Origin of the sequence: Paratissierella segnis, assembly GCF_014385195.1 — a bacterium.
In the GTDB taxonomy this organism is placed as follows: domain Bacteria; phylum Bacillota; class Clostridia; order Tissierellales; family Tissierellaceae; genus Paratissierella; species Paratissierella segnis.
Map to the genome: position 1 here is coordinate 57,672 of NZ_JACRTG010000003.1, position 57,671 is coordinate 115,342.

The window sequence follows — 57,671 nt, forward strand, 5'->3', positions numbered from 1 at the left end:
AAAAAATTCCTTTAATGCTGAGGGAATAGTTCTCTCTATTATTAATGCCATGTTAATTACCATAACCAGTTTTGGAGGGTATGAAATGATGGCGGATCCAATGGCACAAGGAAAAAGAAAATAACAGGCTTTCAAATATAAAATTATATTGGAGGATTTTTATGAAATTTGCAACATTTTATCAACAGGGAAATGATGAGGGATTAAAGGAAAAGGTCGAGGCATGGATAAAAGATAATGAAGATAATATATTGGAGATTGTAGATGTAGAATACGAATACTCAAACAATACTTATATGGCAATAATAACTTATTTAGATTAAAGGGGTAATAAACTCCTTTTTTTTTGTATGCTTTTATGGTATATTCTAATAAAAAGGAGGCGTTGGTTTTATGGATAAAATTATAGGCTTTATAGGTTGCGGCAATATGGCTCAGGCTATTATGGGCAGTATAATAAAGGCAAAATTGGTTCCAACAGAAAATATCATTGCATCCGATGTAATACCATCTCTTAGGGAAATGGTCTCTGAAAAACACAATATAAGAACTACAATGGATAATAAGGAGGTTGTTAGGGCAGCAGATTATGTGATACTTGCAATAAAACCAAATGTTTATGAACTGGTACTCAATGAGATAAAGGACTATATAAAAGAAAATGGCATAATACTAAGTATTGGTGCAGGTATCAGCTCTTCATTCCTTAAGAAAAATCTAAATGAAGGGACTAAATATGTAAAAGTTATGCCAAATACTCCCGCATTAGTAGGGGAGGGTATGTCAGCAGTTGCTATGACTGATATGTTTTCAAAAGAAGAATTTAACGAAATATTAAGTATATTGAATACATTTGGCAGAACAGAAGTTATACCGGAATATCAAATGGATGGGTTTACAGCAATTTCCGGCTCCTCTCCGGCTTATGTATTTATGATGATAGAAGCTATGGCCGATGGAGCAGTACTTGAAGGCATACCTAGAGTGCAAGCTTATACTATAGCGGCACAAGCGGTTTTAGGATCCGCTAAGATGGTTTTAGAAACAGGCTTGCACCCAGCAGCATTAAAAGACAATGTATGTTCCCCGGCAGGGACAACCATAGATGCTGTTGCAAGTCTTGAAGAAAATGGATTTAGGTCTGCTATTATAGAAGCTATTAGGGTATGTGCGGATAAGAGCAGGGAAATGTCAAAATAGGTAAAAGGTAATATGTAAAACATAGTAAACAGTTAGCAACAGGGAATCAGGGATTAAGTTTTGTGCAGTATAATTGTATTTGAATGGGGGTTTTATTTTGCGGGAAAGATATTTTTTTGGAATTTTATTAATTCTTCTTGGGCTAGGGTTTTTAGCGGATCAATTAGGCTATTTTCAAATGGGAGAGATCATTTCCACATATTGGCCATTGGTTTTGATTATCGCCGGAATAACTGGATTATTCGATAGGAAATCCTCTAAGATGGGTAATCTAATAGTGCTTGCATTGGGTATTTTGTTTCAATTAAATAGATTGGACTATTTAGAAGTTGAGGTATTCAGATTATTCTGGCCTATAGTTTTAATTATTGTCGGATTGAATATACTTTTTACAAAAGGAATAAGCAATCACAATGTTAAGGTGGATCCGGACAAATGGTCTACAAATGTCATAGAAGATGCAACTGTAGATTCATTTGTAATTTTTTCAGGATTGGAAACGAATAACCAATCACAGGAATTTAAAGGTGGAAAATTGACAGCGGTCTTTGGAGGGATTGATCTAAGATTAACTGAAGCAAATCTTTATAATAACGAAGCATTTATAGATGCTACTACGTTATTTGGCGGAATAGATATAATCGTACCAAATAATTGGAGAGTAGAAATGACAGGAACTCCAATCTTTGGAAGCTGGAGTAACAATGCAAGGTCAAACCCTGATCCGGATGCACCTGTGCTTAAAATAAGATGTATGCCTATATTTGGGGGGATTGATGTAAAATAATCGTTGGGAAACTTTTCCCAGCGATTTTTTTTAAATATATATTGACAATATGGATATCCTAGTGTACTATATAATTAATACACTAGGATAGGGGTGAAAGTATGAACTTTGATAGTAATTTACCTATATATATTCAGATCATGGATTTAATAAAAAGACAAGTCATAACCGGAGATTTAAAGGAGGGGGATAAATTGCCATCAGTAAGAGAAATTGCTACACAATTGAAGGTCAATCCAAATACGATACAGAGAAGCTATCAAGAGCTTGAAAGAGAAAATTTAGTTTATACACAAAGGGGTATGGGTACCTTTGTTACTGAAGATAAACAATTGGTTAAAGAATTAAAAGTGAATATAGCAAAAAATATTATAAACAATTTCCTAGATGACATGAAGGCAATTGGATATAGCCCCCATGAAATACTGGATTTAATCAGCAATAGGGTAAGGGAGGGAAAATAGTGACCAACATAATTGAAATAAATAATTTAACTAAAAGTTATTATAATAAAAGAGCATTAAACAACTTAAATTTAAATATTGAAAGTGGAAAGGTTGTGGGTATACTGGGGCCAAACGGCAGCGGTAAAACTACGTTGTTAAAAATTCTTGCCGGATTGTTGAGACAGTCTAAAGGAGAAGTTTTAATAGATGGACAAAAACCCGGAGTATATACAAAGTCCATTGTATCTTATCTTCCGGATAGAAATTTTTTATACGATTGGATGAAAATCAATGATGCGATTTGTTTTTATAAGGATTTCTTTGTTGATTTTGATGAAGATAAAGCTGATGATTTATTGAAATTTATGAAATTGGAAAGAGGTATGAAGATTGATTCATTGTCCAAAGGTATGAAGGAAAAATTAAATCTGACATTGGTGTTGGCAAGAAAGGCAAAAGTCTATATATTAGACGAGCCGATTGCAGGTGTTGATCCGGTAGCTAGAGACCAAATCTTAAATGCCATAATAAATAATTATGAAAAGGATAGCTCTATGGTAATTACTACACATTTAGTTCGAGATATGGAAAATATCTTTGATGATGTTGTTTATTTAAGCGAAGGAGATATACTGCTTCAAGGTAATGCCGAAGGCTTAAGAGAAGAAAGACAAATGTCGATTGATGAATTATATAAAGAGATATTCGGTTAGGGGGGATATAGATGTTTAAATATATGAGATATGAAATTAAAGGAACGCATAAATTTATGGGACTTTTAATACTATTTGTATTGGGAGCTTCTACAGGCATTCAGTTATTTGCATTAAATGCTTCAAAAAAGTACAATGATGGGTTAGATGGGTTTGGAAAGATACCAAATTTGCTAATGCCACTTCTAGTTCTAATGATCTTTGGTGCTTTTGTCACGGCGCTATTCTATATTATTGGTTCATTTCGAAAGGAATTATATGAAGATAGGGGATATCTCACATTTTCACTTCCTCTATCAGGGAATCAAATATTAGGATCTAAGATGGTAGCTGCTCTAATGTGGGCTGTGGCAATAGGTCTGTCAGTTATTGTATATAACGCACTTTTAGGTTCAATCTTATTTGGATTTGATTGGGTAGAAGGCGTAAAGTATGTATTCAATATCATACCTTCTAGTTTTACAATAACAATAGGTCTTTTTATTATACTTTCGTCAGTTATTACATTGTTATTAATATATTTTGCAATTACGTTAAGTAAAGTCAGTATAAAAAACAAGAAAATAGGCGGACTTTGGTTTATAATTTTCTTGATATTGAATTCTTTTGTAAATTATTTAATCCTAAAAGTATCCGGTGTATTTCCATATTATCTCGATTTAAATACATTTAAAATAACAGGATTAAATTCATTAATTACAAAAAGTTTTATGAGCTATGTGGACATGGGATTTTTTGTAACAGGTAATGGTACTACATTGGTAAATATATTCAGCTTTATCTTTTCAATATTGATAGCTGTAGGAACGTTCCTAGGAACAAGCTATCTAATTGAAAGAAAAATAGATCTTTAAAGTATTAAAAAATGGCGGGTAACCGCCATTTTTAGTACTTGCTAAACCCTTCTTTAATTATGTCATATGATTTTTTTAGTCTTTCTTCTTTGATTGGTGTGTCCCAACTTTCCCATGTATATTTAAACAACGGTGTTGTGAAGTAACTTTCTTCATTATCCGATTCATAGGCACTTATGGATATATTGATACCATCTATTATAACGCGACTATCCAATCCATTAGTATAAAAGTCTCCTTGAATTTCCTTTTTACCGGGATCGGTAAATCCTAATACACCCCATGGGATTCTAAGCTCTGCGAAATTTTTATCTTTATTTATATAATAGTCACTTAATGAGTCATATTTTTCTAATTCAGGATTTCCAATACCTTGTATTAAATTACCTATTTCTATATCATTGAACGGAATCTTTAAGCCTGTCTTAAAAGCAGTAGTTCCCTCATTAACCAATATCCTAATGGGATTATAATTTTCCGAATTTTTATCTTCATAATCAGGATTATTATCCTTAAGTGAGTCTTTGTATTTAAAATAATGGATGTCGTAATAGCTGTCCACTAAAATTTTAGAGTCATTATCATTTCCAATTTTAATAACAAAATCCATAGCCTCATCGGAAATTATATTTAGATTAAAGGGATTTGAAAAATTCCCCTGTCCTTTAATAGTGTCAATAGATATGGTAGTATCAATAGGTTTAGATTTTAAATCGTTGTACGCAATTCCAAAATATAAATATCTCTCGTCATTTTCCATGTATATATTTTTTATAGGATTTTTTTCTTTTTTATCAGAAGTATAAATGGGTTCTATTTTATTCTTTTTCCAATCTTTTATATCACCATCGACCTTAATCTTATTTCTGTCCATGCTTAGTATTCCAAATTGTTCTTCGGAATTGAGAGCATCAGACCAGTTATCCCAATTATCATTCCAACTATATACAATTCCTCCAAGACATTTCTCTGTCATTATATCTTCAAACATATTTACTATATGATAACCTTGCTCTTCTTCATTTAGATTTCCCTTATTTATTCCATGAATATTTATATGATTTAAAACCTTAGAAGTTGGTACTCCAAATTCAGAGACCAATATTGGCATTTCATGATTATTTATTAAATCGTTTAAATATCCTGCAAAATTATTGGGCTTACCCCTTTTGTCCATATGCAATGTATACTTAGGTTCTAGGTTTAGAAAATCCGGGTAATAGGGATAAATGTGATATGATGCAAAATATGAAATATTTTTTGATTTAGTTTTTATATTATTGGGATTAATTTTTACCATATCCTCTTCCTTAATCGGCTCTGATAAATGAGTTAAAAAGTCGGTAGTAGGCCAATTTATAAAACTTATTGGATGCATCCAGCCATATTCGGACATTTCATATGATAGGGCATGATCCATTATTTCAGCTAAAAAATGTTCAAAGGCGTTTCCCTCTTCGGTATAGAAATATGTACCTTCAAAGTCGCCCTTATCGCTTCTTTCCTTATTTGCGGTATCAACTATGTTGGGGTCCCATTCATTACCCAAAATAAAGCCCAATAGGTATCGTGAAACATTGGAAGTGTAATTGCCAAAGGCTTGTCCGTCTCTTTCCGGGATTTTAGCCTTACCGTTAATTGCATCAATTGTTATATTTATTTCATCCTTAAAAGGGACTATATTATCCAATTTAAATACATCAGGGATTTCAGCCAGTGTATCCTTATCTAAACTTACTCCTTGAAAGAAATATAGGGGTTTTTCACTCTTTATATTGTATTGAAACAATGCATCATAAAAATCCGGACTTTGCAATTCATATACTCTTATAGTATTTGCATTCATTTCATGAATTTTTTCAAACCACCTATCGTAATCTTTTATACTTAGATCAGTATCATACTCCAGATTGACACCTTTTATATTGATATTCTCCCAGTTATCGTTAAGATAAATTTGAAATTTATTGTCATTGATTTTAGCTGCATATTGGATATCATTTTCAATATAAACATCTTTAACATCTTCTTTTGAGGTACAACCAAACAGTAATGACAATAAGATTGCAATTATTAATAGAAATTTTGCTTTTTTCATTTAGCCCTCCTCCTTTTGTTTATTCTTGCACTATTATTCTATAACGAATACCCTATAAATTTCAATTGAAGTTTTTCAACTACATTATATCATTAAATCATTAGATTATTAAACATAATTAGGTTATAATATAAATAGTAATATTAATAAGAGGCGGTGACAAGATGGATAGAAAATTAATGGCATTCTTTGTGTCTTTCTTTGTTTTTTTAATTATTTTTATTTCTTTTGTTATATTTAGTGAGAATAAAAACATGATGGAACTTAGAAATGATTATCCGGATCTTCCAGAAGAAGTTTTTTCTCTTAGAAAGGATAATCTAATAGTCTGGGCTATTAATTTAGTTCTTTCATTTTTAGTTCCTTTACTATTTTTGACTACAAGATTATCACAGCGTATTAGCATTAAAACAGGCGATGATCGGGGACTGTTTTTATCGGGATTATTATATGGAGCGGTTTTTTTCATTATAGTTTTTTTAATCAATTTACCGCTTAATTTCTATTCGTCTTTCTATTTGAGGCATAAATATGGACTTAGCGATCAAACGTTTTTTAGATGGCTTGAAGTCAACATAAAATCTTTCCTTGTAAACGATTTGGCAATGTCACTTTTTTTATGGATTCCGTATTATATAATATATAAAAGTCCAAAGCGATGGTGGCTTAGTTTAGGGCTTATGCTGATTCCGGTATTGATATTTATGGTATTTATAACACCATTTGTAATCGACCCGATTTTTAACAAATATACATCAATTGAGGATGAGGCATTGGGAAAGCAAATTCAAGTACTCCTGGATAAAGCAGGTGTAGGCGATGCAGATATTTATATGGTGGATAAAAGCAGAGATACAAAGACCATGAATGCATATATGACAGGCATATCTAAATCAAAGAGAATAGTTCTATGGGATACGACCATAAAAAATATGACAGAAGATGAAGTTTTAAGTGTTACTGCTCATGAAGTAGGACATTATGTAAAAGGGCATATTTGGAAGAATATAATTATAGGGAGTTTAGGGTCTTTATTAATTGCCTATTTAGTATTTAAGACTTCAAATTGGATATTAGATTTATCATACGGAGTTTTCGGATTTAGAAATATTTATAATTATGCATCTATACCATTATTGATATTTACCATAAATTTATTTACCTTTTTTGGCAATCCGATTTCTAATTATGTATCAAGAAATTTTGAGATGGAAGCCGATAGATATGAGATATCTTTGACAAAGGATAGGGAATCGGCAGTAACAGCAATGGAAAAACTTTATGAACAAAGCCTTGATATTCCAAGACCGTCAAAGATTTATAAGATATGGTATTATACTCATCCTCCATTGGAAGAGCGAGTGGAATTTTACAGAACAACAGAAATTGAGTAGGAGAAGGCTAGAATCCTTCTCCTTCTACTTCCGAAACATGGGAAATAGATATAAAGGCTCTATCATCAACAGATCTTATAAAATCTCTTATTTTTATATATTCTCCCCTTGAAACAATTGTATTTATTATTTTCTTTTCAACTTTTGAAAATCCTCCTGTAGCGTGATATATTGTGGTTCCCCTATTTATTTCTTCAATTATATACGTATTGATTATCTCAAATTCATTTGAAATTATAAACATGCTTATTTTTCGAGTAAAGCCTTCTATCATCTTGTCTATTACAAATGAATTGATTATTATGCCTAGAACTGCATACATTCCAAGTCTTGGACCAAATACCAGTCCTGCAAAAAGGGTTATTAAAAAATCTGCAATTAAAAGGGATTTTCCTATATCTATATGAGTGTACTTGTTGATCATTCTAGCTATTATATCGGTTCCGCCTGTCGAAGCATTTTCGTTAAATATTATTCCCATTCCCATTCCGGAAATTAGAATTCCAAATGCTAAATTTATAAATAGATCATCAGTATATGGACCTTGCATTGGAAATAAAATTTCCAATACGGATAGGAGCCCGGACATAACTAAACTGGTATAAACAGTATATCCTCCAAATTCCTTTCCAAGGAATATGAATGCAATAATAAATAGAATTGTATTAATAATTCCAAGAGTCAAACCTATGGGAATCGAAGGAACTAATGAATTGATAACCATTGCAAGTCCTGTAGCACCTCCGACTGCTAAATTAGATGGTATAAGAAAAAAGTGCAGTCCGCAAGTCATTATAATAAGACCTATATTTATTAAAATAAACCTTTTAAAATTAAATTTCATAAAAAACCTCCTCAAAATATGCATATAGATATTATAATACCAATTGAAACATAAAAAATTCACAATTCACAATTCACAATTCACAGTTCACAATTCACAATTCACAATTAACAATCAAAAGAAAAAGGAAGAGTAAGAACAATCAACATAACAATACATTTATAAAACAATGGATTATGTTTATATATATATGATAATATAAAAGGAGAATTAAATAAAGAGGGGCAATTGAAAATAATTTCACAAATTATAATCGAAAAGTAGATTTTGAACTAATATATAAAGGAGATACAAATGAGATTATTTATGGCTATCAACTTTGAAAATAATGTGAAGGATGCAGTTCAAAATATAATTGATGACTTAAAAAAATATTCAAAACAAGGGAAATATGTAGACAGTGAACATATGCATCTGACTTTGGAATTTCTAGGAGATATTTCTCCTGAAAAGGTGGATTTAATAATAGATGCAATGAATCAAATATCCGGAGAAAAGTTTATTTTAGCTTTGTCTAAAATAGGATATTTCAAACGTAGGGAAGGAAATATCTATTGGATTGGGTTTACAGAAAGTCCGTCTCTATTTAGGATTCAAAGTAAACTCCACAGTATACTGGTGGATAGAGGATTTGATTTAGAAAATCGGGAATACAAACCTCATCTAACCATTGGAAGAAAGATTTTGATGAACTCAAATTTTAATCCAGAGAGGTATTTAGAAGATTTAGGCGAAATAAAAATTTCCGTTGAAAAAATTGACCTTATGCAATCAGAATATATTGATGGAAAATTGAAATATAAAGTTATTTATTCCAGGGATATTAGGGATTGATAAAGTGCTTTTTCAGGAATAGTCCCAAATATATTTAAAGATTTCATATTACGGAGGAAAAGATGAGATTATACATTACAAGACATGGAACCACTGAATGGAATATTGAAAAGAGGCTTCAGGGCTGGGGAGATTCTCCTTTGACTGAAGAAGGTATAAATCGGGCTGTTAGTTTAGGAGAAAGTTTAGCAGATGTTGACTTTGACATTATATATACCAGTCCACAAAAAAGAGCGATGGAAACGGCTAAATTGATAATGGGAAATAAAAACACCAAAATAATTACTCATGATGGACTTAAGGAATTAAGATTTGGGATATGGGAAGGAATGGAGTTGGATGAAATAAATGAAAAGTATCCTGAAGAGTACTACCTGTATAGAAACAGACCTGAACTTTATATCCCTATTGATGGAGAATCCTTCAAAGATTTATTCAATCGGGTAGAATCATTTTTAGAGGAATTAAAGGCTGTAGATTATAGAAATGTCTTAATTGTAACCCATGGGATGACGATAAAAACATTAATTACTATAATTAAAGGGTTAACTTTAGATGAATTTTCATCCTTGCCGGTTTATACGGGAACCGCCTTAAATATCTGCGAGGTAAAGGGGGGTAAATTTGAATTAATTGTAGAAGGTGATATATCCCATATTAAGGGCTATGAAAAATTTGATGAATCATATTGATAAAAAAGGGGTGCATTTAATTGAACGAGGTAATAAATCAATTGAAGGAAAGAAAATCAGTTAGAGTATTTGAAGATAAAGAAATTGACCTAAATATTAAGGAAGAGATCATCAGAGCTGCCTTTGAAGCTCCAACGGCCGGGAATATGATGCTTTATAGCATTCTTGATATAACGGACAAAGAGCTAAAAACCAAATTATCAGTTTTATGCGACAATCAACCATTTATAGCAAAAGCACCAATGGTATTAGTATTTCTTGCAGATTATCAAAGGTGGTATGATGCATTTGAATTAAATGAATGCAATCCAAGGAGACCTGGGGAAGGGGATATATTGTTAGCATGTGCAGATGCAATAATAGCTGCACAAAATACAGTTGTAGCTGCAGGCTCTCTAGGTATCGGGTCTTGTTATATAGGTGATGTATTGGAAAATTGTGAAGAAGTAAGGGAATTATTGGAGCTTCCTGAATTCGTACTGCCGGCAGCAATGTTAGTCTATGGCTATCCTACACAGCAGCAAAAGGATAGAAAAAAGCCTGTACGTTTCAAAAAAGAATATATAGTATTTGAAAATAAATATCGCAGGCTAAATAAAGAAGAGCATGAAGGGATGCATCAAATTAAAAACGAAAAGACCAGCATTAACAAGGGTGCTATAGAAGGAATCAAAGCTCTATGCAACCGCAAATATATGTCAGACTTTTCGTTGGAGATGAATCGTTCAGCGGGAGAGTATATGAAGAATTTTCGTTAAGGAATAGTCTGTCTCAGTAAGTCCTATTTATAGAGGGGAAAGTATCCTCAATGTAGGACTTTTGCATATCCGGGCATTTAATCTTTTCATATTGGGATATTTTCTTGAACTTTAAAGGATTATCCCTTTCTATTCTTAAGAGTATTGCTTTCTGGTAAAGCTCTTCATTATTTTTTGCCAAATAAATATAATCCGCTTTAGGGACTTTATGACCTGACATAATTCTCCTTGCGATGATAATGCAATTTAACTGTATTTGGGAAGAATCTCTCATTTCTTTTATTTCCTTATCAGCTTTTTTCAATTGAGTTCTCAAATTGTCTAACTCCTTATTAGCCTCACGCTGATATTTTTCAATAGGGTCATCTTTTTGCTGTAGGGAGTTATTTTTTTCTTTTTGAGAGGATAAAGCAGAAGATGCATTGGATAAATCTTTTACCGTGGTGATAAAATTATATTTATAAGGATTAAAACCTCCTATACGCATACCGATACCTCCATAATTTTCACAAGCCTCCTTAATATATTCGGTTGAAATACATAAAAGTTTAGTGGGTTTGTTTCATTAATATGTTACAATACAGAAAAGGAGAAAAATAAAGTGGGATAAAATGGAAGAGTATAATGTTGTATGAATGTGCACCCGTGGCTGTATTGGAGGTGTTATTATTAAAAAGATTGTTGGATTTTTTAGAACTACTTTAGTTATTTTATCATGTTTTTTGCTTGGGTTTAGCATATATGCTTGGGTCTTTGAATTAAGAATAAATGATTCTGAGTGGTTACCAATAATGCTTTCAAGTATTTTTAATTTATTTCTATTATTTATTTACTGTTTACTAGGGATAGAATTTATTAAACCCTCAAATATGCAAGAAAATAAAGTTATAAAAGTTTTAGCTAAAATAGGATTTGGAGGGAATATAATTTTATTTATATGTTGTATATTAATTTTTATTGGATTTGGTATTATACCTTAATCACAATTCACAATTACAATTGCTAAGGCCTAGCTTTTTAGGGCTTTTGATTGCAATTTAAGGTTGATCCCCTATTGTGCATTTTGCATTGTGAATTTCCCATACTTCATATTTAACGTCATCATTGGTAGAATTATATGCGTTTTAAAAAAATTATTGGTTGGTGTATATATGGATTACCAGAACGAAAAAGTATTAGACTTAAGGATTATGATTATTCACAGGCAGGATACTATTTTATTACTATTTGCACACAAGATAGATTAGGAATATTCGGAGAAATCGTAGTGGCAGACGACCGACCCTGTCTGCCCACAAGCGGAAATGAAATTAAATGGTGTTGGTGAAATAGTATATAAATGCTGGAATAAAATAAATGATATTTATGATAATGTAAGAGTAGATGCTTTATCTGTCAATATATAGATAATAATCCATTGAAATGGACTGAAGACAAATATTATATTGGATGAGAATAATTTCCAACGTTACGACATGGGAACAGCTTAGGTTTAATAATTGTCCAAGCATAAAATATGAAAAGTAAAATATAGAGAGGTTTATTATGTGTACAGGTATAAAAATAAATTATGAAGATGGCTGCGTAATGGGAAGAACAATGGATTATGAAGTTCCATTAAATTATAATGTGCTTTATTTACCTAAAAACTACAATTTTTGTAATGATTTAATGGGGAACCCATTGTATTCAAAATATAAAACAATAGGAATGTGCTTTGAAAATAGAGATCCATTGAAAGACGGTGTAAATGAACATGGACTTATAGGGATTACCAATGATTTTTTTGGGTTCAATCTTTATAGTAAAGAAGTTAAATCGGAAAAAACGAATATTTCCAGCCTATTTTACTTGACCTATGCCCTTGCAAATTATAAAACTGTAGAGGAATTAGTTGAAGATTTGCCAAATATTCATATATCTATTAAGAATCATAAAGGGGACAATGTACTATCTCCGGATTTTCATTTTATGTTTGCTGATTCTACTAAAAGATGCGTTGTTATTGAACCTAAAAGAACGAAACTAATTTGTTATGAAAATCCATATGATGTAATGACCAATTCACCAAGTTTTGAATCTCATGTTAAAAGATTGAATCAACTATTAGATTTAGAGAATTTTAATGAGTTTAATGCTGCTAAAAACCTGCCGGGAGGCTATGATCCTATTTCCAGATTTATTAAATCCTTCTATCTAACTAAGATGAATGTTAAGTCAAATAGTTCTAAGGAAGCACTTTCTAATTCATTTAACATATTGGCTGCAATGACTTTGCCAAATGGATTTATTAGAAACAAAAAATATAATCATACTACTTTTACTAGATATATTTCTTCTTATGATTCAAAAGACAAACTATTAACTGTAAAATCAAGTACCAATCCAAATGTTTATCAATTAGGGTTTGAAGATATTGAAGATAGGGATAATAGACAAGCATTTTTTCTAGATTTAAATTTTGTTGCAAATAAGTTAAGGATAAATTAAGTTATTAGTGACTATGTTTTATAGGGAAGTGCTTTTCTCCTAAATATTATAGTGAATTTCATAAAAAATATGATACTATATGGGTTAATAAAAATGAACAAACTAAAGGTGAAATATTATGCATGAGGTTGAAGTTAAGGGAATTTTGTCTGCTAAAAATGGAATGAATCTATATAGGGGCTGTACCCATGGATGTATATATTGTGATTCTCGAAGTAAGTGTTATCAGATAAATCATGCCTTTGAGGACATAGAAGTAAAGAAAAATGCGATAGAATTATTGGAGAAAGCTTTACGAAGTAAACGAAAGAAATGTATGATAGGTACCGGCTCCATGTGTGATCCTTATATCCATTTAGAAGAGAAAATAGAGCATACAAGGAAGTGTATGGAGCTTATTTATAGATATGGATTTGGGTTGACTATATTGACTAAGTCTTCAAGGATTTTAAGAGATTTAGATTTATTGAAGGCTATCAATTATAAGACTAAGTGTGTTGTTCAAATGACGCTTACTACTTATGATGAGGACTTGTGTAGGATTATTGAGCCAAATGTGAGCACTACCAAAGAACGTTTTGAAACCTTGAAGATAATGCACGAAAATGGCATTCCAACAGTGGTATGGCTTGACCCTATTCTCCCATTTATCAATGACACTGAGGAAAATTTGCGAGGAATCCTTAGCTACTGCATAGAAGCAAAAGTATATGGAATTATCTGCTTTGGGATGGGTCTTACACTAAGGGAAGGGAATCGAGAATATTATTATGAAAAGCTGGATGAACATTTTCCGGGATTAAAAAACAGATATATACAAAGATATGGCAATTCCTATGTAGTAACAAGTGATAACAATAGAAAGTTAATGAAGATATTTAATGAAGTCTGTGATAAAAATCAGATTGTATGTGATAGTGAAAAGGTATTTTCATATTTGCAAGAATTTAATGATAATGATGAAGTTAGACAAATAAGCCTATTTGATTAGGAGGGTTCATATGAGCAAAAAGTCTGGAATTAAAATTGAAAAGGGAAAAAGGGAAGATATGATTCATTCAATAAAAGGGTTTTTTCTTGATGAAAGAGATGAAGATTTAGGGGACTTGGCTTCAAGTTTAATTTTAGATTTTATTATAGACGAGCTGGCACCGGAGTTTTACAATCAAGGAGTTGAGGATTCATATAAATATATGAATGATAAACTTGAGGATTTATTGGGAATAAAGAAATATAGGAAATAGGTATCTATATCTGCATTGAATGGGGATGAAGTTGAACACAGGCAGATAAATGTATAGTAATTTAATAGGGCAAGGAGAGATTAGTTATGGGATTAACATCATATATTGCTATAGGGATAGCTTTTGTTGTCTTAACTATGGTATTACTTATGTTCAAAGCAGATAAAAAAGATATAAAGAGAAAACCTCATTTATTATCGTGGTTAGCATTATGTTTAATTATACTAAATTGGGTTCTTTATTTATTTGGATTTTATGCAATGCTGCCTCAAAAGATTGGAAATCAAATATTTATTCCTATTTGGTTTTTAGTGTGTATTATTAGTTTTATAGCTGCTGTTAAAGAGTTTAGAAACAACCGTATTTTTGCTATAGTAAGCGGTGGATTATCGGTTCTTAGTTCTATTTTTGGAGTTCTTATATTGATAATAGGGAGTATGTAACTATGATAAATCCTTTGAAATGGTAAGATAGGGAACAAACATTTTTCATAGATTTAAATTTTGCTGTGGGAAAATTGGAATTTAGAAACTGGAAGTTCAGGATTTTATGATACAATAGAAATTATAAATATATTAATCTAAATGGTGATAAAATGGATATAAGAAAAGAATTAGAAAATAAAATATATGAAATGGAACAAGTGGCTAAATTATTTAATGTCGAACCTTTTGATATTTACTTTTTAGGTGGGTCTGCTTGTGTTTTAGGGGGATATACAGAAAGAGCAACTAGAGATTTTGATTTTGTGGATATAGAGTACTCATCACACTTGGGAAAGGTGTTTGTTCAGTTAAGAGATTTTGATATGTTAGAATATGAAAGTACAATATTATCACCGAGATATAAGGAGAGGGCAATAAAGTTAGATAAATTTGAATATCTAAATATTTATATATTATCCGTTGAGGATATTATTGTAAGTAAAATTATTAGATTAGGGCAAAAGGACATACAGGACATAGATGAATTAATAAAAATTGCTGATATTGAGAAGATTGAGATTATAATAAAAGAGGTATTAGACAGACGAGATTTATATGATTCAAAAAAATCGGAATTCCTTAGGAAATTGCCTTTATTTAGGGAGAGATACCATGTATAGAATTGTATGTGAAAGCTATGAGAATTATATAAATGATTTCATACCGAACGATACTGACAACTATAGATTTAAAATCATGAAACCGTTTAGACTGATAACAGACATGACTATTTATAATGAAGAGAAGAATCTAAATACTGAAGATTATAAAAAGCTTGAGGATTTCATTTATCTTTCTAAGAAAGAAATTAATAGCTATCCAAATATTAAATCGCTGTTATGGAGCTTAGAGTCTAGAGGAATTTACGGTAAAAGTTTTGGTGTTCTTTCAGTAGAGGATTTCACTGAAATGATGAAAATAATTAATATGTTTCTAAAATTAAGTTATTGGAGCTAAGCTAATGTAATTATCTATAAGAATAGAATTAATGAAATTTAGAATATTTATATTTAAGACCTTAAAAATAGGTCTTATTATTTTTTTATTGGAAATTTTTATACAGAAAAAGGGATAGTAGATAAATATGTCGAATAATATATAATAAGGTATAACCTTATTTTTATTTTGCAGCGTAAAGGAGGAAGTATTTTTATGAGATTTGAATTTTTTTATATAATTTTATATCCATTAATGATAGCTATTTTAGCAGTCATATTATATTTTGTTATTAAATTAGCAGTTAAAAATGCAATAAAGGAATTAAAGGATGAAAGATATCTTTAAATTAAAGATGGAGTTTACTAATTAGAGAAGTTGATAGGAGTGATGAAATGTTTGGTCAAAAATTAAATCTATTTGATGAAGCTAGGGCTGCTAAAGTCAAACTGAATTGGGTTATCTCTGTAATTATTTCTTTTCTCATGATAGTTATAGGACAATTGATTGGTCAAATATTCCTAATTATATTTAGTAAATATATTGCTATTCAAGGAATTTTGATGATGCCATTGTTTTTAATTTTTACTTCTATATTTCCTTTACTACTATGTTTTACATGGGTTAAGTTTGTTGAAAAGAGAAGAATTAGGACTTTGGGATTAAGCCCAGACAGATTTATATTTAAATTTCTTAGAGGATTTCTAATAGGATTTTTAATGTTTAGTTGTGTTACACTTTTAATGTATATTACAGGGACAATTGAAATCAGTTAGAGTATAAGTGTGGGTTTTAAATATATTCCTGCTATATTAACAATATTACCTGGATGGATAGTACAAAGCAGTACGGAGGAGATAATTACTAGGGGATGGTTGATGCATATTATAGGAGCGAAGCATAATCAAGCTTTGGGTTTTATTATATCATCAATATTATTTGGAGTATTGCATATTTTTAATCCTGGGGTTAGTCTTTTATCCATACTAAATATTGTTCTTGTTGGATTTTTATTTGGCTTATATGTAATTGATACTAAGGATGTATGGGGAGCATGCGGATTACATGCTGCATGGAACTTTGCTCAAGGCAATATCTATGGTTTTAATGTTAGTGGTATTTCAAGTTCAACCGATACCTTAATAAGTTTTACTAGTAAAGGTACAGACATTTTAACAGGTGGTGCATTTGGTCCTGAAGCAAGTATATTTACTACAATTGTCTTGCTTATTGGGATAGTAGCACTAGTTTTAAAAAGACGATTTTAAATCTGAGTTGAATTTGCATAATAGTAATTAAAAAAGGAGTTTTATCTAATGACTTTACTAGAAAAAGAAAATAGGCTCATAGATATAATTGAAAACAGTTTGCACCTGCAAAAAGTAGTGTCAACTTTGTATGAATTTAAAGATGAAAAATGTTACATTGGTGCAGGTGCTATATCTCAAACCTCATGGAATATATTAACTAATAGACCTGTGGATTATGGAATAGATGACATTGATATAGTTTATTATAATTCTCAAAATATTGAAGAAAGGTATGAGAAAAGAATTGCTGAATATTTAAAATACTCATTAGGAGAATATCCACTTTGGCTTGATGTGAAGAATGAGGCAAGGGTTCATTTATGGTATAAAGAAAAATTTGGGTATGATATTGAGCCATATAAATCAATCGAAGATGCCATAGATACTTGGCCCACAACAGCAACTTCATTAGCAATAAGGAAGATATCCGAAAAGAGTTGGGAGATTTATGCACCTTTTGGATTACAGGATATTTTTGAGATGAATGTTATTGCTAACAATAGACAAATAACGAAAGAGATATATGCTAAGAAGGTCAAAAAATGGATTCAAAAGTGGCCTGAATTAAACGTATTTGAATGGAGTAACAAAATTATTCCGTTTGTTGACAATAAAAAGATATATGTAGAGAAATAAATTATAAGTAAAATTCTTGATATTATAGAATCTATATTATGGAGGTTTTAAAATGGAGCTACTTACTAAACCTGCAGTAGGTGGAATAATAGAGAAAAATATTGATGGGTTAGATTACATATTGATTCAAGACAGGTTCAAGGATAATGCAAAATTGGAATATGGACTACTAGAAATTCCTGCTGGGAAGATACGGGAATTTGAGAATATTTTCAATTGCTTGAGAAGAGAGATTAGAGAGGAAACTGGATTGGAGGTTACATATATTAAGGGTGAAGATGAAACAGTAATTCTAGAAACCAATGGATATAAAGTGTTAAACTATACTCCATTTTCTTGTTGTCAAAATATCCAAGGAACATATCCAATAATGGTACAAATATTTATATGCAATGCCGATGGAGAATTATTAAATGGTACAAATGAAACGAAAAATATCAGATGGATGTCATTAATAGAATTGAAGGAATTATTAGAAGACGATAAAAGTTTATTTTATCCAATGCACATTATTACTTTAGAAAGATACTTAAAAACGATGTTGAAATATTGATATGAATTTGAAATCGTACCACTACTTCCTTGATTCCAGATGTTAATTTAGATAAAATTAGTGAAGTATTGAATAGTGGTAGTAACCTGTGAAATTCACAATTCACAGGTTACAGTTCACAATTACTAGGGTCTAGCTTTTGAGGTCTTTTAATTGCGACCCAAGGTCGCTTCTCTGATTGTGCATTGTGAATCATGAATTGTGAATTTCTTAAGACGCATCATTTATATTAAGCATAAGCATCATATCAGTAGATTAAATATATATATAATGGGAGGTTTCTATAATGAAAAGGTATGAATATAAATTTATTAAAGAAGGAATAAAAATAGGTTTTGATACTAATAAGAAAATTGAAGAAGCCGAGAATGAGTGGAATGAGCTTGGAAATCAAGGATGGAAATTTTGTAAAGAAGGTAATGGAGTAATGGTTTTTATAAGAGAACTTGATGAATAGAATGAGTAATTTTATATTCAAGACTAAGACACATTATTTATAAAATGTGAAGTAAGGATAATTTGCATTTTTTGAAGAGTGACAAAATGATTATTAGGGGATGAAATATTGTGAAAAGATTTAAGAATTCATTTATTATGATTGGTTTATTATTAATATTATTGGTTTTATCCTCCTGTACAAATAATAGGATACAAGAGCCAGCTATTAAAATATCATATGATTCTAATGAATTAAAGGTTATTTATTATCTTGATAGAAATAATAAAGAAAAAGAAGATATTGAAGAAGGGGTAAAAAATTTTATGGTTGGTAAAAGATTTATTGATTTGCCAACAATTGATTTTGGACAATTGATTTTGGAGAAAAAATTGATCTTGAAGCCCTGAATTTTGAAACGACCAAATTTGAAGTTTATGATTACATCGTCGATGAAAGAGGTAATATTGTTTCCGATTATGACATAAATCCACATATATTAACTTTAGTAGAAGAAGGAAATACAGAATTTGTATTTGAGAAAAGCGAAGACTTAGAAAGATATTATGATTATATGGTCGAAGAGAAATCTATACATTGCTTATTGATTAGAAGTAAGATAAACAAGTCTTCCTTCGCATTTGGAACACTTGTATTAGGTCAAAATAAGAAATAGCGTTGCAAGGAAGCTACTTACAATGCTATTTCTCTCTTTTGGGTTGCCTGTGTTTTAGCCTTATTTAAGGCTATGTTGACAATTGGGACAAAGCCCTTCAAAAACTGTCTGATGTCTCTTTATAGAATAACCTGTTTTTTTGGCCATTTCCTGATCCAACTCCGTATGATAGGATAATGGGGCATCACACACTGCGCCACATTTAGTACAAAGAAGGTGATGATGAAAATCCAAGCGATATTCAAAGCGATCTGCATCCGGCACTTTAATCTGGCAAATTTCTCCACTTTGAGTCAAAAGGTTCAGATTGCGATATACAGTACCTCGGCTGATCTTGTTATCTATGGCTCGAACATCCAGATAAACCTGATCCGCACTGGGATGGTCGTTGTGTGCTTTAACTGCGTCCAAAACCAACTGACGCTGCTTGGTGTTTCGTCGTTGCTTCATAAATGAGCACCTCAGTTTCATATTAATATACTTATATTGTACTCGAAAGCGTTGCTTGAATCAAGCCGTCATTGTCCAGCTTAGAAAGCTCCTTAACCTTATCCATGCAAAGATTAACTGCCTTGGCAAACCGTTCACCGTACTCTGGGTCAGCAAGATAGCAGTGGACAGCATGACGGTATTTGATGTTCTCAGTTACAGAAGATATATCCTTAGCAGTGTTTTCAATAAGAATCTGCTTCTTATCTTCGGATAATATACGCCATAGGTCACCACCGGCACGGAAACAGTTATCTGTTGGGTCATCCTTAGGATCATAATGATACATTGCGCCATCTAGATCCAGAGGTGGTTCCATTACTTCCGGCTGTGCAGTCCAAGCACCATAACTGTTAGGAGAATAAGCTGGAGCACTGCCATAGTTGCCATCCACACGCATAGCACCATCACGATGATACTCATTAACTTCTACTTTGGCACGGTTGACTGGGATAAGGTTGTGGTTTACTCCCAAACGGTAACGTTGTGCATCGCCATAGGAAAACAATCTGCCTTGTAGGAAACGATCAGGACTAAATCCGATTCCAGGAACTACATGTGCGGGGGTAAAGGCAGACTGCTCAACCTCAGCAAAGTAATTCTCCGGATTGCGGTTTAATTCAAGTATTCCCACCTCAATGAGAGGATATTCGGCATGACGCCAAATTTTCGTTATATCGAAAGGATTCTCGTAATGTTTTTTTGCTTGTTCCTCAGTCATAATCTGAACATACATGGTCCATTTTGGAAAGTCACTTCGTTCAATAGCCTCGTACAAATCCTTGCCATGATACTCTCGATCCATCCCATTAATTTTCTCTGCTTCCTCGTTGCTTAAATTCTTAATGCCCTGCTGGGTCTTAAAGTGAAACTTGCACCAAACACGTTCATTTTTCTCATTATAGAAGGAGAAAGTGTGCTCACCAAAGAAATGCATGTTTCGGAAGGAGGCGGGAATACCTCTATCGCTCATAACTACGGTAATTTGATGGAAACACTCAGGTAGCAAGGTCCAGAAGTCCCAGTTATTCTGTGCAGATCTGCGGCCTGTACGGGGATCACGTTTCACAGCCCGGTTTAGGTCGGAGAAATTGTGGACATCACGGATAAAGAAGGTTGGGGTGTTGTTGCCAACCAAATCCCAGTTGCCCTCTTCAGTGTAGAACTTAACTGCTACCCCGCGTATATCACGCTCGCAGTCAGCGGCCCCACGCTCACCTGCAACGGTAGAAAAGCGTATGAACGTCTCGGTTTCTGCTCCAGGTTGGAGAACTTTCGCTTTTGTATATTTTGAGATGTCATGGGTGACGGTGAATTTCCCATAAGCACCCCAGCCTTTAGCGTGCATACGGCGCTCAGGTATAACCTCACGGTTGAAATGAGCCATTTTTTCCATTAGCCATACGTCTTGCATTACGACAGGACCTCGAGGTCCGGCAGTAATAGAATTCTCATTGTCGGCTATTGGAGCACCGACTTCATTTGTTAATTTCTTATTATCACTCATTATAAAACTCCTTTCTGTATTTTGATTTATGTAATTATCACAAGGATATTTACATCAGGTGTTACTTTTTGACGCGGTTTGGGTTTTCAGGAAACCAGCCTTTTCTAACTCGTTCGGTCTGTTCTTTGAGCTCCTTGATGCTCCACAGCATAGAGAAGCCTGTTATTGCTAACGCTGCCGACAAAATGATTTGATGTACGAACAAAGACAATATGCAAAAAACGAGACCTACAACTAGAAAAAGAGGCCAAATCCGATCGGTAAAATAGTATTCACAATAAATCACAATCGGATGAAAGATACCGATAATTAGAAATGAAATACCACCAATTATTACTCCAGACCAAATCATAAGTACATCACTCCTCTCACATATTTAATAAATAAAAGATTCAAACTTACAAAGATAGGCACATTACTAGCATCCACAGATAAGCACAGCTCTTAGGCAGCATAAGCATACCGATTTTAGGATTTTTATTAGACCAAAGTACCACAGGAAGATAAAATGCAAAACTAAGAATAATGGCAAGCCACATACATCCAAGACCTGGCACTATGCTCCTTTGTAGAAAAAATAGTCCGGAGACGCTGATACCCAATATGAAAAACGGAATATTACGCCAAATTCCCCAGTTAATTGGAGGATATCGCTCCTGCCATTTGTTCTGTGGCAGCAAGCAAAGCAAAATCCGCACAGCAGCTAAAATATAGACTATATATGACCAGAAGTTATTATTCTGTATGGGAAAAATCAATAGTCCTATCTGCCATAACAGAAGATAAAACACTGTCATTGTGATTGAGGTAACCTGCTTACCCCTTCCAAGGATTCGCTGGAGATGTTTTTCCCGTTGTGTTATGATTACCATAATGCGGGGCAGAAGATGAAATGCATCGCCACAGAATAAGACTAAAGCCATGACACCTGCTAATATGCGAGGATAATTACCAGCTCCGGTCCGAAAAAGTACCAATCCAAGTATCAATGCAAAAGTAAGATATAGTACATCAAAGACAAGTTCAAATATTCCAAATACACGTTTCATATTTTTCGTTTCTCCCTTAAGTAAAATTATGTTCAATTGAAATCAAAATCCTCTATTTTAGAATCTTATACTTATAGAAATTACTAATAGGACCCATTACTGATAATATACTATGTAAAGAAAAATTTGTCAATATAGAAATCAATGTTGTATGTAAAGGGGAATAAGAATTATGACAAATCCTTCAAATCTGCTAGAGACTTAACAAGGACTCTGGAGTATAATAAAAGAAAAGTGCAAATAAAAGAGAAAGCATTGTTCAATTTTACAGATGGCTATTATATTTATATTTTTTATAAGTGGTGATCGGTGGAAATATGATAAAGACTTTTCTACAGTACTGACTCTATTATCTTGAGAATTGAAGATTAAAATATATTTAAAATTCAAGAAGGTATTGATAAAATGATATTATCAATAATCATGGATCTAAATGAATAAATAACACATTCTTTAAAAAATGAATCGTAGAGGATATAAATATCAAAAGGGTGATTGATATATGTTAAATCTTAAGACATTAGAGGGCATAAACACTGAAACAATATACGATGCTTTTATAAAAGCTTTTTCAGATTATCCAGTAGAGATGAACTTATCTTTAAACAAATTTAATAACATGTTAAAAAGGAGAGGCTACTCTCCTGAATTTTCTATGGGAGCATTTGAAGGCAGTGAATAAATAGGATTTATTCTTAACGGGGTTCGAAATTGGAGAGGTAAAACTACTGTATATGATTGTGGTACAGGCGTGATACCCAAATATCGAAAACAAGGAATCACGGGTAATATATTTAATAAAGTTTTGAGGCATCTGAGAAATAATAATATTGAACAATATCTACTTGAAGTAATCCAATCTAACAAACCTGCAGTCAATCTTTATGAGAAGCAAGGATTTTTAATCACAAGGACTTTTTCATGTTTTCAAATAGAAAAGGAACTAGTCAGCAATGAACTGAATTCATCTATAAAATGTGAATCCTGTAATATTAAGGAAATAAATTGGGAGCTATTAAAATCATTCTGGGATTTCGAACCATCTTGGCAAAATTCGATTGAGCCTATTATGTCAGTTTATAATTCATTTGAAGTGCTCATTGCCCAAATTGATGGAAAAACTGTTGGATATGGGATAATTGATAAGATTACAGGAGATATACCTCAATTAGCAGTTCATATAGGATATCGTCGCAAAGGAGCGGGGCTTAATATTTTAAAAAGCTTAACGGATCAAACAGAATCGCAAAACGTTAGTTTCATTAATATTGATAATAAATGCATTAGTATACTTGAATTTTTACATAATTTAGGATTTGAAAACATAGCAGATCAATATGAAATGGTGTTAAACATATAAACCAAAGAAAAGTATGGAAAATCTAGTGATTAATAGGGGTGAACAAAATGAAGAAGAATTTAATAGCTTTTTTAGTAGTTATTATAACTATATCCTTTATTTCCTGTAAGAAAGATGTATCTCCTCCAACAACTCCAGAAACTTCCACAAAGGAAGAATCCAATTTATCAACTACCATAATGAGCAATACAGCTAAGGAATATGGAATCACTGATGAAAACTATCCCAAAATAGATGGTTCAACATCAACGTTTTCAATTGTAAGAGCAATCAATAGAGTTATGTATGAGGGTAATGAAAATAGTAATTACCCTGAAACAGCTTCAAAGACAGTTCCGTCCTATAATTTGCTGATAAATGGGGATGTGGATATGATAATCGTACCCTATGCTTCCTCCGATGTTTTAGAGTTTGCAGAAAGTAAAGGTGTAAATCTTGAATTTTACCCGATAGCTTCTGAGGCACTTGTATTTATCACTCCTACAGAAAATGAAGCGGAAAATATTACAAGAGAACAGGTTAGAAAAATATATCTTGATTATGGAATTAAAAATTGGTCTGAACTTGGAGGTCCCAATCGTGAGCTTGTACCCATTTGTCGTAATGCTGATAGTGGAAGTCAATCACAAATGGACAATCTTATTTTGGAAGATAGTAAGATGCATCCTGATATACAGAAGAATTATGTAGAACTGACAATGGAAGGTATGCTGGAACTTGTGGCATTTTATCACAATGGAGGGTTAGACGGGAAACCTACAGACAGTTATGCACTTGGATATACCTTATATACCTATTTAAAAAATATGGGTGAGATGACAGGAATAGATGAGAGATTAAAGATGCTTTCTTTTGAAGGGGTTACTCCTACTGATGATAATATCGCAGACGGTTCATACCCACTTGCAGATGCTTATTATGCTGTAGTGAGAAGAGATTTGCCACAGGAACATAGTGCAAGAAGTATAATTAAATGGTTAGAATCCGACGGTGGTAAAGCGGAAATAAGAAAGTTGGGGCCTATACCTAAGGAATCATAAGTGACATTTTATAATAAATAGGAAAATATTATAAAGAAATTTAATGACAAAAACTTTATAGTTAAATCTACATAGTTTGAAAGCATACTTATTAATTGACATTTAGTATATACTTGTATATACTAAATATAAGAAATATTTTTTATAAGAGGTGATTTAATGAAAATCAATTTAGCTAAATGGGGTAATAGTGCAGCTATTCGTATACCAAAAACAGTATTGGAAGAATTAAATATAGATAGTAACAATTTTGAAAACGTAAGTTTTAATATAAATATAGAAGGGGAAAATTTGATATTAAAAAAGAAACAAGAAAAAACAAAATTTGAGCTTTTAGCTGAACAATCCAAGGGAGAAAAATTGAATCCGAAAATAGATGTTGACTGGGGCGATCCAATTGGTAAGGAATTGTGGTAAATACTATGAATAAGTTAGATAAAAGTAATTTTAATGATTTGAAATTTGGGGATATAATAAAAATTAATTTCTCACCATCTAAGGGGCATGAGCAAAAGGGTTATAGACCTGGGCTGGTAATATCAGACCCTGTTACGCAGAAAGAACTTAATGGGATAGTAATGGTGGCTCCCATAACAAGTTCTATTAGTTCCTTTTTTACTAGAGTTAATTTGGATGTATACAATATTCAGACTAAAGGTGATATTTTAATGGACCAAATTAGGGCATTGGATTTAAGCGAAAGACAGTATGAATTTATTGAAAAAGCACCTAAAGAAGCATTAAATAATTGTAATATAATATTTAATGCCATTTATGAAAAAATATTAAATTTCTAAAAAATGAATTAATGAATAGGTCATCAGAAAAACCCAAAGCCAAGCTTAAACAATTGTGAACTGTGAATTGCCGTGTGCCAAACAGTGGAAATTTCCAACCTAAATGATAAGTTCCGGTGTACTTGAAAGTGCAAGGCATAAAGCCTTATGAAATTTCACTGAGTTGGTATGAATTTAAAAAGGAGGTATATTATTGATGACTTTAAAAAGACGTTTATATATAATTTTGATATTTATTTTATTAATAAATATATCCGGCATATGCTATGGTAATTCAGCAGAACCGCCGTCAATATTGATAATAGTGCCAAATGCTCCAGGGGATCTTGAGATTAGTATTGGCACTGACAATACATATACAAAGGCTAAGGAAATAGACAAGCTGGTTGAAAAACATTATATTTTTTACTCTCGAGAAATGGAAGGAGCGTCTAACAATACGATAAATGTTAAAACAAATGGTGATTCATATGAACTGGATTTTGAAAATCCAGCAAGCAGATATCAAAATATTTATACATTAAATCTTAAGTCAAAAACACTTTCTCTAGGCAAATCAACGTTGCGATCTATTGTATTGGTATCTCTCAGAATTATTATTACCCTAATAATCGAGGGAATTGTATTCTATCTATTTGGATTCAGAGATAGAAAGTCATGGAAAATATTTATACTAATCAATCTTTTAACTCAGGGCGCTTTAAATATTTGGATAAATGGTTTATTTCCTATGCAAAGCTACCTATTTATTGGATTAATTGCCCTTGAAATACTGATAGTTATAGTCGAGAGTATTACCTTGGTATCAAGGGTTCAGGAACATAATAAAATAAGAAGATTTTTATTTGTCCTGTCAGCTAATTTTTTGAGTTTAGTAGTTGGAGGATATATACTTACCGTTTTACCTTATTAGATATGCATTCTCTTATCCATCTCCGCCTTTATATCTGTTCCTTGAAATATTAAAATAGCTGATAAGGATATTATACTCAAGGCTATGCTTATGATAGACGGATAAATCACATCGACCCAACCAAATACAATAAAGATTAGTGGAATAATGCCAAATATGCTGTCTATTAGAGAATAAGTTATATAATCCCTTACACTAAGATTTAAAATTTTAGCAGTAACATACATTATAATCGTTGCAGAAATGCATGCAATAGGAATTACATAGTTTAATGACCAGCCCCTCCAGCCCATCCTCCAATCCCAAAAGACTGACAACAATGAGATAATCACCGCTTGCCAGACTATCTTTTTTGGGATATGATATCTTTTTTGCAAAATTGCATACAAACCGAGCCATACGCTTATAATGCCAAATAAAAACAATAGAGGCCAGTTGACCTTTGATGGGAATATTATATTGATTGCAAAACTTACTACTATGGAAACAATTGAGATAAATACCATAATTCGAATAGCCAAATGGCTTTCGTAAAATGGAGGAATACTGGGGAATATTTCATCTTCAATATTTTCTGCATCACCATATGGAAGGGGATTTCCGCACAGCGGGCATTTTTCTCTATTTCCTCTTATATTAACATTACAATAGCTACATGATTTCATAAACTGTCCTCATTTCTATTCATTTGATGATATTTCAACTTCCAAACCTTTATTCGAAAGAAACTGAAAAAATGTTCTTTGTATATCGGTTTCTCTAAATGGCGAAGTAAAAGAGATTACCAATCTATCTTCAAAAGAGCAAAGGGTTATCTTTGGACTTCTGGCGCTTACAGAGACACTAAATGACCTTATATATCTTTTAATTTCTTGGGGGACATCTATCCTGCCGATATTGGAAATTGAAGTTGTAACTTTATGATCATTTATTTTATCGGCAAATTTCAATACTATATCTTTCAGCGGCAATGGTATTATCCTTGCAAAGGAATTATTTTCTAGCGACATAAACTTCACCAGCTTTAGGTCAATTTCCTCTTTAGTCAAATTTTCTCTAAAGATATTGTTCACATTTTTAATGATATCTTCAAGCTTCGGGCTATTTTTTTCGAAGTTATAGCTAACATTCATTGTGCTAAAAAAGTTTCTTGCCGTTTCCGAATCGTAATATTGCCTTAGATTTATAGGAACTGACAATATAATTGGGTAATTTTGTTTGTCAGCCGGCATATCTTTATAAATTGAATATAGAAACAATGAAGTTAGAAATATTGTCAATGTAGTATTGTATTCATGAGATATTTTCAACACTTCATTTACCGACAAGGAACCTTCTATAAGTTTCATTCGATTTTCATCAAGTCTTGTGCCTTTTATTCGGTAGGCATTTATACGTTTATCTCTTTTTTTAAGCCCTCTTTTATTTTGCCTATGATAATTTTTCCAGAAGCTGTCATCCATCTTTTGACTAATAGATGCCTTATAATTGAGTTTTGGGATATTTCCATTGAAAGTATCCTTTTGCCTAAGAATTAAATAATGAAAGATAAGGGTTTCAATAAACCACACTGCACCTGCTCCGTCGCTTAGCGCGTGAAATATTTCAAGATTTATTCTTTTATTATAATAGGATACTCTGAATAATAAAGTCCTTTTATCTTTTATATATATGGGTGAACATAAGGGGGTATTTTCCGCATCCACTGTTGGTGACAAATTGCTTATTTCAAAATAATACCAAAAGACTCCACGCCTTAATACAGACTTATATAAAGGAAAGGTTTCTAAAGTCAAATCCAAAGCTTCTTGCAATATACATGGGTCGACATTCTCATAAAGTTCGCAAGTGATACGATATACCTTAGTGTCTTTATTATTAGCAGTTGACGGAAAGATTTTGGAAGCATTGTCCAGTTCTCTCCATTCAATTTTCTTATAGGATTTCATAGTCTTTCCTCATTTCATTGTTGTTATCATTTAAAAATACGTTTATCAATTCATAACATTTTGCTATATCATCTTTGTTTAACGGGTTGGAAAAGAAGCCATGTAAGGTGTCCTTTAGACGATGCATACTTACATCATTTCCAAACTGTCTCAATTTTACTCCATAGGCCTCGCCTTCATCTCTTAGCGGATCAAATTCAGCGGTTATGATTAGAGTTTTAGGCTGATTTGAAAGGTCTTTTGCCAATATTGGCGCAACATATGGGTTTATTCTATCTTCTTCATTTGGCACATAGAGATCCATATAGTCCTGTATCCTTTTAGAGGTCATTATATAATCATATCCATTCTCTTGAACTGAAGGATAAGGAGAGTTTTCGCTATGGTCATAATTTGTAGCAGGGTATATTAGTATCTGCTTATGTGGCAAAAATTCACCGCGATCTCTTGCCATTAGGGATACCACTGCAGCAAGATTAGCTCCTGCGCTATCTCCTATTAATGTTATATCACAATTGTTACAGTTTAATATATCCTGATTTAAAAAGATTTCACGAGTTACATAATAGCAGTCCTCAGCACCGGCAGGAAACGGATTTTCCGGAGCTAATCTATAATCAACGGAGATAACCATGTGATTGGTTTCATTAGCCATATTTGCACATATATTTGTATATGAATCTATATTTCCGGTAACCCATCCTCCGCCATGGAAAAATATAAGCACTTTTGAATGAATGCTCTCTTTAGGGATAAAAGCACGAAGTGGAATTTCCCTATTCCCTATTATTATCTTGTGATCTAAAGTTTTGTAGACCGGTTCAGAAGGTGGATTTATTATTTCTAATAACCTTCGATATGCCTTATAATTTTTCTTTAAATTAACATGGGGTATTGAGAGTATTTGCAGTACCTTTTTTCTAAGATTATTCATACATATCCCACCTTCTTATTCATTATTTTCCACTATTATATACGATATTACCCATTATAAACAGCTAAATCATAGTTAATTTATAATATTATATATCAAAGTCAAAATAATGCATATACCAAATCTATACTTTGAGTATAAAGGGAATATTTGGAGAATTCTGCGTTATTTTGTTTAAAGCCATATTAACAAGGTATACTATTAATAGAATAAGTTGTTTTTATATAAAGGCGTTGAGGGGCTTCAAATGGAAAAGAAAGCGATGAATTTAAAAAATACAAATAGATTTTTAGCATATTTGTCGTTTATATTATCTACTCTTATTGCTATATTTGTTTATTTTGTTGGTGGAACAAGCAAAGTTTATGCAAATCTAATGTATATTCCAATTGCATTGATTTCGTCGACTAATGGGATAAAGCTCGGTGTTTTACATGCAATTTTAAGCGCCATAATGGTAGGTCCATTTATGCCACTTGATTCAAATTTGGGGTTAATGCAGGAACCTATAAATTGGATACTAAGATTAATTATTTATCTATCAATTGCATTTATCATAGGATATTTTTCTGAATATAATAAAAAAAGCAGAGATTATGCCACTAATCTACTGACCCATGATATGCTTACGGGATTTAGAAATATTGAATCCTTAAAAAATGAAGAAAACCATGATGGATATGAAAAAACTGTTATTGCACTCTCGGTCAATGAATATGAAGAGATTTTGGGATTCTTTGGATATGGCTTTACCAATAGAACAATTAAGACATTTTCCGAGAAAATAAAAGAAGAGTTAAGCGAATATGAAAATGTAGAATTCTATAGATACGACGGAATGGACTTTATTTTAATAATTACCCATGATAGTAAAAGTTCAAATATTGATGAAATAATTGACATTTTAAAAGGCTTTAGCAGATCTACACTAAACATTGTAAATATACCTATATACATAGAAATGACTATGGGAATTACCAAAATAGATAAAGATACTGCAAAAATTGAAGGCTTAAGGCAAGCGATGATTTCTCTAAGATATGCAATAGCAAATAATATGAGCTTGGGGATTTATGACAGCAGCATTGACACTCATTACAAAAATATAATTAGTATTGCAAGTAACTTTGGATATGCTTTATCAAATGGCAATATAAAAGTGGTCTATCAAAATATATACGATCCTAAAACAGGGAAAATACATGGCGTTGAATTATTGGCACGTTGGGTAACAGACAATCATAATCAAATCTCTCCAAATGATTTTATTCCGGTAATTGAAAAAACAGAGCTTATCGGCGAACTTACTAAATTCATGATAGATACTGCTATTGACATGGCTATTGATTCTGATAGTGAAGATACTATATTATCAATAAATTTCTCTCCTAAGGATTTCAAAAAAGAGACAATTGATTACTTAATATACAATATCAAAGATAAAAATATAAATCCCAGAAAGCTTCAAATTGAAATAACTGAAGAAATTTTGCTGAGAGGCAGTGAAGCTTTTTGTTATCTGGAACTATTTAGAAAATATGGCATATTAATAGCGATTGATGACTTTGGGACAGGCTATTCTTCATATCAATCCCTAGCTGAACTACCTATAGATGTAATCAAAATTGACAAGTCAATGATCCAAAAAGTCAGCAGCAATACGATTTCCAAAAGCTTGGTAAAGAGCATAGTGGACTTCTGTCAGGCAAATGATATTATTACTGTAGCTGAAGGGGTCGAAACCAAGGAAATGTTAGATACCTGTAATGAAATAGGGATTGACTATCTGCAAGGCTACTATTTTCATAAACCTGAAATTATTTATAAGAATGAAAAGGCTTCTTCATAGAAGTCATTTTTAAATTAAATCGTGATCTTTGATAGAAGTCTTTTTTATTGGTTATTTATTTCCCGACAGTCCCATTTTTTGAATATTTATTGACAATATTGACATCCTAGTGTACTATATAATTAATACACTAGGATAGGGGTAAAAGTATGCGCTTTGATAGTAATTTATCCATATATATTCAGATTATGGATTTAATAAAAAGACAAATTATAACAGGATAGCTAAAGGAGGGGTTACAATTGACCTTAGAAAGCAATAAAAAAGAGCTTAAAGGATTGACAGGATTTGATATCAAGATGTTAGCTCTTATTTTCATGTTATTAGATCACATTCACTATTTTTTTGAATTTACAGGCAAGATTCCAGTTGCATTTTCATGGATTGGCAGAATGGCAGGAGATTTATTTCTGTTTACTATGATAGAAGGCTATACTCATACTTCCAGTAAGAAAAAATATTTTTTAAGGATCTATATCATGTCTGTATTTATGGGGATTATAAAAAGTTTAATGACAATTTTCCCAGCACTTCAAAGAGGAGACGGATTTTATGCTGAAAATGGAATATTTTCTACTTTCGTTATTTTAATTATAATATTTAAAGGAATAGATTATATTAGGGAGAAAAAAATATTTAAAGGGGTTGGTCTAGTACTATCTCCATTTATAGTAAGCTATGCTATAGTTTTTATTTTTCAGCTTTTAATCTTTCCCAATTTACCAATGGATACTGCCGGACATATTTATATGATATTATCCAGTTTTATTCCGTCGCCTTTTATGGTTGAAGGGGGGATATATATAATTTTAACCGGCATTATATTATATATATTCCGTGAAAACAGAAAACTGCAACTTATATCTTATGGAATATTTATATTGGCTTGGATGATTGGTATTCCTTTAGCCTATATCAGACCTATCAGCTTAAAACTTATGTTTACAGATTATTATGAGTGGATGGCTGTATTTGCCGTAATCTTTATGTTTATGTATAATGGTGAAAAGGGTAAATCTATGAAGAAATTATTTTATATATTTTACCCAGCTCATATTTATATATTATACGGATTATCCATTTTACTTTACAACTTGAAACATTGATTAGGAGAAAAATAAATATGAAAGGAAGATTTTATGAACAAAGAACAGAAATTTGCTGAAAAATTAATAGACTTTATTGATGCAAGTCACAGTTCGTTTCATGCAACAAAAAACGTAGAAGAAATACTTATTAAAGAAGGATTTGAAAAGATTGAATTAAAGGATAAGTGGAAATTAAAAAAAGAGGGCAGGTATTATGTTACTAAGAACAGTTCTGCAATAATAGGATTTATAATAGGCAAAGGAGAAATAGAAGATGATGGGTTTAGGATTGTAGGTGCTCATACGGATTCGCCGACTTTTAGAATTAAACCTGATCCGGAGATAACTGTGGCAGGGAAATATTTGAAATTGAACACAGAGGTTTATGGCGGACCCATATTGAGCACTTGGTTTGACAGACCCTTATCTATGGCGGGCAGAGTAAGCGTAAAGACCCAAAATCCGTTAAAGCCTAAAGAAGTACTTATTGACATGGAAAAACCAATAATGATTATACCTAATCTAGCCATACACATGAACAGAAAAGTAAACGAGGGCATAAAGATAAATCCTCAAATAGATACTTTACCATTACTATCGACAATAAATGACAAATTTGAAAAAGAAAATTTCATAATGGAATTAATCGCTGAAAACATTGGTATAAAAACAGAGGATATTCTGGATTTTGAATTATATTTATACAGTGTGGAGAAGGGAGCCTTAATAGGATTAAATGAAGAGTTCATTTCCATCGGAAGATTAGACGATTTAGCTATGGCTCACGCAGGCTTATATGGGCTTGTAGACAGTAAAATAGGCAATGCTACAAACATATTAGTTTGCTTTGACAATGAAGAAGTGGGTAGTACGACAAAGCAAGGTGCTGCCAGTCCGATGCTTAGAAGCATCCTTGAGAGAATTGCAATAGCCATGGGAAAAGACAAGGAAGGTTATTATAGAGGATTATCCAATTCATTTTTAATATCTTCAGATATGGCGCATTCAATTCATCCAAATTACATGGGAAAGCAAGATTTAACTAATAGACCGGTAATAAACGGAGGACCTGTAATAAAAATAGCCGCCAGTCAATCTTATACATCCGACAGTTCATCGTCAGCTGTTTATGAAGGCATATGTAAATCCATAAATGTTCCTGTACAAAAATTTGTTAATAGATCTGATGAAAGAGGAGGCTCGACTATAGGACCTATATCTTCAACTCAATTGGATGTCCCATCAGTAGATATAGGCAATCCAATACTTGGTATGCATTCCGTAAGAGAATTAGGTGGAGTTTTTGATCACTATTATGCATATAAGTCCTTCCGAGAATTTTATAGCATTATAGAAATATAAGGTTCTCGGGGTTATTTCCGATTGTTTTAAGGCAGTAAAATCAGCTGCTTGTGATTAAGACTGTAAAAGGGGAATTTATAAATGGAAAATATATTGTTAGTTGAAGACGATTTGAACTTAATAGATGGTTTAGAGTATTCTCTTAATAAAAATGGATTTAGCGTTGATATTGCAAGGACTGTAAGAGAAGCTTTTTCCTTTTGTGCAGATAGAAAGTATGACTTGCTGATTTTGGATTTAACATTACCGGATGGAATGGGTTTTGAAATCTGTAAGAGGGTGCGATTGACTTCAACTGTACCGATTATTTTTTTGACGGCTTCCGACGAAGAAGTAAATGTAGTTATGGGCTTGGATATTGGGGGAGACGATTACATTACCAAGCCCTTTAAATTGAACGAGCTTATTGCTAGAATAAAGGCATTGCTCCGCAGATCAAACGCTTTTCAAAAGGAAACTTCTGCAGTATCTTCAAATGGTATTACTATTGAATTTATGAACAATCGAGCCTTAAAAAATGGACAGGCATTGGAACTAACTGTAAGTGAATTTAAATTACTTAGCTTGTTGATGCAAAATCCAAATATCACTTTAACACGGACAGGTATATTGGATAAATTGTGGGATGGGGACGGAGACTTCATAGATGACAATACTCTTTCCGTATATGTAAGGAGGTTGAGACGTAAAATAGAAGATAATCCGGACCACCCTCAAATACTTCTTACAGTACGCGGTATCGGCTACAAATGGAATGTAGTAAAATAATAAGGGGCTGCTAATATTATGAAAATACTTACTAATAAAGATATTAGAAGATTGTTTTTGGGAATTTCAGCTGTTATAATATTATTTTTGGTAATTTGCCTAATTTTTTCTCAAGGGATTGTAAAAGATTTTAAAGTGAGGATGCTGGGTCATGATTATGGGGTAGCAGGATATTTATTGGAGCATGGGACAAGCCCTTCTGATGTTTCTGCTGCATTTAAAACTGGGAAGACGGAAGGAGAAATCTCTGCTGGAAAAAATCTCTTGGTATCACTAGGGTATGAAACGGATATTAACGATAAATTCCTGCCTGATATGGATAAGCTTATTTTTAAATATCGTTTAATTACTATATTAGGCTCAATTATATTTGGAATGTCAATCATTACAGCATTTTTTATATATTTTAAAAGACAGCAAAATATGATTGAAAAAGCTGGTTTTGCCATCAATACCTTTATGAGGGGAGATTCAACGGTGCGGATTGATGATGATGAAGAAGGAAGTTTGTATGAATTATTTGCATCTATCAATTCAATGGCTACTTCTTTAAATACATATGGCGGGAAAGAGAAGCATATCAAAGAGTTTTTGAAAGATACCATTGCAGACATTTCCCATCAGTTGAAAACACCTCTTACTGCTTTAAAGATGTACAATGAAATAATACAAGAGGAAAGCGGAAATGAAGAAACCGTAAAAAAATTTGCATCAAAAACGGAAAGTGCATTAGGACGCATAGAAGTTTTGATTCAAAATCTCTTAAAGGTTACAAGGTTTGATGCAGGAGCAATACTATTGAATAAAAAAGAAGAAAATATTGAAAGTATCATACAAAAGACTGTTTCAAGCTTTGAAACCAGAGCTCAAATAGAACAGAAAAGTATCGTGGTAAACGGCTCTTACGATGCTTTTCTTTATTGCGACAAGGACTGGATGATAGAAGCCATAGGAAATATTATTAAAAATGCGCTGGATCATATGGAAGCAGGGGGGAAAATAGAAATTGAATGGAATGAATCTCCTCTTATTACAAAGATTATTATAAAAGATAATGGTAATGGCATACATCCTGAGGATATTCATCACATTTTTAAACGATTTTACAGAAGCAGCTTTTCACAGGACAGGCAGGGGATAGGATTAGGATTATCATTGGTAAAATCAATTGTAGAGGCTCATAACGGTACTGTTATTGTAGAGAGTACATTGGGAGAGGGAAGTATTTTTACCCTTGATTTTCTAAAAACTTACAAATCTGTAAGCTGAAATTCATCTAAAAGTAAGCTGTATATGATATTTTGGTATCAGTAACGATGAAAGGCGGTAAGAAAATGAACATATTAGAAGTAAATAATTTGTATAAGACTTTCGGAAGTGAAGATACCAAGGTAGAAGCGCTTAAAAATGTATCATTTTCAATTTCTAAAGGTGAATTTGTTGCTGTAGTAGGAGAGTCAGGTTCAGGAAAGAGTACGCTTTTAAATGCAATCGGGGCATTGGATACACCAACTTTAGGGAAAGTTTTTATCGACGGTAAGGACATTTTCTCCATGAAAGAAGAACAATTGACTATTTTTCGGCGCAGAAATATTGGATTTATTTTTCAAGCATATAATTTAATTCCGGAGCTTAGTGTAGAGCAAAATATTATTTTTCCTTTGCTTTTGGATTATAAAAAACCAAATAAAGCAAATGTTGAGGAAATTTTAGAAGCACTAAGTTTAAAGGACAGGAGAAATTATTTACCCAGACAGCTTTCCGGAGGACAGCAACAGCGTGTTGCAATCGGGAGGGCTCTTATTACCAATCCTATCTTAATTTTAGCAGATGAGCCAACTGGAAATCTTGACAGCAAAAACAGTAAGGAAGTTGTCTCATTGTTAAAGGCTGCTGCTTACAAGCATCAGCAAACGATAATTATGATAACTCACAATCAAAGTATTGCTTCTGTTGCCGACCGTGTACTGGAAATTTCCGATGGTGTGTTGACGGATTTGGGGGTGCATGGTGAATGAAAAGCTATCTCAATTTAGTGGGAGAATATGCAAAAGTTCACAATAAAAAAAACCGCATGACGATTATATGCATTGCAATAGCAGTGTGTTTAGTTACGGCAATTTTTGGTATGGCAGACATGGAAATCATAACAAGAAAGATAGATGCTATTAAGCAGTATGGTAATTATCATATCAGTATAAAAGGCATTGATGATGAAACTGCAAAATTAATTGGAAATCGTATAGATGTGGAAACCTCTGGATGGGTACATGGATTTTATAATGCCGGTAATAGTATACTCAATGGAAAAACATTGGCAGTAGTAGGCGGTGAAGAAGCTATTAGTTATGAGATGGGAATTGATATTGAGGAAGGACGCTTTCCCAAAGGAATTGAGGAATGTTTACTTGATAGGCGAGCCATAGAACAGTTTCATATTTCACTGGGGGATATAATTTCTATAACTTTGCCGGATGGAAGAGGAGCTAAATATACTGTGGTTGGGGTATACAAAGACTTTGCAAACCTTAAGGAACAAGATGTTCATGGTTTGTACCTATCCAATGAAGGAATGCATAATATAACGGGGAATAGGGATGAAAGCCGCTATCATGTTCAATTCAAAAAAGGCGTTAATATGCAAAAATCAATTGATGAAATCAAAGCTAACTTCAAATTAACAGATAAACAGGTTTCGGAAAATGCCATGCTTCTGGGACTGGTAGGTCAAAGCCGCAATAGCTATATGATGATGCTCTACAAGACTGCGGCTGTATTGTTTGTGTTGGTTTTGGCTGCAGGAACTTTAATGATTGCAAGCAGTTTTAATATGGAAGTTATGGAACGTACTCAGTTTTATGGGATGCTCTCTTGTCTTGGAGCTTCTAAAAAACAAATAAAAAGGATTGTTTTGTTGCAAGGAATCAATTTCAGTCTTAAAGGGATTCCAATAGGATTGTTAGCAGGAACAATTATCATTTGGATATCTTCAGCATTTTTAAAATATATAACTCCTGTTTATTTTAGCAATATGCCTTTATTTGGTATTAGCTGGCTTAGTTTGCTTGCAGGAACTATAGTAGGTTTTTTGACGGTAATACTTGCATCCTTTTCTCCATGTAAAAAAGCGTCCTCAGTTTCTCCACTTAGCGCAGTGACAGGAAATGTTGCTCAAAATGGAATTCATAAGTTCAAATCAATAGTAAAACCCAAAAATAGCCGGATAGATATTGCTATGGGAATTAATCATGCTTTTGCCAGTAGGAAAAATATTTTGTTGATGACGGGTTCTTTTGGCATAAGCATTGTATTATTTTTATCCTTTAGCGTACTGGTTAATTTTATGCATCAGGCATTGAAGCCATTAAGACCTTATACGCCGGACATTTCTATTATAAGTGAGGATAATACTTGTTTATTGGATGTAAATCTACTTGAAGAATTAAAGAGAAATCCTGATATAAAGCGTGTATATGGCCGAATGTTTGCATATGATATGTCTGTAGCAAGTAAATATGGTAATGGCAAAATCAACTTAATTTCCTATGAAGAAAATCAATTTAATTGGGCTAAGGAAAAGTTGACTTGTGGAAGTATTGATGAAGCAGTTAAAGGAATGGACAGTGTGCTTATTGCCTATTCGGAAGATTTGAATTATGAGGTAGGAGATATTATTATTTTAAGATTGCCTTCAAGTGAGAAAAAGGTTAAAATCGCCGGCATATTGTCTGATACTCCATTTGATAGGGAGGACGGGGTTGAAACAGTAATTTGTTCGGAAAGACTATTTAAAGATTTGACAGGAGAAACAGGATATACGATAATCGATGTGCAGCTTAAAAAAGGTGCTGATGATGATACGGTTTCCAAGATACGCAATTTGACAACATTACAAATGAAGTTTTCAGATCAACGTCAAAAAAACGAGGAGACTAAAGCTACGTTCTATTCTTTTGCAATCTTTATATATGGATTTTTATTGCTTATTGCAGCTATTACTGTATTTAATATTATAAACAGCATAAATATGAGCGTTACCAGCAGAATGAATCAATATGGCGTAATGCGGGCAGTGGGGATGTCGGGGAAACAACTTCATCACTTGGTATTTGCCGAATCCAGTACCTATGCAGTTTGTGGATGCCTAATGGGGTGTATTTTGGGATTGCCGCTTTACAGAATTATTTATCGTTCAATGATTACTTCACGCTGGGGACTTGAATGGGAGTTGCCAATTATTCCACTTGTTGTAATTATCGTTATTGCTGTTGGGACTACGATTTTGTCCGTCATCAGCCCGGTGAAGAAAATAAATGAAATGGATATTGTAAATGTTGTCAATGCTCAGTAGGAATTATTAAATTAAACTATATTCAAAAATCCCGATCATAATTTTATAATGGTCGGGATTTTTTTAAATGGATATTCAAACTGCAAACTTGTAAAGGAAACTTTACAAAATTATAAGTATGTGGTATTTTATATGTAAAGGAAACTTGTCAAGATAGAGGGTGTTATTTATTGAAAAATAAAGTAGAAATATTACGTAAAGAGAAAGGATTGAGCCAAGAGGAATTTGCTAAAGCAATTCGTGTTTCAAGACAGACTGTTAGCTCCATTGAGACAGGAAAGTATAATCCCTCATTGGAACTAGCATTTATTATTTCTAATTTTTTTGGGAAAAGAATCGAAAAAATTTTTATTTATGAAGGGAGCGATAAATATGAAAAAGAATAATTTTATAACTGGATTGTTATTTTTGTTAGTTGGTATGATATGTTTAGTTACTGCATTGCTATTTGAAACTAAATTAAACAGTTTATTGAGTGGATTTGCAGGAGCAGGTATTAGTAGTGGCATAGTTATGTTGTGGAAATATTACTATTGGATAAGACCGGAAAATAAAGATAAATATAAAGAAAAGATAGAAAAGGAAAATGTTGAATTACACGATGAAAGAAAAGAAATGTTAAGAGATAAATCTGGTAGATATGCCTATATTTTAGGTTTAATTGTCTTATCAATCTCCATAGTTGTATTTTCTATTCTTGGAAGTTTAGAAATTGTAGGAGATACTCGTTTGATAGTTTTATATTTAGGGGGATTGTTAGTATTTCAATATATTATTGGGGTTATTATTTATAAAAAATTAAGTAAAAAGTATTAAAAGACAAGGAAAAGGGAGATGTACTCCATGTATAAAATTGCAATAATAGATGATGATAAAGGAATTCGTGAGGAGTTGGGAATACTTCTTAAAAATAATGGATATGAAGTTTGTTTACCTACAGATTTCTCTGAAATTCCTTCGATGATTCAAAGGGAAAATCCTCATTTAATATTACTTGATATAAATTTACCTGAACAGGATGGATTTCATCTTTGTATTCAGATACGTTCATCGACTAATATTCCTATTATCTTTATAACCAGTAGAGATAATAGAATGGATGAACTACAAGGAATTACTCTAGGGGCAGATGATTTTATAACTAAACCCTTTAATGTTTCTATACTTCTGGCAAGGATGACAAGGATTTTAAATCGTGTTTATGGTGAAAGTTTAGACCAGAAACTTATTCATAAAGGGGTACAACTCCATTTAGAATCTGGTATGATAGAATATAATGATAATAAGATGGAATTGACAAAGAATGAACTAAAGATATTATATATTTTATTTAAAAATAAGGGGACTATTGTATCACGTATGGAAATCATGGATTATCTTTGGGATAATTCTATATTTATTGATGATAATACATTAAGTGTTAATATTACTCGCATTCGCAGCAAGTTAAAAGAATTGGGAATTTATGATTTTATTTGTACAAAGCATGGACAGGGGTATATGATATGAAATTTAGAAATTATTTAAAGGATAAAGCACTGATAATTATAGTCAATATTATGCTGATGGTGCTCCTAGCCTTATATATGTTTGCCATAGGAAATGGCATTTCAGATATTTTTCTCATTATATTAGTTTGGAATGTTGTGCTTGTGTTTTCTTTAGTCATACAATACTATAGGCGGAAGAGGTTCTTAGAAGGACTGCTTCATACCTGTGAAAATTTAGAGGAAAGATATCTTATTTTAGAATTAATGGATAAACCGCAAACTGCTGAGGATGCTATTTACCAAAGAGTTCTTAGGCTTTCTAACAAATCCATGATAGAAAAAATTAATAAAGTTCAAGGAGAAGGAAAAGAGTATAAAGAGTTTATAGAAAAATGGGTACATGAAATTAAGACACCTTTAGCAGCTATGAAGTTAATTTGTGATAACAATAAGACAAATACTTCAAGAAGACTTTTGGAAGAATTAGAGCGAACTGAAGGTTATGTGGACCAAGTTTTATTTTATGCTAGAAGTGAAATAGCAGAAAAGGACTATCTTGTTGGAGAAGTTAGACTTGAAGAAGTAGTAGGAGATGCACTCAGGGACAATAAACAACTTATCTTAAATAATCAAGTTTCTATCGATATTAACTGTCCGCATATGGTTTTTACAGATCCAAAATGGATTTTATTTATTTTAAATCAGCTTATTATAAATTCGGTAAAATATAAGGCGAAGAAGATAAAGTTTTACACTACAAAAATTGGGAATGGGATTTCTCTTTCAGTAAAAGATGATGGTATAGGCATAGGTGAAGAAGATATTCCTCGTATCTTTGATAAAGGATTTACGGGAGAAAATGGAAGAAAGTTTAATTGCTACTACCTTTTTATTTTCACTTGTTGCACTTATATCTAGCTCTATGTTGTCTGATTGGGCTTTAGGCTATTTAGATAAGAGAGCAATATTTGATGTTCAAGTTTTTACTGTATATAATAATATTGAAACTAAAGAAAATTTACCAAATATTAATTATAATTTTATAGATGAATTCTTAAAAAAAAGAGGATATCCTTTTAAAGATAGAGTTAAAGTAGAAACTTATTTTTTAGATAAGGATGATTTCCATAAAAGATATAAAAATGATTTTCCAGTCCTCGGGATTTCTTTATCTGATTACAATCATCTTATATCTATGATAGGAGCAAGCCCAATAAGTTTAGAACCAAATACATTTGCTACTCAGTGGCAAGCTATTGCTAATGAGGAGGAAATAAAGGAATTTATGGAGGCTCATGATACTATACAAGTAGATGATAATGTTTTGGTTCAAAGCAATTATCCTCCCCTAGATAATAATTTAGGAGAATCTTTATATAATTTGTATACAGATGTAATATATATACTCCCAGATGAGATTTGTGAAAATTTAATGACTGCTAATATGAATTATTATGGAATTACAGAAAAGCCTATTTCATTTTCTGTAGCCTCTGAGTTGGAAGAATATCTTCATACTACTATGGAAAATCAAGATTTAGTTACTATGAATACGACAGATATCCGTACAAAGACTATCCAACAAAATGAAGGGATTTCAGGAACTTTAATGATACGTTTAATTTTAATTTACTTGGGAGTAGTCCTTATTGTAATGTGCTTTACCATACTATCATTACAGCAATTAGCTGATTCCTCAGATTTTAGATATAGATTTCAAGTTATTGATAAATTAGGAGTACCTAAGATTAGAATCAACAAAATTATTTTAAAGCAGATGAGCATTTGGTTTGGACTTCCTCTTGTGATTGGATTGTTATGTGGAAGTGTGATGATATACTATTTTATACGTAGCTCATCAGCGCAATTGTCTGCTTATGTGGGGATGAAGACAATTCTAGTGAATATTTTACTTACAGGATTGATTTTATTCATATTATTTGGATGTTATTTTGCTACTACGTGGATATTATTTCAAAGAAATATTGAAGGAAATAAGTAAACACCCCATATACTTAAAAACCAGGACAGTTGAAGACTTAAAACTCCTTCAACCGTCCTTCTTCATTTTTTATATATAAATTATTTTTATAGTGTAACTTTTATTACCTTTTCTCGAATATATAAAGGAGGGTGATATAAATGGAGATAAAACTAGAGAATATCAGCAAAGAATATAAAAATGTAAAGGCACTTGATAATATCAATTTAGCAATAAATTCACCAGCTATGATTGGATTTGTAGGACCAAATGGAGCAGGGAAAAGTACATTGATGAAGATGTTAGTAGGACAATTGCTGCCTACCAGTGGAAATATAATAGTAGATGGAGTTTTACTAAACAAAAATGAAAAACATCTAAAAGAAAGATTAGGATACTTACCGCAGGATTTTGGATTGTATGAGGAGCTTACCGTTGAAGAGTTTTTGGACTATATGGCTTGCTTAAAAGGTATAAATAGGAGTAAAAGAAAATCAATTGACAGGGCAATTAGCTTGACAAGCCTAGAAGAAAAAAGAAAATTTAAGATAAAAACTCTTTCAGGAGGACAAAAACAAAGGATAGGAATAGCTCAAGCGATACTTAATAATCCTGAGCTACTGATAGTTGACGAGCCAACAGTAGGGCTGGATCCGGAAGAAAGGATAAAGTTTAGAAATTTATTTTCCGAAGGATCTAAAGAGAAAATAGTTATATTGTCCACTCACATAATTGAAGACGTAGAATCCATATGTAATTCAATAATAGTTCTAAATAAGGGGAAAATACTCTTTGCAGGAGAGCCTAGCGAATTAGTTAAAGGAGCTTTAGATCATGTGGGAACTATAGAGATTGTAGGAAATAACAGAGAAGAGATATTGGAAAGTGGAATGAAGGGTGAATTCAAGATTACTTCCACTGTAATTACTCCGCATGGAACTAGATATAGAGTAGTATCAGAAAGTTTGCCATCATCTTTTGAAAAGATAACTCCTTCTTTAGAAGATGCTTATGTATATTGCATGCTGAAAGGAGAAGTGGAAAATGCCGGATAAACTTTTATTGATTAAGAATGAAGTCAAATATATGTTTAAAGAAAAGGCAATTATTTTATTGATTTTGGCTGCATGTATTATACTATCAATAGGAATCAATTCATTAAATATGACAAATGATTTCAATTTATTTTATATAAGAAGAACTTCGTCAACTGTATCCTTTAATTCTGCAAAGTTTGGAGCAACAATTTGCTCTCTTTTGTTTGCTCTGTTTACAGTAATTAATTTGGATAAAGATAAACGAAAGAGAAGCAAGGCTATTATAGAATCGAATTTAGACTATTTGAATATCATAAAGGTACGAATTACCTCTATAATATTTTATGCTATTCTGACAACTATAGTTGGAATGATAGTTGTAATGGCTATACAAAAATTAATATATGGTATTTCAATAGATGCTTTCTATTACTTGTTTAGCTATTTTGTAATATTTTTTCCAACTCTTTTATTTTCTATTTTGATAATATCAGGACTCTATCTTTTAACGGAGAGTTTGGATATGAGCGTCATAACTTTTATTATGCTCTTTATAAAAAGTTTAAAATCAAATAATTATTTGTTAGCTTGGGTGCAAACAAATTTGGATATCGTTTCAGATTTTGCAGGGATAGGCCCTGTAGAAAATACCATTATCTACAATAGATTATTATGGCTTTTAATCTCACTATCCATATTTTTTATAGGATTATTATTTAGAAGAAGATATGAAAGCGGGATTGGGAGTTCCTTTTTCATAAATATTAAGAGCAAAGGATTATTAGCTTTAACAATACTTGTCCTATTGGGCAGTGGATTTACTTATGCTAAAGAACCTTATACCATGGAATTGATGAGTGATTTGGATATGCCCATAGATGAAAAAATACAATTAGAAGGCATATATCCTGAAGTTGAATTTGATAGTGAAAATGGAAAGATGAATGCTCATATTTTATATAGTTTTATAAACAATGGTTCAAATACCGTTAAGTTTAATATAAATGAGGGACTAAAAATAAATTCTTTAAAAGTTAATGGAGAAGAAATATCATATAAAAAGATTAAAAATATCGTTGAAGTACCCATACCTAATGCGGAAAAGGTAAATATAGAATTTTCCTATGACGGAGAAGTCAAATATGATAAAAATGGGGTGGGCAGCGGAATGCCCGGATATATCTCTAAGTATAGCATATACTTGCTTGAAGCTTCTAATTGGATTTTCAGACCTTTGGTTGTTGAAGGAGATATAATAGACATTTCCGGATATTACATGGCACCGGATTATTTAACTATGGTAGTACCCGGTAAACTTGTAGAAGTAGAAACAATTGATGGCAACAAAAAGTGGATATTTGAGTATAAATCCCATACTGCAGATATTGGAGCATTTGCAGCTAAATATAAGAAAGTCCAAATTGATGTTTTAAATATGGCTGTTGAGTTTTACTATACGCCAAAACATGAAGAATATGTGGACAATATGCAAATAGTAGAGCATATAAAAGATATGATGGAGTATTATACCCAAAATATTGGCAAATATTATTCAAAGGAGTATCCCTTAAAGATTGCTGAGGTTTCCATATATAAGAGGGGAGGGCACTCTTCTGAAAATGTTATAACTTTTTCAGAAAACACTATAAATCGTGATAACGACATGTATTCTGTATTGGGTAAAAATAATGGAATAGAAGATTTTAGAAAGGTAGACGTTTATGCTAATGATCTAAATCTAATAGCTCATGAAATGGCTCACCAATGGTGGGGAACGGGTGTAAATGTAATAGAGGATATTCCTTGGTCATCTGAGGGACTTGCAAACTATTTTTCATATAAATATACACAGAAGGAATTTGGAGATATGATTTCTTCGGGTGCTTTCCTACAACCATGGGAATACAGGGTAAATGAACTTAAAAATTATTATTATATAAAGAATGATGATATGAAAGAGAAATTAAATGAAAAATTTATTAGATCTTTGGAAATGGAAAAGAGAAAAGCTGAATTATATTATCTAATGCCTCTTAAGCTTTTGAAAGGAGAAGAAATTCAAGGAGAAAAAGCTTTTTTAGAAGGAATGCAGAAAATATATAAAGGGCATCTGCTGAAAGATTTAACTTATGATGAATTTCTTAAAGAAATGAATCTTGATGAGGAGGCGCTTGAGATTGATTAATCTGTTGAGATATGAAATTAAAAGAATTGTATGGTCTAAGAAATACCTGTATATTGTTCTTTTGATTGTTGCAAGTACTTATGATTCTTTGACTAGGCTGATTATAGGCGGATATATGGGAACTGCTCCTTTTTCAGATTGGAGTTATACACTTTTTCTAAATTTGATTTCTCCATTGTTAATGGTTTCTATGATATTTATTATATCAAGCACTTTTAACGATAAGGAGATGAGAGCAAGAAGTATTATATTTTCATCTCCTATAACCCAAACTAAATACTATATACTGAAATCTTTTGCCGTGTTTGTTATATTTATATTGACATCATTAGTTCCAATTTCCATGAGCTTTATATATTATAAGATCATGTTTGGATATGGTGAATTTGGAAGTTTTATAAAGTTCATATTTGCTTTTTTGTTTCCAACCTTTATATTCCTTTTAGGATTGAGTATGCTTTTAGGGAAAATCAATGTAAAATTAATATATACTTTGATACCTGTAGTATTTCTTATTGGGTTTTTGAATTTAGGGGGCGATATAGTCCCTATGTGGGCAGATATATTTGGGAACAACTTTTTTGATATGTATTCTCTTTCAATGCTTATAGGAAGGGAAATGGAGATTGTACCCTTTAAATTGCCAAATGCATTTATTTATACGAGATTAGAGCTTGTTCTATTGGGATTAATTTTTCTATTATATACATGTAATAAGGAGGAAAAAGAATAATGTAGCGGAGGTGAAAAGGTGGAAGATAAGTTAAAGTTATTAAAAGAAGGAAACCAACAAGCCTTTGAGGAATTTGTAATTGAATATAGAAAGGAAGCCGTAAATTTTGCAGCAAATATATTAAAAGATTACCATATTGCTGAAGATATAGTACAGGATAGCTTCGCTTTTATCTATGTATATAGGGAAAGAATTAGAGAGTATAGCACTTTAAAATCCTATTTATTCTCCATTATACATAATAGAGCAATCGACTATATTAGAAAAAATAATAGAAATATAACTATAGATTTAGATGCTATTTCCACTTTTTCTCCGGAAGAACAGATATTGGATAAGGAGCGAAGAAAGAGCTTTATAAAAAGTTTTAACAGTTTAAATGAGAAGTATAAAGTAGTACTTTATCTATATGGTTTTCAAGAACTGTCTTATAAGGAAATATCGGAAGTAGTGGGAATAAGTTTAGCTCAAGTTAAAATAAATATTTTTCGCGGAAGAAAAAAATTAAAAACCTTATATAACGAAGAAATTGATCAGTAGGAGGTGAAATAAATGGAGGGTAGAGAAGATAATCGCAAATATTTAGATGAAGTTTGGAAGCGAGTTAATGTTTTAGAATATGATAAAGTTCAAATTGAAAAGATTAAAGAAAATAAAAGAAAATTAAAGAAAATTCAGCTGCGTTGGATATTATTAATATTTGGAGCGCCGATTATTTTATCATTGATATTATTTTTAAGGACTGGTGTAGGAATAGTACAATTGACCGCAGTAACTCTCGTTTTTTTGATTGCGTCGCAGATATATGAATATTTTTTATTCAGAGAGGTAAAGAGGAGGATTTACTATGAATATTGAGGTAAAAGGACTTGTGAAGGATTATGGAGGTAAAAGGGTTTTAGATGATATAAATATCAACATCTATAAAGGCGTTCATGGGATTTTAGGACCAAATGGAGCCGGAAAGACCACATTGCTGAGAATACTATCTACCTTGATACCTAAGACTTCAGGAGAAGTTTATTTTGATGGAATAAACGGTGAAAACAAAAAAGAAATAAGAAAGATAATAGGATATCTTCCTCAAGAATTTTCTTTTTATCCTAATTTTACAGTATATGAAATTTTAGATTATTTTGCTGCACTTTCCAATAAGAAACTTTCTAAAGCTGAAATATTATCTAAATTGGAAGAAGTACATCTGCAAGAACTATCTAAGGTAAAGACTAAGGCGCTTTCAGGGGGGATGAAGAGAAGGCTTGGGGTAGCAGTAGCTATGGTAGGAGAACCGGAAGTATTGATATTAGATGAGCCAACAGCAGGACTTGATCCGGAAGAGGGGATTCAAATAAGAAACATGTTCTCTGAAATAGGAAAGGATAGGACGGTATTGTTGTCAACTCATACTGCACAAGATATAAGATTAAGCTGTAATAATTTAGTAGTTCTAAACAAAGGTAAGGTCGTTTATGATGGTGCAGTTGGGAACATGATTACAGAAGTGAATTCTCTAACATTAGAGGATGCCTATATGAAGCTTATAGAGGAGGTGTAGACATATATGTTTAGAAAGGTTTTTTTAAAGGAACTTAAACATCAATTTACGAGCATTACTATTGTAATTTTATTAGTGTCTACTTTTTTGTTTTACTATACCCAATTTGTCGGAGATTTAAAAAGAAATTGGATAAAACCTATACCTCAAAGGACAGATATGCAAGTCCTATGGGGGGAAAAAGATGATATGTTAATTCTTAATGATGAAGAAATTACAAGAAGTGTATATGAAAATATGAAAGCGGATTATGAGCATGGTGATACTCTGAAGATTAAAGGAATCAACAGAGTATATGAAAAGATAAATGATAGTGAGAAGAGTGTCTTAAAAGATGTTGTGAAAGAATTCGAAGATAAGTTTTTTGATATGACTGATGAGGAATTTGATAATATTATGGGAAAAGCAGACAGAGCTTTAGGAGGAAACACAGCCTATAATGAAAAATATTATCTTTTATGTTTTGCTGCGAGAGAGCCCTACGAAGTAGAGAAAAAGGAATATGAAACTATTCTTAAAGAAGATAAAATTACCAATGCTTATGCCAGACTTTTTGCTGATTATATCGGGATAGCAATAGGGTTTTTCATGGTATTTGTTACTGGATTTACATTTGTTAAGGATAAAGGATATGGTTCAGATGAACTTATATATACCAGAAAAATTTCTTCTTTTAAATATGTGGGGGGAAAGTACTTAGCTGATATACTTACAGCTTTTATTATAGTAGCGATAATGGCAGCTCATGCTACTTGGTTATTCCATGGTTTTTCAAATATAACAGGGGACCCGATTTCGTATACAGCTTTTTTTAAATATGCTATTTTATGGATTTTGCCCACTATTATGTTTGTTGCATCTTTGAGTTATGTTCTTCAAATTATCTTTGATAACGGAATTGTCCCTATTATCATACAATTTTTATATTGGCTGTATAGTTCAGATATACACCATAACCAGATTTCAAAATATATAATTAGATTCAATAATATAGTTCCATATTCAGAATTTCAATTTGCAGAGCATGCCATATTTACTAATAGAATTTTTTATACGGTATTATCTATAGTATTACTTTTTGCGGCGATGAAGCTGTGGGATATAAAGAGGAGTTCATTAGATGAGGGATTTAAAATTAGGGGAAGGGTTATTTTTAAATAATGTAAATTAAAGAAATCAATAGGGAAAATAAATTGTAATGCTTGAGGTTGTCTTGAGTATAATATTAAGGTAAAAATAAACTAAGCAGATATGACAGATATGGAGGTTTAGGTATGGTAATTAGTTATATGATTTGTATAATTATATTGTAAGCCTATAGGAAATGCTGAATATAAAGCGAGGAGGTATTTAAATGAAGTACAACAAAGCGTCATTAATTTTGCTTGTTCTGTGTCTGATTATAACTCTTAGTGCCTGTAAACCAAAGGAGCCTATAACTATTGATGATAGAAGAGAAATAAAAAAATCTGCTGTAAAGGTGGAGAAAATTGAGAAGATGGATAATATGGAAATATCTGATTGGCTGAACGAGGAAACGGTAGTTGTCTCAAAGGAGAATGATTCATTAGATAAAATGGAGTTATTAGAGGTATCTGATTATTATCCAAGAAGCTTATATCTTTATAATTTCAATACTAAGGAATACAAGTTATTAAGGGAGGGAAAAAATATGTTTTTGGGGGGAGCAACTTTTTCTGAAGATAAAAAATACCTCTTGTATTCTGAATATTCATTAGGTGATCCAGCCTATTATGTAATGAATATGGATACCTTGGATAGCTTTGGAATTAGTGGAGATAATATCGGGGGAGCCATAAGTGCAAGATGGAATGGAAATCAAGTAATTGGGGGGAGCTATACTGACAGAATATATGAAGTAAATCCTACAGGAGAAATTTCTATCATAGAGGATATAGATGAGGAAGGAATATATGTTGCTGAAAAGATAAAGGGAAATATTTATTACAATACTTTATTTGATGAAAAATTAATCATGTACAATCAAGCTACTAAGGAAAAGACAGATTTAAATATTGAATCAGTGTACGATTTAATTCCGTCTACTGATGGTGATCGGATGTTGCTATTACAAAACAGCGATAATCTAAGTAATATGGTGCTTTGTGATATAGATGGAAGCAACCAAAAAATAATTGCAGCAGGGGAAAAGATTTATGCAGTTTCATGGTCTCCGGATCAACGATTGATTGCTTACAATCTTAAGACTACTATAGATAATAAAGATATCAATAATTTTTATATCTATGATATGCTTAACGATGAATATATTGAACTGGAAGGTAATATTCAAGGTGCAGCTACTACTTCTGCTTGGAGTCCTTTAGGAGATAAGATGGTTTATGTAGAAACAAATGGCGAAAAATATGATAGTAGTGTTGTATATTTAAAGTTTTCATTTTAATAAATCCTATAATCAAATGTCTTTATGAGATTTTCCTATGATAGGGGAAAGTTTTCGATGTTGAAAACATAGAGGGGGCAGTAAAATCCCGACCATAATTTTGTTATGGCCGGGATTTTTTTAAAATAGATGTAAAAATGAATATCTATACTTTAATTGATAACAATATTAATAATTCAATCTTATAAAAAAGATGAGGTGTTTGCACAATGGTTTTTAGATACATTTCAAGAAAAATAGTTTCAGCACAAAATCGAAATAAAGTCAATCATGATGCTATATTAGAAAATGGAGGGCTTGCTATTTCTAAAAATTTAGAAGAAAATTTAGATTTTATAAAATCGGCTATAGGTGAAAGTCAAGACTTAAAAATACATGAGTTTGCTTTTGGTGAGCATAATCAATTTTCTGGAGCATTGGTTTATATAGATGGTTTAGTAAATACCATTCAAATAACCGAAAGTATTTTAAAACCTATTGTTTCAAATAGAAAAAAATATAAATCCTTAGAAGAGTTGACTATAAGTGAAATTCGCAGGTCTATTCTTTGCTCAGGAAGTGTTACTGAAAGCAATCTATTTTCTCAAATTTTAGATGGTTGTTTATCAGGAAGTACAGTAATGCTATTAGATGGTTTTTCAAAAGGACTTATTATAAATACGGAAATGTGGGAAAAAAGAGATGTAACAGAACCCCAAACAGAAACTGTGATACGGGGTCCGAGAGAAGGGTTTACAGAAAATCTTCGGACAAATACCACTCTTTTAAGAAGAAGAATTAAGAGTCCCAAATTGAGAATGGATCATATGACTATAGGTCATAAAACTGCTACAAATGTATGCATTGCTTATATAGAAGGAGTTGCAAGACCGGAAATTATTGAACTATTAAGAACACGATTGGATAGTATCGATGTGGATGCCGTATTAGATTCTGGATATATTGAGGAATATATTGAAGAATCTCCATTTTCTATTTTCTCTACAGTAGGATATAGTGAGAAACCGGATGTGATTGCCTCAAAGATTTTGGAAGGGCGTATCGCAATTATTTCAGATGGAAGTCCATTTGTATTAACAGTCCCTATGCTATTTATTGAAAGCTTTCAAACTGCTGAAGATTATTATGTCAGAGCATTTTATGCAAGTATTACAAGATTGATGAGAATTTTTTGTTTTTTTATTGCAGTATTTGTAGTTCCAATATTTATTGCATTGTCAACCTATCACCAAGAGCTAATTCCAACGACGCTGTTGTTCACAGTGGCAACTGCCAGAGAAGGAACCCCTTTTCCTGCTTTGTTTGAAGCCTTGGTTCTGGTGATTTCATTTGAAATTTTAAGGGAAGCCGGACTAAGATTACCTCGTGCTGTAGGTCAAGCAATGAGTATTGTAGGAGCTTTGATTGTTGGCGATGCAGCTGTTTCTGCCGGATTAGTCGGTGCGCCTATGGTGATTGTAGTTGCTATTACTGCCGTTGCAGGCTTTATAATTCCAAGTCAAACTGATTCCATATCTATGCTGCGGATAATAATGATGATCTTGGCAGCTTTTCTTGGAGGATTTGGAATTGCAATCGGATTTTTGGGAATGCTGGTCCAGCTCGCAACTATGACATCTTTTGGCGTCCCTTATTTTGGAGCAGTGATGTTTTCCAGAGATCAGCAGGATAGTTTTATTAGAATGCCATTATGGATTATGGAGAAACGTCCAAAAAATATAGTTTATAAAGATAAACAAAGAAAGGAAGTTATCATTCCTCCGGTTAAATCGGACGAAAATGTAAAGCAAAAAGGACAGGATAATTTTGATGAATAAGTATAATCGCAGGATATATCTAATTATAATCTTAATAATAAATTTTATTTTAACCGGATGCTGGGATAATAATGAATTGGATACAATTTCAATAGTTACAGGTTTGGGAATAGATGCTGCTGAAAATGATGATGAAATTGATTTGACACTCCAAGTAAGTAAAATTAAAGGGACCACTGGATATGAAAAGGGCGCTGTAGGTCAGGGAAGTTCATTTTTTGTTATGGAGGCCACGGATAGCGGAATATTGTCTGGTATTGATAAACTAGAAAAACAAATTCCTCGCAGTATATTTTTGCATCATAACCAAGTGATAATTTTCGGAAAAGAACAAGCCAAAAAAGGCATCAAAAAATATATGGATGTTTTTATAAGAGAACATCAGATGCGTATGGAAACATGGGTTTTAATTTCAGATAGTACAGCTAAAGATATATTAACTGCTACTATGGAACAGGAAGAAAATTCTGCAATAGGATTATCAAAAATGATATATTCAGAGTCTCGCGACTATGAAGTCCTTTCAACTAAACTTATAGACTTAACTTCCAAAATGATGGAAAAAACTACATCACCTGTTATCCCCATAGTCACTGTGAATAGTGAAAATGGAAATTCGGAGGCCGAAATATCAGGGCTAGCTATTTTAAAAGAAGATAAATATATAGGAGAGTTAGATTTGGAAAGAGTAAGGGGGTATTCTTGGATTATGGGAAATTGCAGAGAAATTCCTTTTAATATAAAGACAGAGCATGGCTATGCAGATACAAGTATATCAAATATAAAATTAAAAAATAAACCTAAATTCGGTGCTGACGGGCCATTTATCTCAATTGATTTTAAAGGAGATGTAAGCATAAGAGAAATACAGGGATTTGAAGACATGAAGACTAACGAGATATTTGCGATATTGCAAAGATCCTGTGTAGAACAGTTAAAAAAAGAAATACTGGATTGCTTTAATTATAGTAAGAATTTGAATGCAGATATTTATGGTTTTGGGACAGAATTTTATCGTAAATATCCCAAAAATTTTGAAAAATTAAGAGAATATTGGGATGAAATATATCCCGAATTAGATATGGAAATAGATATAAATCTAGAGATAACAGATACCGGTAAGGTATTAAATTCTCTTTATATGGAGGAGAAAACAGATGAAAATAGATAATGGCAAAATATCTGCATCTCAATTCATGTTTGCTGTAGCTTGTTTTATTCAAGCATCAACTTTACTGACAGCATTTTTTATATCAGTAACTAAACAAGATTCATGGATAGTTAGTATCTTTGGATTTCTTATAGGGATGATATTTTTATGGATATATACAGCCCTTATGAAAAACTTTCCGAATAAAAATTTAGTGGAAATTAACGATTTGGTGTTTGGACCAGTCATAGGAAAGATATTTTCATTTATATATATATATTTCTTTTTAACTTTATCTGCTTTAAATTTAAAGGATATGGGAGATTTCGTGGGAATTGCTATAATGCCGGATACTCCTACAATAGTGATACTTGTCTCTTTTATGTGTATATGCGCATGGGCTGTTAGAGGTGGAATAGAAATCGTAACTAGGTACAGCCTGTTTTTTACATTTACTACCTCATTCATTATTATAGTTACATTTTTTCTTGCTTTTAATGATATTGATTTTAATAATTTTTTACCTATATTTAATCAACCATTTATGAAATATCTACAAGGAACACATATAATTTCTACTATTCCTTTTGGAGAAATTGTTGTATTTTTAATGGTTACTCCTAATATTGAAATACCTAAAAACAAGATAGGAAAATATTTCACATTAGGATTTGCAATTGGTGGAATAAGCCTTATCCTTATCATTTTAAGAGACATAGCGGTTCTTGGCAATGTAATTACACTGTTTACTTTTCCATCTTTCGAAACTCTTAGAATGATAAGATTATCTAGCACTTTAGGAAGAATGGAAGTATTATTTGCAGTAATTCTAATCACTTTAATGTTTTTTAAAATTAGTTTCTTGTATTATGTATCAGTTTTGGTCATCAGCCAAATATTTAAACTTAACTCTCACAAAAATATTGTTATAGGAGTTGGGATAATTATAATTATTTATTCTACCAATTTATACTATTCAATGATACAACACATGGAGCATGGAAGTAATATAACTCCATTCCAATGGCTTATATATGAATTTTTACTTCCGCTTATTACATTAACAGTCGCTAAGATAAGGAAAATATCATCTAGTGAGGAGGGTAATTAAATGCTATATGTAATTATAATTTTTCTAATTATTTCATTTATAGATTTGCCCAATTTGATAAAGAAAGATAGCAAAAAAGAATTGATAGTAGTTTGTTCTATTTTGTGTTTTGGATTTATTTTATCGAGTCTATATGCATTGGGAATTGACCTGCCCAGTCCTTTAGTTGGTATAGAAAATTTTCTAAAAAATATACTAAAGCTGGGATATAAAGACCAATAGAGATTCAGTAGCACCATTTAAATCATTTCGAACTAAGATTAGAAAATGGAAAAAACAAAAATCAATATTAAAAGATTACGATGCACAATTATATGAACAGTATTAAGGCGTCAAGATATGATAGAAACATAATACGGTGTACCGGAGATTTGTATAATCTATATGTAGGAATATATCAGTAATAATAATGTAAATATAATATTCAATGTGGAGGAACTTGAATTTGAAAAATAATTATATGGTGGAGGTAATAAGACTTCTAAATTTGTGATATAATACTTATATTAAAATTTTTTTATGCTTTTAAGAGATATATCCTTGAGATATGTCTTTTGAAATATTTTATCTAAGGAGGAAGTTATATATGGAAAATGGAAAGGAACCCTTTGTAGAAAGATTTTTCGACTTAAAGGGAAATGGCACAACGGTGTCAACTGAAATATTAGCCGGATTAACTACATTTTTTGCTATGTCTTATATTATCTTTGTTAATCCTTCAATGTTGGCTCAAACTGGAATGCCTTGGAATGCAGTATTTCTTGCAACGATTTTTGCTTCGGCGATAGGTACTTTATTTATGGGGATTTTTGCGAATGTACCCTATGCATTGGGTCCCGGTATGGGGTTGAATGCTTTTTTTACTTATACCGTAGTATTTGGATTAGGCTTTAGCTGGCAAGAAGCTTTAGCAATGGTTTTTATTTGCGGAATAGTAAATATTATTATTACAGCTACTAAGATTCGTAAATCAATTATTAAATCAATACCCGTTAGCTTACAAAATGCAATTGGCGGCGGTATAGGTATTTTTATTGCTTATATCGGTATTAAAAACGCAGGACTTATTAATTTTACTTCCGATCCCGGAAAATATATTCTTTTAGACAGCGGTACCGTCATTGCCGATGCATCCGCAGTCCCTGCTCTTGTAAATTTAAACAATGCAGGTGTTTTGCTTGCACTAATCGGGTTGGTTTTAACTATGGTTTTGCTCATATTTAAGGTAAAAGGAGCAATTTTAATCGGGATTATAGGAACTACTCTAATAGGTATTCCAATGGGGATTGTAGATATTTCTCAGGTAGGTGCAACTGCCGGAATCGGTGATGCATTTAGAGATTTAGGCACTACTATAGGTGCAGCTTTGGGAAAAGAAGGATTAATTTCATTGTTTTCTGATCCGGCAAAGATACCTTTGGTTTTGATGACAATCTTCGCTTTTAGCTTATCTGATACTTTTGATACTATAGGGACGTTTATTGGGACCGGAAGAAAAACCGGAATTTTTAGTGCAGAAGATGAAAAAGCTATGGAAGAAAGTTCAGGATTTAAATCCAAAATGGATAAAGCTTTATTTGCAGATTCAATAGGAACTTCAATTGGTGCATTGCTTGGAACTTCCAATACAACAACTTATGTTGAAAGTGCAGCCGGAATTGGAGCAGGAGGCCGTACAGGGCTCACCAGTGTTGTTACAGCATTAGCTTTTATTGCTTCCATGTTTATAGCTCCTATTGCAGGGTTGGTTCCTACACAAGCCACTGCACCTGCTTTGATTATAGTTGGCATCATGATGCTTTCATCTTTCAGTGAAATTAAATGGGATGATTTTGAAGAAGCAATACCCGCCTTTTTCGCAGGGATATTTATGGCTTTATGTTATAGCATTTCCTATGGAATAGCAGCAGGATTTATATTTTATCTTTTGGTTAAAATTTGTAGACATGAAGTTAAAGATGTTCATCCAATTTTAATAGTATCTGTAATATTATTTATATTAAATTTTGTTATCCTTGCTTTTATGTAAAAGGATTGTGAATTGAATTAAGCATTAAGCTACTTGATAAGGGCTTATATTTATTGTATAATGAAAAATGAAAACTAAATAATTTGTTAAATGGGTTTAGGAAGCAAGTGGAAATCTTGCACGGTCCCGCCGCTGTAAATAAGGAGTCTTTTCCAATATGCCACTGGGAAACTGGGAAGGCAGAAAAGATGATGAACTTAAGTCAGAATACTTTCTCATTTATTAGCAAAAGAAATAATTCTACGGTAGATGGAAAAGGCTATAATTTGTTAAAAAATCTTTATTTAATTAATCATATATAATAATTTATTTGCGAGCAAACTTCAGCAACCGAGAATAAAAGGTAGCTGAAGTTTTTTTATCTTTTAAATCAAAGAGAGGGTGAAAAATATGAAACACTATAGGATTATATTATTTCCGTTGATTCTAATCATGATGATGTCCATCGTAACAGGATGTACTAAAACAACAGGTGTAGGAGGATTGAGCAATACAAAATCCGTAGAAAAAGCAGGGGACAATGAACTGGCAATATCAGTTGAGGGGACAAGCTATCCCTTAACGGTGAAGGATTTTCTTAAACTTGAAACAGTTATAGAAAAGAAGCCGGAAAATGCAGCAGTTTTATCCGGTACTCCTTTAAATATTTGGTATGATTTAGGAGGAAAATCTATATGTACATCAGATGTGTCGAATAATGTAAAGCTTATACCTGAATATGAAGATGAGATAAAAAGCCTTCCAAGTATAGGACCTGTGTATTCCATAGATATGGAATCTGTAATTTCTCATCAACCGGATTTAATAATAGCTCAAGTCGGTACTCAGTCAACGCAGGCAAAGAAATTCAGAGATATGGGCTTTGACGTAATTACTACTCATATAAGAGGATATGATGACGTCATATCGACTTACAGAGCATTTGGCAAGATATTGGAAAATGAAAAATTAGCCGAATCTAAGATAGACGAACTGGAAAGAAAAAAGGAAGAAATAGTAGCTAAACTTCCAAATGAGAAAAAATCAGTTGTAATATTGTACATAACGTCCAAAACCATTGCAGTAAAATTGGACAATAGTATAGCAGGAGATGTGGCAAATATATTGAAGCTGGATAATATTGCCTCGGATTTGCCGGCGGATACTATAGGCTCGGAAACTACGCCTTTAGATATAGAGTATATTGTTGAAAAGGACCCTGACTATGTATTGGTCACCAGTATGATAGGCAGTAATGAATTGGCAAAGAAGTTAATCGAAGAAGAATTTGCAAACAATCCTGCATGGAAAGGCGTAACAGCCATTCAGAAAGGCAG

Annotated in this window: 67 protein-coding genes and 1 riboswitch (2 of these 68 cut by a window edge); of the genes, 57 read left to right on the forward strand and 10 right to left on the reverse strand. The window is 32.1% G+C overall.

Features of this window, described 5'->3' with window-relative positions; genetic code table 11:
- The 7 genes from H8707_RS00925 to H8707_RS00955 form a co-directional block, all read left to right on the forward strand.
- Nucleotides 1-124 carry the final stretch of a hypothetical protein gene (locus tag H8707_RS00925; RefSeq protein WP_262428263.1) on the forward strand. Its footprint begins 170 nt before the window's first position, so 124 of the gene's 294 nt are visible here — the last part of the coding sequence; the start codon falls outside the window, past its left edge; it ends in the stop codon at nucleotides 122-124.
- 37 nt (nucleotides 125-161) lie between these two features.
- Nucleotides 162-323 carry a hypothetical protein gene (locus tag H8707_RS00930; protein WP_262428264.1) on the forward strand — a complete coding sequence of 54 codons (162 nt, stop codon included), beginning with the start codon at nucleotides 162-164 and terminating at the stop codon, nucleotides 321-323.
- A 70-nt stretch (nucleotides 324-393) separates the two neighbouring features.
- Complete coding sequence (proC, locus tag H8707_RS00935) at nucleotides 394-1,200, forward strand: pyrroline-5-carboxylate reductase (RefSeq protein ID WP_262428265.1); 807 nt, start codon at nucleotides 394-396, stop codon at nucleotides 1,198-1,200.
- Nucleotides 1,201-1,297: 97 nt separating this feature from the next.
- The gene (locus H8707_RS00940) at nucleotides 1,298-1,987 is read left to right on the forward strand and encodes a cell wall-active antibiotics response protein (RefSeq protein ID WP_262428266.1); all 690 of its coding nucleotides are present in this window, start codon (nucleotides 1,298-1,300) and stop codon (nucleotides 1,985-1,987) included.
- 101 nt (nucleotides 1,988-2,088) lie between these two features.
- Nucleotides 2,089-2,451 (forward strand): GntR family transcriptional regulator, encoded by a 363-nt coding sequence (locus H8707_RS00945; protein ID WP_262428267.1) that lies wholly within the window; start codon nucleotides 2,089-2,091, stop codon nucleotides 2,449-2,451.
- Complete coding sequence (locus tag H8707_RS00950; RefSeq protein WP_262428268.1) at nucleotides 2,451-3,146, forward strand: ABC transporter ATP-binding protein; 696 nt, start codon at nucleotides 2,451-2,453, stop codon at nucleotides 3,144-3,146. Before H8707_RS00945 ends, H8707_RS00950 begins: the two co-directional genes overlap by 1 nt.
- A gap of 11 nt (nucleotides 3,147-3,157) precedes the next feature.
- Nucleotides 3,158-4,000, forward strand: a complete 843-nt coding sequence (locus tag H8707_RS00955) for a hypothetical protein (RefSeq protein ID WP_262428269.1) — start codon at nucleotides 3,158-3,160, stop codon at nucleotides 3,998-4,000.
- 31 nt (nucleotides 4,001-4,031) lie between these two features.
- Here H8707_RS00955 and H8707_RS00960 read toward each other — a convergent pair whose 3' ends face one another.
- On the reverse strand, nucleotides 4,032-6,098 hold the full coding sequence (locus tag H8707_RS00960; RefSeq protein WP_262428270.1) for a hypothetical protein: 2,067 nt from the start codon (nucleotides 6,096-6,098) through the stop codon (nucleotides 4,032-4,034).
- A 164-nt stretch (nucleotides 6,099-6,262) separates the two neighbouring features.
- Here H8707_RS00960 and H8707_RS00965 point away from each other — a divergent pair, with 164 nt between their 5' ends.
- Complete coding sequence (locus H8707_RS00965; protein ID WP_262428271.1) at nucleotides 6,263-7,492, forward strand: M48 family metallopeptidase; 1,230 nt, start codon at nucleotides 6,263-6,265, stop codon at nucleotides 7,490-7,492.
- Between the two features lie 7 nt (nucleotides 7,493-7,499).
- Here H8707_RS00965 and H8707_RS00970 read toward each other — a convergent pair whose 3' ends face one another.
- Nucleotides 7,500-8,336, reverse strand: coding sequence for a YitT family protein (locus H8707_RS00970; protein ID WP_262428272.1), 837 nt, complete (start codon nucleotides 8,334-8,336; stop codon nucleotides 7,500-7,502).
- A 294-nt stretch (nucleotides 8,337-8,630) separates the two neighbouring features.
- Between H8707_RS00970 and thpR the strand changes: the two genes are divergently transcribed.
- The 3 genes from thpR (at nucleotide 8,631) to H8707_RS00985 (ending at nucleotide 10,620) form a co-directional block, all read left to right on the forward strand.
- On the forward strand, nucleotides 8,631-9,170 hold the full coding sequence (gene thpR / locus H8707_RS00975; protein ID WP_262428273.1) for an RNA 2',3'-cyclic phosphodiesterase: 540 nt from the start codon (nucleotides 8,631-8,633) through the stop codon (nucleotides 9,168-9,170).
- Between the two features lie 62 nt (nucleotides 9,171-9,232).
- On the forward strand, nucleotides 9,233-9,862 hold the full coding sequence (locus tag H8707_RS00980; protein ID WP_262428274.1) for a histidine phosphatase family protein: 630 nt from the start codon (nucleotides 9,233-9,235) through the stop codon (nucleotides 9,860-9,862).
- 20 nt (nucleotides 9,863-9,882) lie between these two features.
- Nucleotides 9,883-10,620, forward strand: a complete 738-nt coding sequence (locus H8707_RS00985) for a nitroreductase family protein (protein WP_262428275.1) — start codon at nucleotides 9,883-9,885, stop codon at nucleotides 10,618-10,620.
- A gap of 13 nt (nucleotides 10,621-10,633) precedes the next feature.
- Here the strand turns inward: H8707_RS00985 and H8707_RS00990 are convergent, their stop codons facing one another.
- Nucleotides 10,634-11,107 (reverse strand): hypothetical protein, encoded by a 474-nt coding sequence (locus H8707_RS00990; RefSeq protein WP_262428276.1) that lies wholly within the window; start codon nucleotides 11,105-11,107, stop codon nucleotides 10,634-10,636.
- Between the two features lie 1,058 nt (nucleotides 11,108-12,165).
- Here H8707_RS00990 and H8707_RS00995 point away from each other — a divergent pair.
- The 13 genes from H8707_RS00995 to H8707_RS01055 all read left to right on the forward strand — a co-directional run bounded on the left by H8707_RS00995 (nucleotide 12,166) and on the right by H8707_RS01055 (nucleotide 19,120).
- Nucleotides 12,166-13,110, forward strand: coding sequence for a linear amide C-N hydrolase (locus H8707_RS00995; RefSeq protein WP_262428277.1), 945 nt, complete (start codon nucleotides 12,166-12,168; stop codon nucleotides 13,108-13,110).
- Between the two features lie 118 nt (nucleotides 13,111-13,228).
- The gene (locus H8707_RS01000) at nucleotides 13,229-14,101 is read left to right on the forward strand and encodes an SPL family radical SAM protein (protein WP_262428278.1); all 873 of its coding nucleotides are present in this window, start codon (nucleotides 13,229-13,231) and stop codon (nucleotides 14,099-14,101) included.
- 10 nt (nucleotides 14,102-14,111) lie between these two features.
- Complete coding sequence (locus tag H8707_RS01005) at nucleotides 14,112-14,354, forward strand: DUF2164 domain-containing protein (protein WP_262428279.1); 243 nt, start codon at nucleotides 14,112-14,114, stop codon at nucleotides 14,352-14,354.
- Nucleotides 14,355-14,440: 86 nt separating this feature from the next.
- Complete coding sequence (locus tag H8707_RS01010; RefSeq protein ID WP_262428280.1) at nucleotides 14,441-14,797, forward strand: hypothetical protein; 357 nt, start codon at nucleotides 14,441-14,443, stop codon at nucleotides 14,795-14,797.
- A 152-nt stretch (nucleotides 14,798-14,949) separates the two neighbouring features.
- Nucleotides 14,950-15,459: a DUF6036 family nucleotidyltransferase gene (locus H8707_RS01015; RefSeq protein WP_262428281.1), complete on the forward strand. Its 510-nt coding sequence runs from the start codon at nucleotides 14,950-14,952 to the stop codon at nucleotides 15,457-15,459.
- A complete protein-coding gene (locus H8707_RS01020; protein WP_262428282.1) occupies nucleotides 15,452-15,796 on the forward strand; it encodes a hypothetical protein in 345 nt (114 codons plus the stop codon). The genes H8707_RS01015 and H8707_RS01020 overlap by 8 nt, the downstream gene beginning before the upstream one ends.
- A gap of 195 nt (nucleotides 15,797-15,991) precedes the next feature.
- Entirely contained in the window at nucleotides 15,992-16,123 is a 132-nt protein-coding gene (locus H8707_RS01025) for a DUF6019 family protein (protein WP_262428283.1), read from the forward strand.
- A 47-nt stretch (nucleotides 16,124-16,170) separates the two neighbouring features.
- Nucleotides 16,171-16,551 (forward strand): hypothetical protein, encoded by a 381-nt coding sequence (locus H8707_RS01030; RefSeq protein ID WP_262428284.1) that lies wholly within the window; start codon nucleotides 16,171-16,173, stop codon nucleotides 16,549-16,551.
- 9 nt (nucleotides 16,552-16,560) lie between these two features.
- Nucleotides 16,561-17,043 carry a CPBP family intramembrane glutamic endopeptidase gene (locus H8707_RS01035; RefSeq protein WP_262428285.1) on the forward strand — a complete coding sequence of 161 codons (483 nt, stop codon included), beginning with the start codon at nucleotides 16,561-16,563 and terminating at the stop codon, nucleotides 17,041-17,043.
- Between the two features lie 48 nt (nucleotides 17,044-17,091).
- Nucleotides 17,092-17,721: a nucleotidyltransferase family protein gene (locus tag H8707_RS01040; RefSeq protein ID WP_262428286.1), complete on the forward strand. Its 630-nt coding sequence runs from the start codon at nucleotides 17,092-17,094 to the stop codon at nucleotides 17,719-17,721.
- A gap of 52 nt (nucleotides 17,722-17,773) precedes the next feature.
- Entirely contained in the window at nucleotides 17,774-18,274 is a 501-nt protein-coding gene (locus tag H8707_RS01045; protein WP_262428287.1) for an NUDIX hydrolase, read from the forward strand.
- Between the two features lie 286 nt (nucleotides 18,275-18,560).
- The gene (locus H8707_RS01050; protein ID WP_262428288.1) at nucleotides 18,561-18,731 is read left to right on the forward strand and encodes a hypothetical protein; all 171 of its coding nucleotides are present in this window, start codon (nucleotides 18,561-18,563) and stop codon (nucleotides 18,729-18,731) included.
- A 110-nt stretch (nucleotides 18,732-18,841) separates the two neighbouring features.
- Nucleotides 18,842-19,120 (forward strand): hypothetical protein, encoded by a 279-nt coding sequence (locus H8707_RS01055; RefSeq protein WP_262428289.1) that lies wholly within the window; start codon nucleotides 18,842-18,844, stop codon nucleotides 19,118-19,120.
- Between the two features lie 326 nt (nucleotides 19,121-19,446).
- On the opposite strand, the gene H8707_RS01060 is transcribed toward H8707_RS01055, so the two are convergent.
- From H8707_RS01060 to H8707_RS01075, 4 genes are all read right to left on the reverse strand, one after another.
- Nucleotides 19,447-19,836, reverse strand: a complete 390-nt coding sequence (locus H8707_RS01060; RefSeq protein ID WP_262428290.1) for a Fur family transcriptional regulator — start codon at nucleotides 19,834-19,836, stop codon at nucleotides 19,447-19,449.
- A gap of 31 nt (nucleotides 19,837-19,867) precedes the next feature.
- The gene (locus H8707_RS01065) at nucleotides 19,868-21,382 is read right to left on the reverse strand and encodes a catalase (protein WP_262428291.1); all 1,515 of its coding nucleotides are present in this window, start codon (nucleotides 21,380-21,382) and stop codon (nucleotides 19,868-19,870) included.
- A gap of 61 nt (nucleotides 21,383-21,443) precedes the next feature.
- Nucleotides 21,444-21,734: a DUF4491 family protein gene (locus tag H8707_RS01070; protein ID WP_262428292.1), complete on the reverse strand. Its 291-nt coding sequence runs from the start codon at nucleotides 21,732-21,734 to the stop codon at nucleotides 21,444-21,446.
- A gap of 46 nt (nucleotides 21,735-21,780) precedes the next feature.
- Nucleotides 21,781-22,062: a hypothetical protein gene (locus tag H8707_RS01075; protein WP_262428293.1), complete on the reverse strand. Its 282-nt coding sequence runs from the start codon at nucleotides 22,060-22,062 to the stop codon at nucleotides 21,781-21,783.
- Between H8707_RS01075 and H8707_RS01080 the strand changes: the two genes are divergently transcribed.
- The 7 genes from H8707_RS01080 (at nucleotide 22,053) to H8707_RS01110 (ending at nucleotide 26,541) form a co-directional block, all read left to right on the forward strand.
- A complete protein-coding gene (locus H8707_RS01080; protein ID WP_262428294.1) occupies nucleotides 22,053-22,184 on the forward strand; it encodes a hypothetical protein in 132 nt (43 codons plus the stop codon). The two genes, H8707_RS01075 and H8707_RS01080, sit on opposite strands and share 10 nt — an antisense overlap.
- A gap of 749 nt (nucleotides 22,185-22,933) precedes the next feature.
- On the forward strand, nucleotides 22,934-23,113 hold the full coding sequence (locus H8707_RS01085) for a hypothetical protein (RefSeq protein ID WP_262428295.1): 180 nt from the start codon (nucleotides 22,934-22,936) through the stop codon (nucleotides 23,111-23,113).
- Nucleotides 23,114-23,122: 9 nt separating this feature from the next.
- The gene (locus H8707_RS01090) at nucleotides 23,123-23,791 is read left to right on the forward strand and encodes a GNAT family N-acetyltransferase (protein ID WP_262428337.1); all 669 of its coding nucleotides are present in this window, start codon (nucleotides 23,123-23,125) and stop codon (nucleotides 23,789-23,791) included.
- A 47-nt stretch (nucleotides 23,792-23,838) separates the two neighbouring features.
- Nucleotides 23,839-24,831: a PstS family phosphate ABC transporter substrate-binding protein gene (locus H8707_RS01095; RefSeq protein WP_262428296.1), complete on the forward strand. Its 993-nt coding sequence runs from the start codon at nucleotides 23,839-23,841 to the stop codon at nucleotides 24,829-24,831.
- A 159-nt stretch (nucleotides 24,832-24,990) separates the two neighbouring features.
- A complete protein-coding gene (locus tag H8707_RS01100; protein WP_262428297.1) occupies nucleotides 24,991-25,248 on the forward strand; it encodes an AbrB/MazE/SpoVT family DNA-binding domain-containing protein in 258 nt (85 codons plus the stop codon).
- Nucleotides 25,249-25,253: 5 nt separating this feature from the next.
- Nucleotides 25,254-25,628: a type II toxin-antitoxin system PemK/MazF family toxin gene (locus H8707_RS01105; RefSeq protein ID WP_262428298.1), complete on the forward strand. Its 375-nt coding sequence runs from the start codon at nucleotides 25,254-25,256 to the stop codon at nucleotides 25,626-25,628.
- Between the two features lie 193 nt (nucleotides 25,629-25,821).
- Nucleotides 25,822-26,541 (forward strand): hypothetical protein, encoded by a 720-nt coding sequence (locus H8707_RS01110; protein WP_262428299.1) that lies wholly within the window; start codon nucleotides 25,822-25,824, stop codon nucleotides 26,539-26,541.
- Here the strand turns inward: H8707_RS01110 and H8707_RS01115 are convergent.
- Genes H8707_RS01115 through H8707_RS01125 form a run of 3 tightly spaced genes read right to left on the reverse strand, consistent with a single transcriptional unit; the run spans nucleotide 26,538 to nucleotide 29,424 of the window.
- Nucleotides 26,538-27,206: a DUF6320 domain-containing protein gene (locus H8707_RS01115; protein ID WP_262428300.1), complete on the reverse strand. Its 669-nt coding sequence runs from the start codon at nucleotides 27,204-27,206 to the stop codon at nucleotides 26,538-26,540. The genes H8707_RS01110 and H8707_RS01115 overlap by 4 nt on opposite strands.
- A gap of 15 nt (nucleotides 27,207-27,221) precedes the next feature.
- The gene (locus tag H8707_RS01120; RefSeq protein WP_262428301.1) at nucleotides 27,222-28,490 is read right to left on the reverse strand and encodes a hypothetical protein; all 1,269 of its coding nucleotides are present in this window, start codon (nucleotides 28,488-28,490) and stop codon (nucleotides 27,222-27,224) included.
- Nucleotides 28,477-29,424 carry an alpha/beta hydrolase gene (locus H8707_RS01125; protein WP_262428302.1) on the reverse strand — a complete coding sequence of 316 codons (948 nt, stop codon included), beginning with the start codon at nucleotides 29,422-29,424 and terminating at the stop codon, nucleotides 28,477-28,479. The genes H8707_RS01120 and H8707_RS01125 overlap by 14 nt, the downstream gene beginning before the upstream one ends.
- 247 nt (nucleotides 29,425-29,671) lie before the next feature.
- On the opposite strand from H8707_RS01125, the gene H8707_RS01130 reads away from it, so the two are divergent.
- The 26 genes from H8707_RS01130 to H8707_RS01255 all read left to right on the forward strand — a co-directional run.
- On the forward strand, nucleotides 29,672-31,273 hold the full coding sequence (locus H8707_RS01130) for an EAL domain-containing protein (RefSeq protein ID WP_262428303.1): 1,602 nt from the start codon (nucleotides 29,672-29,674) through the stop codon (nucleotides 31,271-31,273).
- A 242-nt stretch (nucleotides 31,274-31,515) separates the two neighbouring features.
- On the forward strand, nucleotides 31,516-32,379 hold the full coding sequence (locus H8707_RS01135) for a conjugal transfer protein TraX (RefSeq protein ID WP_262428304.1): 864 nt from the start codon (nucleotides 31,516-31,518) through the stop codon (nucleotides 32,377-32,379).
- 33 nt (nucleotides 32,380-32,412) lie between these two features.
- Nucleotides 32,413-33,723: a M18 family aminopeptidase gene (locus tag H8707_RS01140; RefSeq protein WP_262428305.1), complete on the forward strand. Its 1,311-nt coding sequence runs from the start codon at nucleotides 32,413-32,415 to the stop codon at nucleotides 33,721-33,723.
- Between the two features lie 81 nt (nucleotides 33,724-33,804).
- Nucleotides 33,805-34,491 carry a response regulator transcription factor gene (locus H8707_RS01145; RefSeq protein WP_262428306.1) on the forward strand — a complete coding sequence of 229 codons (687 nt, stop codon included), beginning with the start codon at nucleotides 33,805-33,807 and terminating at the stop codon, nucleotides 34,489-34,491.
- An 18-nt stretch (nucleotides 34,492-34,509) separates the two neighbouring features.
- Entirely contained in the window at nucleotides 34,510-35,760 is a 1,251-nt protein-coding gene (locus tag H8707_RS01150; RefSeq protein WP_262428307.1) for a sensor histidine kinase, read from the forward strand.
- A gap of 65 nt (nucleotides 35,761-35,825) precedes the next feature.
- Nucleotides 35,826-36,509 (forward strand): ABC transporter ATP-binding protein, encoded by a 684-nt coding sequence (locus tag H8707_RS01155; protein WP_262428308.1) that lies wholly within the window; start codon nucleotides 35,826-35,828, stop codon nucleotides 36,507-36,509.
- Nucleotides 36,506-38,842, forward strand: coding sequence for an ABC transporter permease (locus H8707_RS01160; protein WP_262428309.1), 2,337 nt, complete (start codon nucleotides 36,506-36,508; stop codon nucleotides 38,840-38,842). Before H8707_RS01155 ends, H8707_RS01160 begins: the two co-directional genes overlap by 4 nt.
- A 170-nt stretch (nucleotides 38,843-39,012) precedes the next feature.
- Nucleotides 39,013-39,228 carry a helix-turn-helix transcriptional regulator gene (locus H8707_RS01165; RefSeq protein ID WP_262428310.1) on the forward strand — a complete coding sequence of 72 codons (216 nt, stop codon included), beginning with the start codon at nucleotides 39,013-39,015 and terminating at the stop codon, nucleotides 39,226-39,228.
- Nucleotides 39,215-39,658: a hypothetical protein gene (locus H8707_RS01170; protein ID WP_262428311.1), complete on the forward strand. Its 444-nt coding sequence runs from the start codon at nucleotides 39,215-39,217 to the stop codon at nucleotides 39,656-39,658. Before H8707_RS01165 ends, H8707_RS01170 begins: the two co-directional genes overlap by 14 nt.
- Before the next feature lie 27 nt (nucleotides 39,659-39,685).
- Entirely contained in the window at nucleotides 39,686-40,351 is a 666-nt protein-coding gene (locus H8707_RS01175; protein ID WP_262428312.1) for a response regulator transcription factor, read from the forward strand.
- Complete coding sequence (locus tag H8707_RS01180) at nucleotides 40,348-41,250, forward strand: sensor histidine kinase (RefSeq protein WP_262428313.1); 903 nt, start codon at nucleotides 40,348-40,350, stop codon at nucleotides 41,248-41,250. The genes H8707_RS01175 and H8707_RS01180 overlap by 4 nt, the downstream gene beginning before the upstream one ends.
- Entirely contained in the window at nucleotides 41,168-42,334 is a 1,167-nt protein-coding gene (locus H8707_RS01185; RefSeq protein ID WP_262428314.1) for a hypothetical protein, read from the forward strand. Before H8707_RS01180 ends, H8707_RS01185 begins: the two co-directional genes overlap by 83 nt.
- A 140-nt stretch (nucleotides 42,335-42,474) precedes the next feature.
- Nucleotides 42,475-43,368 carry an ABC transporter ATP-binding protein gene (locus H8707_RS01190; protein ID WP_262428315.1) on the forward strand — a complete coding sequence of 298 codons (894 nt, stop codon included), beginning with the start codon at nucleotides 42,475-42,477 and terminating at the stop codon, nucleotides 43,366-43,368.
- Nucleotides 43,358-45,535: a M1 family aminopeptidase gene (locus H8707_RS01195; RefSeq protein ID WP_262428316.1), complete on the forward strand. Its 2,178-nt coding sequence runs from the start codon at nucleotides 43,358-43,360 to the stop codon at nucleotides 45,533-45,535. The genes H8707_RS01190 and H8707_RS01195 overlap by 11 nt, the downstream gene beginning before the upstream one ends.
- Complete coding sequence (locus tag H8707_RS01200) at nucleotides 45,528-46,268, forward strand: hypothetical protein (RefSeq protein ID WP_262428317.1); 741 nt, start codon at nucleotides 45,528-45,530, stop codon at nucleotides 46,266-46,268. Before H8707_RS01195 ends, H8707_RS01200 begins: the two co-directional genes overlap by 8 nt.
- Before the next feature lie 18 nt (nucleotides 46,269-46,286).
- Nucleotides 46,287-46,808 carry an RNA polymerase sigma factor gene (locus tag H8707_RS01205; protein WP_262428318.1) on the forward strand — a complete coding sequence of 174 codons (522 nt, stop codon included), beginning with the start codon at nucleotides 46,287-46,289 and terminating at the stop codon, nucleotides 46,806-46,808.
- A gap of 12 nt (nucleotides 46,809-46,820) precedes the next feature.
- The gene (locus H8707_RS01210; RefSeq protein WP_262428319.1) at nucleotides 46,821-47,126 is read left to right on the forward strand and encodes a hypothetical protein; all 306 of its coding nucleotides are present in this window, start codon (nucleotides 46,821-46,823) and stop codon (nucleotides 47,124-47,126) included.
- On the forward strand, nucleotides 47,116-47,823 hold the full coding sequence (locus tag H8707_RS01215) for an ATP-binding cassette domain-containing protein (protein ID WP_262428320.1): 708 nt from the start codon (nucleotides 47,116-47,118) through the stop codon (nucleotides 47,821-47,823). The genes H8707_RS01210 and H8707_RS01215 overlap by 11 nt, the downstream gene beginning before the upstream one ends.
- 6 nt (nucleotides 47,824-47,829) lie before the next feature.
- Nucleotides 47,830-48,984, forward strand: coding sequence for an ABC transporter permease (locus tag H8707_RS01220; RefSeq protein WP_262428321.1), 1,155 nt, complete (start codon nucleotides 47,830-47,832; stop codon nucleotides 48,982-48,984).
- Between the two features lie 193 nt (nucleotides 48,985-49,177).
- Complete coding sequence (locus tag H8707_RS01225; protein WP_262428322.1) at nucleotides 49,178-50,248, forward strand: TolB-like translocation protein; 1,071 nt, start codon at nucleotides 49,178-49,180, stop codon at nucleotides 50,246-50,248.
- A 209-nt stretch (nucleotides 50,249-50,457) separates the two neighbouring features.
- Nucleotides 50,458-52,065 carry a spore germination protein gene (locus tag H8707_RS01230; RefSeq protein ID WP_262428323.1) on the forward strand — a complete coding sequence of 536 codons (1,608 nt, stop codon included), beginning with the start codon at nucleotides 50,458-50,460 and terminating at the stop codon, nucleotides 52,063-52,065.
- On the forward strand, nucleotides 52,058-53,236 hold the full coding sequence (locus H8707_RS01235; protein ID WP_262428324.1) for a Ger(x)C family spore germination protein: 1,179 nt from the start codon (nucleotides 52,058-52,060) through the stop codon (nucleotides 53,234-53,236). Before H8707_RS01230 ends, H8707_RS01235 begins: the two co-directional genes overlap by 8 nt.
- The gene (locus H8707_RS01240) at nucleotides 53,223-54,326 is read left to right on the forward strand and encodes a GerAB/ArcD/ProY family transporter (protein WP_262428325.1); all 1,104 of its coding nucleotides are present in this window, start codon (nucleotides 53,223-53,225) and stop codon (nucleotides 54,324-54,326) included. Before H8707_RS01235 ends, H8707_RS01240 begins: the two co-directional genes overlap by 14 nt.
- Entirely contained in the window at nucleotides 54,327-54,548 is a 222-nt protein-coding gene (locus H8707_RS01245; protein ID WP_262428326.1) for a hypothetical protein, read from the forward strand. It abuts the gene before it with no gap.
- Nucleotides 54,549-54,912: 364 nt separating this feature from the next.
- A complete protein-coding gene (locus H8707_RS01250; protein WP_262428327.1) occupies nucleotides 54,913-56,355 on the forward strand; it encodes an NCS2 family permease in 1,443 nt (480 codons plus the stop codon).
- 52 nt (nucleotides 56,356-56,407) lie between these two features.
- Nucleotides 56,408-56,588, forward strand: a riboswitch (cobalamin riboswitch).
- Between the two features lie 157 nt (nucleotides 56,589-56,745).
- Nucleotides 56,746-57,671, forward strand: partial view of an ABC transporter substrate-binding protein gene (locus H8707_RS01255; protein WP_262428328.1) — the 5' portion only. The gene runs 118 nt beyond the window's last position; the window shows 926 of its 1,044 coding nt (coding positions 1-926); the start codon lies at nucleotides 56,746-56,748; the stop codon falls past the right edge of the window.

Bases quoted from the DNA above. Each gene is read 5' to 3' on its own strand.
- H8707_RS01100 (WP_262428297.1), top strand. From the start codon at position 24,991: ATGAAAATCAATTTAGCTAAATGGGGTAATAGTGCAGCTATTCGTATA.
- H8707_RS01195 (WP_262428316.1), top strand. From the start codon at position 43,358: ATGCCGGATAAACTTTTATTGATTAAGAATGAAGTCAAATATATGTTT.
- H8707_RS01025 (WP_262428283.1), top strand. From the start codon at position 15,992: ATGAGATTTGAATTTTTTTATATAATTTTATATCCATTAATGATAGCT.
- H8707_RS01160 (WP_262428309.1), top strand. From the start codon at position 36,506: ATGAAAAGCTATCTCAATTTAGTGGGAGAATATGCAAAAGTTCACAAT.
- H8707_RS01180 (WP_262428313.1), top strand. From the start codon at position 40,348: ATGAAATTTAGAAATTATTTAAAGGATAAAGCACTGATAATTATAGTC.
- H8707_RS01130 (WP_262428303.1), top strand. From the start codon at position 29,672: ATGGAAAAGAAAGCGATGAATTTAAAAAATACAAATAGATTTTTAGCA.
- H8707_RS01020 (WP_262428282.1), top strand. From the start codon at position 15,452: ATGTATAGAATTGTATGTGAAAGCTATGAGAATTATATAAATGATTTC.
- H8707_RS01030 (WP_262428284.1), top strand. From the start codon at position 16,171: ATGTTTGGTCAAAAATTAAATCTATTTGATGAAGCTAGGGCTGCTAAA.
- H8707_RS01105 (WP_262428298.1), top strand. From the start codon at position 25,254: ATGAATAAGTTAGATAAAAGTAATTTTAATGATTTGAAATTTGGGGAT.
- H8707_RS01000 (WP_262428278.1), top strand. From the start codon at position 13,229: ATGCATGAGGTTGAAGTTAAGGGAATTTTGTCTGCTAAAAATGGAATG.
- H8707_RS01235 (WP_262428324.1), top strand. From the start codon at position 52,058: ATGAATAAGTATAATCGCAGGATATATCTAATTATAATCTTAATAATA.
- H8707_RS01065 (WP_262428291.1), bottom strand. From the start codon at position 21,382: ATGAGTGATAATAAGAAATTAACAAATGAAGTCGGTGCTCCAATAGCC.
- H8707_RS01155 (WP_262428308.1), top strand. From the start codon at position 35,826: ATGAACATATTAGAAGTAAATAATTTGTATAAGACTTTCGGAAGTGAA.
- H8707_RS01190 (WP_262428315.1), top strand. From the start codon at position 42,475: ATGGAGATAAAACTAGAGAATATCAGCAAAGAATATAAAAATGTAAAG.
- H8707_RS00990 (WP_262428276.1), bottom strand. From the start codon at position 11,107: ATGCGTATAGGAGGTTTTAATCCTTATAAATATAATTTTATCACCACG.
- H8707_RS00965 (WP_262428271.1), top strand. From the start codon at position 6,263: ATGGATAGAAAATTAATGGCATTCTTTGTGTCTTTCTTTGTTTTTTTA.
- H8707_RS01225 (WP_262428322.1), top strand. From the start codon at position 49,178: ATGAAGTACAACAAAGCGTCATTAATTTTGCTTGTTCTGTGTCTGATT.
- H8707_RS01045 (WP_262428287.1), top strand. From the start codon at position 17,774: ATGGAGCTACTTACTAAACCTGCAGTAGGTGGAATAATAGAGAAAAAT.
- H8707_RS01210 (WP_262428319.1), top strand. From the start codon at position 46,821: ATGGAGGGTAGAGAAGATAATCGCAAATATTTAGATGAAGTTTGGAAG.
- H8707_RS01150 (WP_262428307.1), top strand. From the start codon at position 34,510: ATGAAAATACTTACTAATAAAGATATTAGAAGATTGTTTTTGGGAATT.
- H8707_RS01145 (WP_262428306.1), top strand. From the start codon at position 33,805: ATGGAAAATATATTGTTAGTTGAAGACGATTTGAACTTAATAGATGGT.
- H8707_RS00995 (WP_262428277.1), top strand. From the start codon at position 12,166: ATGTGTACAGGTATAAAAATAAATTATGAAGATGGCTGCGTAATGGGA.
- H8707_RS00930 (WP_262428264.1), top strand. From the start codon at position 162: ATGAAATTTGCAACATTTTATCAACAGGGAAATGATGAGGGATTAAAG.
- H8707_RS00970 (WP_262428272.1), bottom strand. From the start codon at position 8,336: ATGAAATTTAATTTTAAAAGGTTTATTTTAATAAATATAGGTCTTATT.
- H8707_RS01050 (WP_262428288.1), top strand. From the start codon at position 18,561: ATGAAAAGGTATGAATATAAATTTATTAAAGAAGGAATAAAAATAGGT.
- H8707_RS01085 (WP_262428295.1), top strand. From the start codon at position 22,934: ATGTTAAATCTTAAGACATTAGAGGGCATAAACACTGAAACAATATAC.
- H8707_RS01240 (WP_262428325.1), top strand. From the start codon at position 53,223: ATGAAAATAGATAATGGCAAAATATCTGCATCTCAATTCATGTTTGCT.
- H8707_RS01230 (WP_262428323.1), top strand. From the start codon at position 50,458: ATGGTTTTTAGATACATTTCAAGAAAAATAGTTTCAGCACAAAATCGA.
- H8707_RS00980 (WP_262428274.1), top strand. From the start codon at position 9,233: ATGAGATTATACATTACAAGACATGGAACCACTGAATGGAATATTGAA.
- H8707_RS01215 (WP_262428320.1), top strand. From the start codon at position 47,116: ATGAATATTGAGGTAAAAGGACTTGTGAAGGATTATGGAGGTAAAAGG.
- H8707_RS01015 (WP_262428281.1), top strand. From the start codon at position 14,950: ATGGATATAAGAAAAGAATTAGAAAATAAAATATATGAAATGGAACAA.
- H8707_RS01070 (WP_262428292.1), bottom strand. From the start codon at position 21,734: ATGATTTGGTCTGGAGTAATAATTGGTGGTATTTCATTTCTAATTATC.
- H8707_RS01095 (WP_262428296.1), top strand. From the start codon at position 23,839: ATGAAGAAGAATTTAATAGCTTTTTTAGTAGTTATTATAACTATATCC.
- H8707_RS01125 (WP_262428302.1), bottom strand. From the start codon at position 29,424: ATGAATAATCTTAGAAAAAAGGTACTGCAAATACTCTCAATACCCCAT.
- H8707_RS01005 (WP_262428279.1), top strand. From the start codon at position 14,112: ATGAGCAAAAAGTCTGGAATTAAAATTGAAAAGGGAAAAAGGGAAGAT.
- H8707_RS00960 (WP_262428270.1), bottom strand. From the start codon at position 6,098: ATGAAAAAAGCAAAATTTCTATTAATAATTGCAATCTTATTGTCATTA.
- H8707_RS01010 (WP_262428280.1), top strand. From the start codon at position 14,441: ATGGGATTAACATCATATATTGCTATAGGGATAGCTTTTGTTGTCTTA.
- H8707_RS01115 (WP_262428300.1), bottom strand. From the start codon at position 27,206: ATGAAATCATGTAGCTATTGTAATGTTAATATAAGAGGAAATAGAGAA.
- H8707_RS01120 (WP_262428301.1), bottom strand. From the start codon at position 28,490: ATGAAATCCTATAAGAAAATTGAATGGAGAGAACTGGACAATGCTTCC.
- H8707_RS01245 (WP_262428326.1), top strand. From the start codon at position 54,327: ATGCTATATGTAATTATAATTTTTCTAATTATTTCATTTATAGATTTG.
- H8707_RS00955 (WP_262428269.1), top strand. From the start codon at position 3,158: ATGTTTAAATATATGAGATATGAAATTAAAGGAACGCATAAATTTATG.
- thpR (WP_262428273.1), top strand. From the start codon at position 8,631: ATGAGATTATTTATGGCTATCAACTTTGAAAATAATGTGAAGGATGCA.
- H8707_RS01170 (WP_262428311.1), top strand. From the start codon at position 39,215: ATGAAAAAGAATAATTTTATAACTGGATTGTTATTTTTGTTAGTTGGT.
- H8707_RS01220 (WP_262428321.1), top strand. From the start codon at position 47,830: ATGTTTAGAAAGGTTTTTTTAAAGGAACTTAAACATCAATTTACGAGC.
- H8707_RS01140 (WP_262428305.1), top strand. From the start codon at position 32,413: ATGAACAAAGAACAGAAATTTGCTGAAAAATTAATAGACTTTATTGAT.
- H8707_RS01040 (WP_262428286.1), top strand. From the start codon at position 17,092: ATGACTTTACTAGAAAAAGAAAATAGGCTCATAGATATAATTGAAAAC.
- H8707_RS01250 (WP_262428327.1), top strand. From the start codon at position 54,913: ATGGAAAATGGAAAGGAACCCTTTGTAGAAAGATTTTTCGACTTAAAG.
- H8707_RS01060 (WP_262428290.1), bottom strand. From the start codon at position 19,836: ATGAAGCAACGACGAAACACCAAGCAGCGTCAGTTGGTTTTGGACGCA.
- H8707_RS00945 (WP_262428267.1), top strand. From the start codon at position 2,089: ATGAACTTTGATAGTAATTTACCTATATATATTCAGATCATGGATTTA.
- H8707_RS01175 (WP_262428312.1), top strand. From the start codon at position 39,686: ATGTATAAAATTGCAATAATAGATGATGATAAAGGAATTCGTGAGGAG.
- proC (WP_262428265.1), top strand. From the start codon at position 394: ATGGATAAAATTATAGGCTTTATAGGTTGCGGCAATATGGCTCAGGCT.